Source organism: Streptomyces sp. NPDC007929 (assembly GCF_042959065.1).
GTDB lineage: Bacteria > Actinomycetota > Actinomycetes > Streptomycetales > Streptomycetaceae > Streptomyces.
In genome coordinates, this window is sequence record NZ_JBIBKD010000016.1 from 113,199 (window position 1) to 159,271 (window position 46,073).

General features: G+C 71.0%; 47 protein-coding genes and 1 pseudogene (1 of these 48 only partly in view). 15 read left to right on the plus strand and 33 right to left on the minus strand.

Annotated features, from left to right (window positions below):
• From ACFZDE_RS36585 to ACFZDE_RS36610, 6 genes are all read right to left on the minus strand, one after another.
• Positions 1 to 319, minus strand: the 5' portion of a protein-coding gene (locus tag ACFZDE_RS36585; protein WP_391210714.1) for an ABC transporter permease subunit. Its footprint begins 578 nt before the window's first position; 319 of the gene's 897 nt are visible here — the first part of the coding sequence; the start codon lies at positions 317 to 319; the stop codon falls past the left edge of the window.
• Positions 316 to 1,251 (minus strand): ABC transporter permease subunit, encoded by a 936-nt coding sequence (locus ACFZDE_RS36590; protein WP_391005442.1) that lies wholly within the window; start codon positions 1,249 to 1,251, stop codon positions 316 to 318. Before ACFZDE_RS36590 ends, ACFZDE_RS36585 begins: the two co-directional genes overlap by 4 nt.
• A gap of 173 nt (positions 1,252 to 1,424) precedes the next feature.
• Positions 1,425 to 3,155: an L-arabinonate dehydratase gene (araD, locus tag ACFZDE_RS36595; RefSeq protein WP_391210730.1), complete on the minus strand. Its 1,731-nt coding sequence runs from the start codon at positions 3,153 to 3,155 to the stop codon at positions 1,425 to 1,427.
• Positions 3,152 to 4,063 carry a dihydrodipicolinate synthase family protein gene (locus ACFZDE_RS36600; protein ID WP_391210738.1) on the minus strand — a complete coding sequence of 304 codons (912 nt, stop codon included), beginning with the start codon at positions 4,061 to 4,063 and terminating at the stop codon, positions 3,152 to 3,154. Before ACFZDE_RS36600 ends, araD begins: the two co-directional genes overlap by 4 nt.
• Positions 4,060 to 4,719, minus strand: a complete 660-nt coding sequence (locus ACFZDE_RS36605; RefSeq protein ID WP_266469522.1) for a GntR family transcriptional regulator — start codon at positions 4,717 to 4,719, stop codon at positions 4,060 to 4,062. The genes ACFZDE_RS36600 and ACFZDE_RS36605 overlap by 4 nt, the downstream gene beginning before the upstream one ends.
• A gap of 149 nt (positions 4,720 to 4,868) precedes the next feature.
• Entirely contained in the window at positions 4,869 to 5,468 is a 600-nt protein-coding gene (locus ACFZDE_RS36610) for a TIGR03086 family metal-binding protein (protein WP_391210751.1), read from the minus strand.
• A 297-nt stretch (positions 5,469 to 5,765) separates the two neighbouring features.
• Here ACFZDE_RS36610 and ACFZDE_RS36615 point away from each other — a divergent pair, with 297 nt between their 5' ends.
• Positions 5,766 to 6,998, plus strand: a complete 1,233-nt coding sequence (locus ACFZDE_RS36615) for an MFS transporter (RefSeq protein ID WP_391210763.1) — start codon at positions 5,766 to 5,768, stop codon at positions 6,996 to 6,998.
• Here the strand turns inward: ACFZDE_RS36615 and ACFZDE_RS36620 are convergent.
• Entirely contained in the window at positions 6,935 to 8,098 is a 1,164-nt protein-coding gene (locus tag ACFZDE_RS36620; protein WP_391210770.1) for a hypothetical protein, read from the minus strand. The genes ACFZDE_RS36615 and ACFZDE_RS36620 overlap by 64 nt on opposite strands.
• Positions 8,095 to 9,036 carry a 5-dehydro-4-deoxyglucarate dehydratase gene (locus tag ACFZDE_RS36625; protein ID WP_391005429.1) on the minus strand — a complete coding sequence of 314 codons (942 nt, stop codon included), beginning with the start codon at positions 9,034 to 9,036 and terminating at the stop codon, positions 8,095 to 8,097. Before ACFZDE_RS36625 ends, ACFZDE_RS36620 begins: the two co-directional genes overlap by 4 nt.
• A gap of 221 nt (positions 9,037 to 9,257) precedes the next feature.
• Between ACFZDE_RS36625 and ACFZDE_RS36630 the strand changes: the two genes are divergently transcribed.
• The 8 genes from ACFZDE_RS36630 (at position 9,258) to ACFZDE_RS36665 (ending at position 16,929) form a co-directional block, all read left to right on the plus strand.
• Complete coding sequence (locus tag ACFZDE_RS36630; RefSeq protein ID WP_391005427.1) at positions 9,258 to 10,067, plus strand: NAD-dependent epimerase/dehydratase family protein; 810 nt, start codon at positions 9,258 to 9,260, stop codon at positions 10,065 to 10,067.
• Between the two features lie 310 nt (positions 10,068 to 10,377).
• Positions 10,378 to 11,145, plus strand: a complete 768-nt coding sequence (locus tag ACFZDE_RS36635) for a DeoR family transcriptional regulator (protein ID WP_391210802.1) — start codon at positions 10,378 to 10,380, stop codon at positions 11,143 to 11,145.
• 78 nt (positions 11,146 to 11,223) lie between these two features.
• Positions 11,224 to 12,597, plus strand: a complete 1,374-nt coding sequence (locus ACFZDE_RS36640) for an extracellular solute-binding protein (RefSeq protein ID WP_391210812.1) — start codon at positions 11,224 to 11,226, stop codon at positions 12,595 to 12,597.
• Entirely contained in the window at positions 12,594 to 13,535 is a 942-nt protein-coding gene (locus tag ACFZDE_RS36645) for an ABC transporter permease subunit (protein WP_391210825.1), read from the plus strand. Before ACFZDE_RS36640 ends, ACFZDE_RS36645 begins: the two co-directional genes overlap by 4 nt.
• Positions 13,532 to 14,383: an ABC transporter permease subunit gene (locus tag ACFZDE_RS36650; protein ID WP_391005419.1), complete on the plus strand. Its 852-nt coding sequence runs from the start codon at positions 13,532 to 13,534 to the stop codon at positions 14,381 to 14,383. Before ACFZDE_RS36645 ends, ACFZDE_RS36650 begins: the two co-directional genes overlap by 4 nt.
• Positions 14,380 to 15,369, plus strand: coding sequence for an alcohol dehydrogenase catalytic domain-containing protein (locus tag ACFZDE_RS36655; protein ID WP_391005417.1), 990 nt, complete (start codon positions 14,380 to 14,382; stop codon positions 15,367 to 15,369). Before ACFZDE_RS36650 ends, ACFZDE_RS36655 begins: the two co-directional genes overlap by 4 nt.
• A gap of 74 nt (positions 15,370 to 15,443) precedes the next feature.
• Positions 15,444 to 15,665, plus strand: coding sequence for a hypothetical protein (locus ACFZDE_RS36660; protein ID WP_391005415.1), 222 nt, complete (start codon positions 15,444 to 15,446; stop codon positions 15,663 to 15,665).
• A 64-nt stretch (positions 15,666 to 15,729) separates the two neighbouring features.
• A complete protein-coding gene (locus ACFZDE_RS36665) occupies positions 15,730 to 16,929 on the plus strand; it encodes a TerD family protein (RefSeq protein WP_391211101.1) in 1,200 nt (399 codons plus the stop codon).
• Positions 16,930 to 16,985: 56 nt separating this feature from the next.
• Here ACFZDE_RS36665 and ACFZDE_RS36670 read toward each other — a convergent pair whose 3' ends face one another.
• The 6 genes from ACFZDE_RS36670 to ACFZDE_RS36695 form a co-directional block, all read right to left on the minus strand.
• Positions 16,986 to 17,561, minus strand: a complete 576-nt coding sequence (locus ACFZDE_RS36670) for a TetR family transcriptional regulator (protein ID WP_391210848.1) — start codon at positions 17,559 to 17,561, stop codon at positions 16,986 to 16,988.
• 59 nt (positions 17,562 to 17,620) lie between these two features.
• Entirely contained in the window at positions 17,621 to 18,646 is a 1,026-nt protein-coding gene (locus ACFZDE_RS36675) for a substrate-binding domain-containing protein (protein WP_391210855.1), read from the minus strand.
• A gap of 39 nt (positions 18,647 to 18,685) precedes the next feature.
• Complete coding sequence (locus ACFZDE_RS36680) at positions 18,686 to 19,702, minus strand: 1-aminocyclopropane-1-carboxylate deaminase (protein ID WP_391210867.1); 1,017 nt, start codon at positions 19,700 to 19,702, stop codon at positions 18,686 to 18,688.
• A gap of 57 nt (positions 19,703 to 19,759) precedes the next feature.
• On the minus strand, positions 19,760 to 20,401 hold the full coding sequence (locus ACFZDE_RS36685) for an FCD domain-containing protein (protein ID WP_391210875.1): 642 nt from the start codon (positions 20,399 to 20,401) through the stop codon (positions 19,760 to 19,762).
• Positions 20,402 to 20,458: 57 nt separating this feature from the next.
• Positions 20,459 to 22,042, minus strand: coding sequence for a TROVE domain-containing protein (locus ACFZDE_RS36690; RefSeq protein WP_391210884.1), 1,584 nt, complete (start codon positions 22,040 to 22,042; stop codon positions 20,459 to 20,461).
• Between the two features lie 429 nt (positions 22,043 to 22,471).
• Complete coding sequence (locus tag ACFZDE_RS36695; protein WP_391210893.1) at positions 22,472 to 23,890, minus strand: hypothetical protein; 1,419 nt, start codon at positions 23,888 to 23,890, stop codon at positions 22,472 to 22,474.
• A gap of 313 nt (positions 23,891 to 24,203) precedes the next feature.
• Between ACFZDE_RS36695 and ACFZDE_RS36700 the strand changes: the two genes are divergently transcribed.
• Positions 24,204 to 26,033: an endonuclease/exonuclease/phosphatase family protein gene (locus tag ACFZDE_RS36700; protein ID WP_391210906.1), complete on the plus strand. Its 1,830-nt coding sequence runs from the start codon at positions 24,204 to 24,206 to the stop codon at positions 26,031 to 26,033.
• A 41-nt stretch (positions 26,034 to 26,074) separates the two neighbouring features.
• On the opposite strand, the gene ACFZDE_RS36705 is transcribed toward ACFZDE_RS36700, so the two are convergent.
• The 8 genes and pseudogenes from ACFZDE_RS36705 to ACFZDE_RS36740 form a co-directional block, all read right to left on the minus strand.
• A complete protein-coding gene (locus ACFZDE_RS36705) occupies positions 26,075 to 26,755 on the minus strand; it encodes a hypothetical protein (protein WP_391210913.1) in 681 nt (226 codons plus the stop codon).
• A 252-nt stretch (positions 26,756 to 27,007) separates the two neighbouring features.
• A complete protein-coding gene (locus ACFZDE_RS36710) occupies positions 27,008 to 27,352 on the minus strand; it encodes a DUF3618 domain-containing protein (RefSeq protein WP_391210925.1) in 345 nt (114 codons plus the stop codon).
• Positions 27,349 to 27,768 (minus strand): phage holin family protein, encoded by a 420-nt coding sequence (locus tag ACFZDE_RS36715; protein WP_391005395.1) that lies wholly within the window; start codon positions 27,766 to 27,768, stop codon positions 27,349 to 27,351. The genes ACFZDE_RS36710 and ACFZDE_RS36715 overlap by 4 nt, the downstream gene beginning before the upstream one ends.
• A 530-nt stretch (positions 27,769 to 28,298) precedes the next feature.
• A pseudogene (locus ACFZDE_RS36720) lies at positions 28,299 to 28,829 on the minus strand (SigE family RNA polymerase sigma factor); the annotation flags it as partial.
• A gap of 184 nt (positions 28,830 to 29,013) precedes the next feature.
• On the minus strand, positions 29,014 to 29,244 hold the full coding sequence (locus ACFZDE_RS36725; protein ID WP_391005389.1) for a hypothetical protein: 231 nt from the start codon (positions 29,242 to 29,244) through the stop codon (positions 29,014 to 29,016).
• A 116-nt stretch (positions 29,245 to 29,360) separates the two neighbouring features.
• A complete protein-coding gene (gene dapD / locus ACFZDE_RS36730; RefSeq protein WP_391210939.1) occupies positions 29,361 to 30,350 on the minus strand; it encodes a 2,3,4,5-tetrahydropyridine-2,6-dicarboxylate N-succinyltransferase in 990 nt (329 codons plus the stop codon).
• Positions 30,351 to 30,691: 341 nt separating this feature from the next.
• Positions 30,692 to 31,240, minus strand: a complete 549-nt coding sequence (locus tag ACFZDE_RS36735) for a TetR family transcriptional regulator (protein WP_391210945.1) — start codon at positions 31,238 to 31,240, stop codon at positions 30,692 to 30,694.
• Positions 31,240 to 31,560, minus strand: a complete 321-nt coding sequence (locus ACFZDE_RS36740; protein ID WP_391005383.1) for an SMR family transporter — start codon at positions 31,558 to 31,560, stop codon at positions 31,240 to 31,242. Before ACFZDE_RS36740 ends, ACFZDE_RS36735 begins: the two co-directional genes overlap by 1 nt.
• A gap of 180 nt (positions 31,561 to 31,740) precedes the next feature.
• Here ACFZDE_RS36740 and ACFZDE_RS36745 point away from each other — a divergent pair, with 180 nt between their 5' ends.
• Positions 31,741 to 32,574: an AbfB domain-containing protein gene (locus ACFZDE_RS36745; RefSeq protein WP_391210959.1), complete on the plus strand. Its 834-nt coding sequence runs from the start codon at positions 31,741 to 31,743 to the stop codon at positions 32,572 to 32,574.
• A 58-nt stretch (positions 32,575 to 32,632) separates the two neighbouring features.
• On the opposite strand, the gene ACFZDE_RS36750 is transcribed toward ACFZDE_RS36745, so the two are convergent.
• Genes ACFZDE_RS36750 through ACFZDE_RS36785 form a run of 8 tightly spaced genes read right to left on the minus strand, consistent with a single transcriptional unit; the run spans position 32,633 to position 39,166 of the window.
• On the minus strand, positions 32,633 to 32,965 hold the full coding sequence (locus ACFZDE_RS36750) for a metal-sulfur cluster assembly factor (RefSeq protein ID WP_028809645.1): 333 nt from the start codon (positions 32,963 to 32,965) through the stop codon (positions 32,633 to 32,635).
• Positions 32,962 to 33,432: a Fe-S cluster assembly sulfur transfer protein SufU gene (gene sufU, locus ACFZDE_RS36755; protein WP_030852662.1), complete on the minus strand. Its 471-nt coding sequence runs from the start codon at positions 33,430 to 33,432 to the stop codon at positions 32,962 to 32,964. Before sufU ends, ACFZDE_RS36750 begins: the two co-directional genes overlap by 4 nt.
• Positions 33,433 to 33,447: 15 nt before the next feature.
• Positions 33,448 to 34,704 carry a SufS family cysteine desulfurase gene (locus ACFZDE_RS36760; protein ID WP_391005377.1) on the minus strand — a complete coding sequence of 419 codons (1,257 nt, stop codon included), beginning with the start codon at positions 34,702 to 34,704 and terminating at the stop codon, positions 33,448 to 33,450.
• The gene (gene sufC, locus ACFZDE_RS36765) at positions 34,701 to 35,465 is read right to left on the minus strand and encodes a Fe-S cluster assembly ATPase SufC (protein WP_391005375.1); all 765 of its coding nucleotides are present in this window, start codon (positions 35,463 to 35,465) and stop codon (positions 34,701 to 34,703) included. Before sufC ends, ACFZDE_RS36760 begins: the two co-directional genes overlap by 4 nt.
• Before the next feature lie 7 nt (positions 35,466 to 35,472).
• Positions 35,473 to 35,790: a non-heme iron oxygenase ferredoxin subunit gene (locus ACFZDE_RS36770; protein ID WP_030852669.1), complete on the minus strand. Its 318-nt coding sequence runs from the start codon at positions 35,788 to 35,790 to the stop codon at positions 35,473 to 35,475.
• The gene (sufD, locus tag ACFZDE_RS36775; RefSeq protein WP_391210995.1) at positions 35,787 to 36,971 is read right to left on the minus strand and encodes a Fe-S cluster assembly protein SufD; all 1,185 of its coding nucleotides are present in this window, start codon (positions 36,969 to 36,971) and stop codon (positions 35,787 to 35,789) included. The genes ACFZDE_RS36770 and sufD overlap by 4 nt, the downstream gene beginning before the upstream one ends.
• A gap of 54 nt (positions 36,972 to 37,025) precedes the next feature.
• Positions 37,026 to 38,447, minus strand: a complete 1,422-nt coding sequence (gene sufB, locus ACFZDE_RS36780) for a Fe-S cluster assembly protein SufB (protein ID WP_030852676.1) — start codon at positions 38,445 to 38,447, stop codon at positions 37,026 to 37,028.
• Positions 38,444 to 39,166 (minus strand): ArsR family transcriptional regulator, encoded by a 723-nt coding sequence (locus ACFZDE_RS36785; RefSeq protein WP_391005370.1) that lies wholly within the window; start codon positions 39,164 to 39,166, stop codon positions 38,444 to 38,446. Before ACFZDE_RS36785 ends, sufB begins: the two co-directional genes overlap by 4 nt.
• 161 nt (positions 39,167 to 39,327) lie before the next feature.
• Between ACFZDE_RS36785 and ACFZDE_RS36790 the strand changes: the two genes are divergently transcribed.
• From ACFZDE_RS36790 to ACFZDE_RS36805, 4 genes are all read left to right on the plus strand, one after another.
• Positions 39,328 to 40,122 carry an AAC(3) family N-acetyltransferase gene (locus ACFZDE_RS36790; RefSeq protein WP_391211019.1) on the plus strand — a complete coding sequence of 265 codons (795 nt, stop codon included), beginning with the start codon at positions 39,328 to 39,330 and terminating at the stop codon, positions 40,120 to 40,122.
• 49 nt (positions 40,123 to 40,171) lie between these two features.
• Positions 40,172 to 41,095: an ATP-binding cassette domain-containing protein gene (locus ACFZDE_RS36795; RefSeq protein ID WP_391211025.1), complete on the plus strand. Its 924-nt coding sequence runs from the start codon at positions 40,172 to 40,174 to the stop codon at positions 41,093 to 41,095.
• A gap of 88 nt (positions 41,096 to 41,183) precedes the next feature.
• Positions 41,184 to 41,960 carry an ABC transporter permease gene (locus ACFZDE_RS36800; RefSeq protein WP_391211039.1) on the plus strand — a complete coding sequence of 259 codons (777 nt, stop codon included), beginning with the start codon at positions 41,184 to 41,186 and terminating at the stop codon, positions 41,958 to 41,960.
• A 55-nt stretch (positions 41,961 to 42,015) separates the two neighbouring features.
• Positions 42,016 to 43,023, plus strand: a complete 1,008-nt coding sequence (locus tag ACFZDE_RS36805; protein WP_391211045.1) for a COX15/CtaA family protein — start codon at positions 42,016 to 42,018, stop codon at positions 43,021 to 43,023.
• On the opposite strand, the gene ACFZDE_RS36810 is transcribed toward ACFZDE_RS36805, so the two are convergent.
• The 3 genes from ACFZDE_RS36810 to ACFZDE_RS36820 form a co-directional block, all read right to left on the minus strand.
• Complete coding sequence (locus ACFZDE_RS36810; protein ID WP_391211054.1) at positions 43,020 to 44,126, minus strand: amidohydrolase family protein; 1,107 nt, start codon at positions 44,124 to 44,126, stop codon at positions 43,020 to 43,022. The two genes, ACFZDE_RS36805 and ACFZDE_RS36810, sit on opposite strands and share 4 nt — an antisense overlap.
• A 164-nt stretch (positions 44,127 to 44,290) precedes the next feature.
• Positions 44,291 to 44,623 (minus strand): hypothetical protein, encoded by a 333-nt coding sequence (locus ACFZDE_RS36815; RefSeq protein ID WP_391211061.1) that lies wholly within the window; start codon positions 44,621 to 44,623, stop codon positions 44,291 to 44,293.
• A gap of 58 nt (positions 44,624 to 44,681) precedes the next feature.
• Positions 44,682 to 45,599, minus strand: coding sequence for a heme o synthase (locus ACFZDE_RS36820; protein WP_391211069.1), 918 nt, complete (start codon positions 45,597 to 45,599; stop codon positions 44,682 to 44,684).
• Positions 45,600 to 46,073: the final 474 nt, after the last annotated feature.

Here is a 46,073-nt window from a genome sequence, read left to right on the forward strand (position 1 = left end):
TCGTCATGAGCAGGGTGGCGACGCCGACGAGCACGCTGTTGGCGAAGTAGGTGCCGAAGTCGCGGTCCGTCCAGACCTTCTCGAAGTGGTCGAAGGTCATCGGCCAGGGCACGAGCGAGGTCGAGCCGGCCGGGCGCAGCGAGAACAGCAGGATCCAGTAGAAGGGGATGAGGGTGAAGACCAGGTAGATACCCAGGGGCAGATAGATCTGCCAGCGGGGTGCCTCGTCCCAGGCGCGCTTGCCCTTGGCGGGGCGCGGGGGCTCGGGGGTGGCGGGCACGGCGACGGGCGCCGTTTTGGTGGCTTCCTTGACGCTCACTTGCTCTCGCCTCCGAACTTGCTCAGGCGCAGGTAGATCATCGAGCAGAAGAGCAGGATCACGAACGCCACCGTGGTCAGGGCCGACGCGTAGCCGAAGTTGTGGGCGTCGACGGATGTGTTGGCGATGTACAGCGGCAGCGTGGTCGTCTCACCCGCGGGTCCGCCGCCGGTCAGGGTGTAGAGCAGGTCGACGTTGTTGAACTCCCAGACCGCGCGCAGCAGCGTGGACAGGATGATGGCGTCCTTCAGGTGCGGCAGCGTGATGTGCCAGAACTGCTTGATGCGGCTGGCGCCGTCGACCTCGGCGGCCTCGTACAGGTCCTTCGAGACGGACTGGAGGTCGGCGAGGATGAGGATCGCGAAGAACGGCACCCCGCGCCACAGATCCGCCACGACCGCCGCCGGGAACACGGTCGAGGTGTCCGACAGCCAGCTCGTGCCGTAGGAGCCAATGCCCATGTCGGCGAGGTAACGGGTGATGCCCGTCTGGGAGTTGTAGAGCAGCACCCAGATCGCGGAGGTCAGCACGCCGGAGACGGCCCAGGGGGAGAACACCAGGGCGCGGCCCAGGCCCCGGCCCACGAAGGTCTGGTTGACGATGAGGGCGAGCGCGAGGCCGAACAGCAGCTGGAGGCCGACCTCGACGACGACCCACTTGGCGCTGAAGACCAGGGTGCCCCAGAAGACGGGGTCCTCGGTGAATGCGTGGACGAAGTTGTCGAAGCCCGCGAAGCCGTTCCGCCACGGTTTGGTGGGGTTGTAGTTCTGCAGGCTGTAGTAGAAGACGCTGATGACCGGGTAGGCGATGAAGCCCAGCATCAGCAGGGCGGCCGGCGCGATCAGCAGGTACGGGAGCCTGCGCGGCGTGGCGGAGGCCCGGCGCCGCCGGGGTGGCGCGGGCGGTTTCGCCACGGCTGCGGCTTGGGCCATGACAGGGTCTCCGATCTTGGTACGGCTTGCTTTCGTGGTGCGGTAAGCGCTTTCTCGCTGTGCGTGGGTATCGCTTGCTGTTGTGTGGCGGGTGCGGGTGCGCTGCGGCTTGTCGCGCCCCCACGGCGCAGCCGCATTTCGATACGGCCCGCGCCCCCTTCAGGGGGGTTCAGTCACCCTGCGTAAGGGTCGGGGGCCTTGCCCGGCCTGGCCAGGAACTCGAAGTCGCAGCCGGTGTCGGCCTGGGTGATCTGGTCGTTGTAGAGGGCGCCGTAGCCGCGTTCGTAGCGGGTGGGCGGTGGGGTCCAGTCCTTGCGGCGGCTCTCCAACTCCTCGTCACTGACGTTGAGTTGAAGGGAGCGCGCCTCGACGTCGAGGGTGATGTCGTCGCCCGTGCGGACCAGGGCGAGCGGGCCGCCCACGTACGACTCGGGAGCCACGTGGAGCACGCAGGCACCGTAACTCGTACCGCTCATGCGGGCGTCGGAGATGCGGACCATGTCTCGTACGCCCTGCTTGAGCAGGTGGTCGGGGATGGGGAGCATGCCGTACTCGGGCATGCCCGGACCACCCTTGGGGCCGGCGCCTCGCAGCACCAGGACACTGTCCGCGGTGATGTTCAGCGCCGGGTCGTTGATGGTGCGCTGCATGGTCTTGTAGTCGTCGAAGACGACGGCGGGACCGGTGTGCTTGAGCAGGTGCTGCTCGGCGGCGATGTGCTTGATGACCGCGCCGTCCGGACAGAGGTTGCCGCGCAGGACGGCGACACCGCCCTCGGCGGCGACCGGGTTCTCGCGGGTGCGGATGACGTCGCCGTCGTGCACGACGGCGCCGTCGAGCTGCTCCCCCAGCGTGCCGTTGACCGTCGGCCGGTCCAGGTGCAGCAGGTCGGTGATCCGCGAGAGGAAGGCGGGCAGACCCCCGGCGAAGTGGAAGTCCTCCATGAGGTACGTCTGCCCGCCGGGCCGGACGTTGGCGAGGACCGGCACAGTGCGGGCGATGCGGTCGAAGTCGTCGAGGGTGAGCTCGACCTGACAGCGTCCGGCCATGGCGATCAGGTGGATGACGGCGTTGGTGGAGCCGCCGAGCCCGAGGACCGTGGTGACGGCGTCCTCGAAGGCCTCGCGGGTGAGGATCCGGGACGGTTTGAGCCCGGTCCAGGCGAGCTCCACGGCACGGCGCCCGGAGGCGGCGGCCATCCGCTCGTGCCCGGAGTCGACGGCCGGGATCGAGGAGGCGCCCGGCAGGGTCATGCCGAGGGCCTCGGCCGCGGCGGTCATCGTCGACGCGGTCCCCATGGTCATGCAATGCCCGGGCGAGCGCGCCAGCCCGCCCTGCAACTCGCGCAGTTCGCAGTCGGTGAGGTTGCCCGCGCGGTGCTCGTCCCAGTACTTCCACATGTCGGTGCCGGAGCCGAGGGTCTCACCGCGCCAGTGGCCCGGCAGCATCGGCCCCGCGGGCACGAAGAGGGACGGTACGTCGGCCGAGGCGGCGCCCATGAGCAGCGCGGGCGTCGACTTGTCGCAGCCGCCGAGCAGCACCGCCGCGTCGATCGGGTACGACCGCAGCAGCTCCTCCGTCTCCATGGCGAGGAGGTTGCGGTAGAGCATCGGGGTGGGCTTCTGGTACGTCTCGGAGAGCGTGGCGACCGGGAACTCCAGCGGGAAGCCGCCGGCCTGCCATACGCCCCGCTTGACCGCCTCGGCCCGTTCGCGCAGATGGACGTGGCAGGGGTTGATGTCGGACCAGGTGTTCAGGACGGCGATCACCGGGCGGCCGCGGTACTCCTCGGCCTCGTAACCGAGCTGGCACATCCGGGCGTTGTGCGACCAGGTGCGCAGCTGGCCCTCGGCGCCGTACCACTGGTGGCTCCTGAGGTCCTCGGGGCGCAGTCTGCCGGTCATATCGACCACCCCGCGGCGATCGTGGCGACCTCGGCGCGCTGTTCCTTCAGGAGGGTCCGGCTCGGCGGGCGGACCTCGCGGCGGCACAGCCCGAGGGAGGCGAGGGCCTCCTTGACGACGGTGACGTTGTCGGCGGAGCCGTTCGCGGCGCGCAGCTCCTCGAAGCGGCGGATCTGCTCCCAGACCTTCATCGCGGCCGGGTAGTCGCCGGAGCGCAGCGCCTCGATCATGTTGAGGGAGACCGCCGGGGCGACGTTCACCAGCCCCGAGGTGAAGCCGGTGGCACCGGCGGAGAAGTAGGAGGGGGCGTACGGCTCGGCGAGCCCGGCCACCCACACGAACCGTTCCAGCCCCGCGTCCCGGGCGAACGCGGCGAACCTGACCGCGTCGGGGACGGCGTACTTGACGCCGATGACGTTGGGGCAGTGGTCGGCGAGTTCGGCGAGGCGGGCCCCGGTGAGCTGCGCGTTGCGGATGTACGGCACGACGCCCAGCTCGGGCACGGCCTCGGCGATGGCGCGGTGGTAGTCGACCCAGCCGGCCTGCGAGACGTAGGGGTGGACGGGCTGGTGGACCATCACCATCTGCGCGCCGAGCTCGCGGGCGTGCCGGGCGGAGGCGACGGCGGTGGGGACGTCGTGTCCGACGCCGACCAGGATGACGGCCCGCTCCCCGGCCTCGTCGATCGTCAGTTCCGTGACGAGCCGGCGCTCCTCGGGGGTGAGGGCGTAGAACTCGCCGGTGTTGCCGTTCGGGGTGAGGGTGGTGATGCCGCCGTCGAGCAGGCGGCGCAGCAGGGCCCGGTGGGTGTCCCGCGCGACGGAGCCGTCCTCGGCGAACGGGGTCACCGGGATCGCCACCACGTCGGCCAGGGCCGCCCGCTGGGTCTCGAACGCCACGCTGCTCATTCCTGACCTTCCTGTTCCAGTGCTGCCTCGGGGAAAGCGCGCTGCACGAAGGACGCGATGTGGGCGTGCAGGGCACGCGCCGCGCCGTCGGCGTCGCCGTCGAGGGCGAGCCGCAGGATCTCCCGGTGCTCGCCGGCCTCCCGCTCCCAGGAGGGGGAGGCGGCCCAGGCCACGGCGGAGACCAGGGCGGCCTGGTCGCGGACCTCGTCGAGCATCCGGCCGAGCAGCGGGTTGCCGCACGGCAGGTACAGGGCGCGGTGGAACTCCCGGTTGGCGAGGGAGCGTTCGGCGGTGTCGGTGGCGGCGTCGGCCCGGGTCAGCGCCTCGCGGGCGACGTCCAGACAGGCCCCGCGCTGCACGGCCCGCCGCAGCGCCTCGGGCTCCAGCAGCAGCCGTACGTCGTAGACCTCGCGCGCCATGTCCGCGTCCACCAGGCGCACGGTGACGCCCTTGTACTGGCTCATCACGACCAGCCCGGTCCCGGCGAGGGTCTTGAGCGCCTCGCGCACCGGGGTCTTCGACACCCCGAACTGCGCGGCGAGCTCGGTCTCGACCAGCGCCTGCCCAGGCGTCAACTGCCCGGTGAGGATGCGGTGTTTGATCCCCTCCAGCACGAACTGCGTGCGGGAGGGGATCGGTGTGGGCACAGAGGTCATGCGCGCCTCTCGGATCTCGCGTCTCGGTGGATCGCGTATCGGATCTCGCGTATCGCGTCTCATATATGACGTACGAAGTACGACGCGATGACGGTAGGAGGGCGCGTGCGCCACGTCAATGCTTTCGGCAAAGAAACAGCAATCGCTTTCTACGCGCTGCGGGACCACCCCGGGTCGCGGCCGCTCAGCCCCACCGCCCTGACCAGCAGGGGCGCGTCCGGGTCAACCGTCACGACCGGGCCGAAGATGGCGTCGCGCTGGGGATCGTCGGCGGAGGCCGCGAGGAAGTCGTGGCAGGCCTGGAGCGCGGCCGGGTCGGGGGTGTACGGCTGTCCGGTGGCGCGGGCCAGGTCCCAGCCGTGCACGACCAGTTCGTCGACGGCGACCAGAGCGGCGATCTCGCCGGGCAGGTCGACGCCCCCGGCCCTGGTCATGCCGGTCCAGGCGGCCGGGTCCCGCCAGGCCTCGCCCAGTTCGGTGAGGACCTTGGGCAGTTCCCCGCGCCAGCCGGGCGTGATGTCCGGGAGCGCGGAGTCCGGGCTGGTGTCGGTCGTGACACCGAGGTCCTTGCGGCCGGCGTCACGGAAGGCGGTGGCCAGTCCGGCCAGGTGGCCGAGCAGGTGGCGCACCGCGTACTCGGGGCAGGGCGTCGGGTCGGCCAGCTGATCGTCGGTGACGGCCTCGGCCAGGCGTGCCACGACCGCCGCCTGCGGGCCGAGGTCGAGGGTCGGATTCGGGGTGTCGGTCATCGGCTGCTCCTCCTGCGTGTCGCTCTCGGGAGGTAGACCGACCGCGAGCGCGGAACTCATCGCCCTCGGGCGCCTCTGCTAAGGGGTCCTTTCACTATGAGCGTCCGATCAGGTCGCGTGGTCTGGTGCCGTGCATCGCAAGGCGCCGGAAGGTCCTCGTAGCGGAGCTACTAGGGCCTTTCGGCAACGCGGCGAGGTGCGGTGCCAGGCCGCGCGACCCGGACGGGCATAGTGAAAGGACCCCTAAGGCACCTTCCCGATGCCCACGCCCGGGCCTTAGCACCACGATGACCAGGCATGACGACCAAGACGACCTGGCCCCTGGCACGCGTCCTGCGCAACCGTGAGGCGGGCCTTTACCTCTCCGGCGTGGTGGTCTCCGGCTTCGGCACCTCCGCCCTGTGGCTGGCGTCCGGCGTGTGGGTCAAGGACCTGACGGGCTCGGACGGCCTGGCCGCGCTGTGCATGCTCGCCCTGTGGCTGCCGACCCTGGCGGGGCCGCTGCTGGGCACCCTCGCCGACAGCGGCCGCCGCAGGCCGCTGCTGATCGGCGTGAACCTCCTCCTGGCCGCCCTGCTGCTCACCCTGGTGGGGGTCGACGGCCCGGGCGACCTGTGGCTGCTGTACGCGGTGCTGTTCGTGTACGGCGCGGCGGGCGTGGTCCATGACGCGGCCGAGTCGGCGCTCGTGGCGACCGCCGTGGAGCGGTCCCTGCTGGGCGACTTCAACGGTCTGCGCATGACCGCCAACGAGGGCATGAAGCTCCTGGCCCCGCTGGCGGGCGCGGGCCTCTACGCGGCCCACGGCGGCGTGGGCGTGGCCCTCCTGGACGCGGCGACGTTCGTGCTGGCCGCGGGGCTCTGCGCGGCCCTGCGGGTGCGGGAGGACAAGCCCGCGCCGCCCACCGGCGGCCGTCGCGGCGTCGAGGGCGTCCGGTACCTGTGGGCGCACCCCGGCTTACGCCCCCTGGTCCTGGCGGGCGGCGCCACCCTGCTGTGCGCCGGCCTGAACGGCGCGATGACGTACGCCGTCGTCGACGCCCTGGGCCACTCCCCCGCGTACACGGGCGTGCTCTACGCCGTGCAGGGCGCCGGTTCGGTCGCGGTCGGCCTGCTCTCCGGCACCGCCCTGCGCCACCTGGGGGCGCGGCGCTTCGCGGCGTGGGGCACCGCCCTGCTCGCTTTCGCGGTGGCGCTGCGGGCGGTGCCGTCCGACCCGGTGGCGCTGGTGTGCGGCGCGGCGATCGGCATGGGGCTGCCCGCGGTGCTGATCGCCGCGCTGACGTCGGTGCAGCGCGAGACGCCCGGTGCGCTGCTGGGCCGGGTCACGGCCACCGCCCACACGCTGGTGTACACACCGAACGTGGTCGGACTGGCCGCCGGAGCGGGACTGGTCGAGCTGGTGGACCACCGGCTGGTCCTGGTGGTCCTGGGCGTGGCCCTGCTGGTGACGGCGGCCTCGCTGGGTCAGAGCCGGGCGAGGGCGGAGCGGACAGACTCCAGGTCGCCGTCGGACGCCAGCCCCGCGTGATACAGCCGCAGTTCGGTGGCGCCGAGCCGTCGTGCCTCCACGGCGTCGGCGGCGAGGGTGCCCGGGCTGCCGCCCATCCCCGAGACGACGGTGAAGTTGGCGGCGATGACGGCGCCCCGGCGCTCCTGCCGCGCGAACGGGGTCAGTGTGCCGGTGCCGCCCGCGCAGGGCACGACCACTCCGTCCGCGACAGCCAGGATGTGCGCCGGGTCGACGCCGGGGTTGGCGCCGACGTGGTACGAGACGGGGTCGGCGTGCAGCAGCACCTGGAAACCGTCGGCGGCGGTGGCCCGGACCGCCGCGACGGCCTGCTCCTGGAGCGTGCGGGCGGTGGCGTCGCGGTACGCGCGCGTGGTGTGCGCGAGCGTCTCGCCGAGCAGCTTCTCGACGCCCGTCCAGCCTCCGTCGGAGGGCGCCCCCTGCCACACCGGTTCCAGCGCGGTCCGTACGGCGGCCGCCAGCCGGTCGGCGTCCAGGCCGTGCCGGCCGTAGCCCTCCTGGCAGGACGGGCAGAAGCACAGCGCCATCAGGTACTGCCCGGCGTCCCCGAGGCCGATGCCGCCGGTCTTGTCGTGGGCGTGCAGATGCTGCAGGCCGTACCAGCCGAGGGACTCCAGCTCGGTGCCGCGCGCCCCGGGCCGGACCGCCGCCTCGGCCGCCAGGTCGGTCAGGTACGCGCGCGTGGCGGGCTGCGCGATGCACGGCGCCCAGGGGTAGCGGTCGCCGTAGGCGTTGACGACCGAGGTGTCGGGGTGCTCGGCGCCCAGGCGGGAGTTGTGCGCGAGGACGACCCAGGTGTGCACCTCCAGACCGGCCTCGGTGAGCACGTCCGCGGCCTCGCCGAAGGCGTCCCCGGGGGCCCAGTCGCCGGCCGCGTAGGGGCGCAGCTCCCGGCCCTGCCAGCGGTCGTCCGCCGGGTACAGCACGGCGGCGTGCTCGGCGGTGACGACGCGGTGGCGCGGGTGGCGGGGCGTGAGGGCGCGGGTGGAGTGGTAGGCGGCGGCGAGCGTCACCTGTGTCACGCCCAGCGCGGCGATGCGCGCGGGTGCCTCCGGGTCCCCGTTGACGTCCCAGGGGTAGACGAATGCCGACGCCTTCACTTGGTCTCCTCCAGCAGCGCGTAGCCCCGCTCGATCACTTCGGCGAGCCGCTTCACATGGTCCCCGGCCGGTTCGTGCAGCGGGGGCCGTACCTCCCCGACGTCCAGGCCGCGCAGCCGGACACCGGCCTTGACCAGGGCGACGGCGTAGCCGCGGCCCTGGGCGCGCAGGTCGGCGAACGGGCGGTAGAAGCCGTCCAGGAGCCTGTTCACCGTGGCGTCGTCGCCGGTTTTGAGGGCCCGGTGGAAGGCGAGGGCGATCTCCGGGGCGAAGCAGAAGACGGCGGACGAGTAGAGCGTGACGCCGAGGGCGCGGTAGGCGAGCTGGGTCTGCTCGGCGGTCGGCAGGCCGTTGAAGTAGAGGAAGTCGCCCGGGGTCTCGGTGCGCACGGCGCTGATGACGCGCTGCATGAGGTCGAGGTCGCCGAGTCCGTCCTTCAGGCCGATGATCCCGTCCGTGCGGGCGAGCGCGACGACCGTCTCCGGGGTGAACACGGCGTTGTCGCGCTGGTAGACGATGACCGGCAGGGCGGTGGCGGCGGCCAGCTCGCGGTAGTGCCGCAGCAGCCCCTCCTGGCCGGCGGCGACGAGGTAGGGCGGCATGGCGAGCAGTCCGTCCGCCCCGGCGGCCTCGGCGAGGCGGGCGTAGCGCACGGCGAGCGCGGTGCCGTATCCGGCGCCGGCGACGACCGGGACGCGCCCGTCGGCGGCCTCCACGGCGGCCCGGACGCAGACCTCGAACTCCTCGGGCGTCAGCGCGTGGAACTCGCCGGTGCCGCAGCAGGCGAACACCGCGGCGGCTCCGGCCTCCACCCCGCGCCGGACATGCGTGCGGTAGGTGTCGAGGTCCACGGAGCCGTCGGGTCCGTAGGCGGTGACCGGGAAGAACAGCGGCCCGCTGGGGACGGTGAGTCGAGCGGCGAGAGGGGCTGACGTCACGAGCTCTCCCGGTTCCATATTCATGATTGGCGTCTATATTTCTGAACAACGCCACGCTAAGGCGCCGCCTCGGTGCGGGTCAAGCGCGCGCACCCGCGACGCACCTGCGGATTCACCCTCTCCGCGGCATACTTGACGGGCTCCGGCCCGGCTCCTTAGCGTGTCCACGCATATGAATGCCGTGCGCTCATGTGCACACCGGCGATCAAGGAGACCCGAGGATGCCCGCTCCCCGCACCGTCCTGCTCACCGGCGCCGCCGGTGGCCTCGGCACCCTGATGCGGGACCTGCTCCCGGCCTACGGCTACGACCTGCGCCTGCTGGACCTGCGCCCCATCGAGGGCGAGCCCGACGCGATCGTCGCCGACCTGGCCGACCGCGACGCCGTACGCGAGGCGGTCAGGGGCGTCGACGCGATCATCCACCTCGCGGGCATCTCGCTGGAAGCCCCCTTCGAGAAGATCCTCAAGGCGAACATCGAGGGCACCTACCACCTGTACGCGGCCGCCCGCGAGGAGGGCGTCGGCAGGATCGTCTTCGCCTCCTCCAACCACGCCGTCGGCTACACCCCGCGCCCCCGGGGCGACGACCCCCTGATCCCCGTCGACACCCCGCGCCGCCCGGACACCTACTACGGCCTGTCCAAGTGCTTCGGCGAGGACCTCGCACAGCTCTACTGGGACCGGCACGGCCTGGAGACGGTCTCGGTGCGCATCGGCTCCTGCTTCCCCGAGCCGACCAGTGTGCGCATGCTCTCCGTGTGGATGAGCCCCGCCGACGGCGCCCGCCTCTTCCACGCGGCCCTGACCGCCGAGAACGTCGGCCACACCGTCGTCCACGGCTCCTCCGCCAACACCCGGCTGTGGTGGGACCTCACCTCCGCGCGGGCGCTCGGCTACGAGCCGCAGGACGACTCCGAGCCCTACGCCGAGAAGCTCATCGCCGAGCAGGGCGAACTGCGGGACGGCAACGAGGCGCACGCCTACCTCGGCGGCCAGTTCGTGACGGACCCGCCGATCTGGCCGTACTGACCGGACGGAGTGCGAACCAGGGCGGGCGGGCAGAGAACGGGCCCGCCCGCTCGGGCATTCGGGCACGACCCGCAGACGGCAGGGACACGCCCTCAGGGGCGCGGGGAACTGCGCGACCAGCCACAACGCACCGGCAGACGGCCACGGACACCCCTCGCCGCCCCGCACACCCGCACGACCGAACGGGCACATCCGGGCAGGATCACGCCCGCAACAGACCTGGCCACTACGGAACACCCCCTGTAGAACTTCCCCCAAGGCCCCACCGAGGGCCCGAACGGGCAGCACGGCAGGAAGGCGGGTGACGGCCATGAGCAGAACCGCGGAGGAACGCCAGCGCGAGATCGTGCTGGCCGCACGCCGGGACGGCGCCGTCGACGTCACCGCCCTCGCCACCGAGCTGGGCGTGGCCAAGGAGACCGTACGGCGGGACCTGCGCGTCCTGGAGGACCACGGCCTGCTCCGCCGTACCCATGGCGGCGCCTACCCCGTGGAGAGCGCCGGCTTCGAGACGACGCTCGCCTTCCGGGCCACCAGCCACGTCCCCGAGAAGCGCCGGGTCGCGGCCGCCGCGGCCGAGCTGCTCGGCGACGCCGAGACCGTCTTCGTCGACGAGGGCTACACCCCGCAGCTCATCGCCGAGGCACTCCCCCGGGACCGGCCGCTGACCGTGGTCACCGCGTCCCTGCCGGTCGCGGGCGCCCTAGCCGAGGCCGAGCACGTCTCCGTGCTGCTGCTCGGCGGCCGGGTGCGGCGCGGCACGCTGGCCACCGTCGACCACTGGACGACGAAGATGCTGGCCGGTTTCGTCGTCGACCTGGCGTTCATCGGCGCCAACGGCATCTCCCGCGAGCACGGCCTCACCACCCCCGATCCGGCCGTCAGCGAGGTCAAGGCCCAGGCGATCCGGGCCGCCCGGCGCGTGGTCTTCGCGGGCGTCCACACCAAGTTCGGAGCGGTCAGCTTCTGCCGGTTCGCCGAGGTGGGCGCGCTGGAGACGATCGTGACGAGCACCCTGCTGCCGTCCTCCGAAGCACACCGCTACTCCCTGCTCGGACCTCAGGTCATCCGGGTCTGACACCACACCCACGTCCCCCACCGGGCGCAGCCACGCCCTGCGCTGCCCCTTATCTCCCCATACCTCCAGGAGCGATCCATGCGAACCCAGAGCCGACGACGGCCACCGCGAGCCCCGCTCGCCCTGGCCGCCGCAGGGACGCTGCTCGCCCCGCTGCTCTCCGGCTGCTGGGTCGGCGCGGGCGGGGCCGGTTCCGGCGGCGACGCCATCAACGTCCTGATGGTCAACAACCCGCAGATGGTCGAGTTGCAGAAGCTGACCCGCGCCCACTTCACCCAGGAGACGGGCATCAAGGTCAACTTCACGGTCCTGCCCGAGAACGACGTCCGCGACAAGATCAGCCAGGACTTCGCCAACCAGGCCGGCCAGTACGACGTCGCCACCCTGTCCAACTACGAGATACCGATCTACGCCCGCAACGGCTGGCTGCGCCAGATGAACGGCTACGTCGCCAAGGACCCGGCCTACGACGAGCAGGACATCCTCAAGCCGATGCGCCAGTCCCTCACGGCGGACGACGGCAAGCTCTACGGACAGCCCTTCTACGGCGAGTCGTCGTTCCTGATGTACCGCAAGGACGTGTTCGAAAGGAAGGGCCTGACGATGCCCGCGCACCCCACCTGGCAGCAGGTGGCGGACCTCGCGGCGAAGGCGGACGGCGCCGAACCCGGCATGAAGGGCATCTGCCTGCGCGGCCTGCCCGGCTGGGGCGAGGTGATGGCCCCGCTCACCACGGTCGTCAACACCTTCGGCGGCACCTGGTTCGACAAGGACTGGAAGGCACGGCTCGACTCCCCCGCCTTCGAGAAGGCGACGAAGTTCTATGTCGACCTGGTGCGCGAGCACGGCGAGTCCGGCGCCGCCCAGGCCGGCTTCGCCGAGTGCCTGAACAACATGACCCAGGGCAAGGTCGCCATGTGGTACGACGCCACCTCCGCGGCCGGATCCCTGGAGGCGGCGAAGTCCCCGGTGAAGGGCAAGGTGGGCTACGCCCCCGCTCCCGTGGAGAAGACCGAGTCCTCCGGCTGGCTCTACACCTGGGCCTGGGGCATCCAGAAGGCCTCCCGCAACCCGGACAACGCCTGGAAGTTCGTCTCCTGGGCGTCCGGCAAGGGCTACGAGGAGCTGGTCGGCGACCAGGTGGGCTGGTCGAACGTCCCGGCCGGCAAGCGGGCGTCGACCTACGCCAACGCCGACTACCGCAAGGAGGCCGGGGCCTTCCAGGAGATGACCAAGGAGGCCATCGAGCAGGCCCGGCCGACCGACCCCGGGGTGCAGCCGCGGCCCGCTCCCGGCATCCAGTTCGTCGGCATCCCCGAGTTCACCGACCTCGGCACCAAGGTCTCCCAGGAGATCAGCGCGGCCATCGCCGGACGCCAGTCCGTCGAGTCGGCCCTGAAGAAATCCCAGGCGCTCGCCGAGAAGATCTCCGAGGAGTACGAGGGACGATGACCGCCACGACAACGGCCCCAGCGGCCTCACCCGAGCTGCGCGCCCCGGTCCCCCGGCCCTCCGCCCGGCTGCGTGCCTGGGCCACCCGGGCCCCGCTGCTGCCCGCCCTGATCTTCATGATCGTCGTCACCCAGCTGCCCTTCGTGGCCACGCTGGTGATCTCCTTCTTCGACTGGAACTCCCTCTACCCCGACGCCCGGCACTTCACCGGCGTCGACAACTACCAGGAGGTCCTCACCGACCCGGACCTGCGCCACTCGGTGTGGACGACCGTGCTGCTGACGGTCGCGGTGGTGCTGGCGAGCCTGGTACTGGGGCTTGCGCTCGCCCTGCTGCTGGACCGGAGGTTCAAGGGCCGGGGCGTGGTCCGCACGCTGCTGATCGCGCCGTTCCTGGTCGTGCCGGTCGCGGCCGCCCTGCTCTGGAAGCATGTGCTCTACAACCCTGAATACGGCCTGTTCAATGGGCTGTTGCACTATGTGGGCGGCCCACAGCCCGACTGGATCTCGAACACCCCGCTGCTGGCGGTCGAGGCGTCCCTGGTCTGGCAGTGGACCCCGTTCATGATGCTGATCCTGCTGGCCGGACTGCAGAGCCGCGACCACGAGCAGATCGAGGCGGCCCGGGTCGACGGCGCGAGCGACTGGCAGATCTTCGTCCATCTGACGCTGCCGCACCTGCGCCGCTACCTCGAACTGGGCGCCCTGCTCGGCTCGATCTACATCGTCCAGAACTTCGACGCGGTCTTCACGATCACGTCCGGGGGCCTCGGCACCGCCAACCTCCCCTACACCGTCTACCAGAGCTTCTACCAGGCCCACGAGAACGGCCTCGCCTCGGCCGCGGGCGTCCTGGTGGTCATCGGCTCGATCGTCATCGCGACCTTCGCCCTGCGCGTGGTGTCGTCCCTGTTCCGCGAGGAGGTGTCCCGCGCATGAGCACGACCGCACCGCGTGCCCGCCGTGTCCGTGGCAAGGGTGCGGGCCTGGGCCTGCTGGCCTGGCTGCTCGGCATCGCGTTCTTCCTGCCCATCGCGTGGATGGCGCTGACGTCCTTCCACTCGGAGACGGACGCGGCGACCAACCCGCCGTCCTTCGCGGCCTCGCTCACCCTGGACGGCTACCGCGAGTTCTTCGGCGCGGGCGGTGGCGCGAGCCCCTGGCCTGCCCTGATCAACTCCACCGTCGCGTCCCTGGCCTCGACCCTGCTGGTGCTGCTGCTGGCCTTCCCGGCGGCGTACGCGCTGTCCATCAACCGCGTCCGCAAATGGACGGACGTGCTGTTCTTCTTCCTCTCCACGAAGATGCTGCCGGCCGTGGCGGGCCTGCTGCCGATCTACCTGTTCGCCAAGAACGCCGGGATGCTCGACAACATCTGGCTGCTGGTCATCCTCTACACGTCCATGAACCTGCCGATCGCGGTGTGGATGATGCAGTCCTTCCTCGCCGAGATCCCGGTCGCGGTGATCGAGGCCGCGAAGGTGGACGGGGCCCGGCTGCCGACCATCCTCGCGCGCGTGGTCGCCCCGATCTCCCTCCCCGGGATGGCCGCCACCGCCCTGATCTGCTTCATCTTCAGCTGGAACGAGCTGCTGTTCGCCCGGGTGCTCACGGGTGTGGTCGCCGAGACCGCCCCCGTCTTCCTGACCGGCTTCATCACCAGCCAGGGCCTGTTCCTGGCGAAGGTGTGCGCCGCGTCGCTCGTCATCTCCCTGCCGGTGCTCGCCGCGGGGTTCGCCGCCCAGGACAAGCTGGTCCAGGGCCTGTCGTTGGGAGCCGTGAAATGAAGGCCGCCGTCATCGAGTCCGTGGGCAAGGCCGTCGTCGCCGAGGTCCCCGACCCGACGCCCGGCCCGCGCGAGGTCGTGGTCGAGGTCGCGGCCTGCGGCCTGTGCGGAACCGACCTGCACATCCTCCAGGGCGAGTTCGCCCCGAAGCTGCCGATCGTGCCCGGGCACGAGTTCGCGGGCGAGGTGGTCGGGGTCGGCACCGGGGTCACGGAGGTGGCGGTGGGCGACCGGGTCGCCGTCGACCCGTCCCTGTACTGCTACGAGTGCCGCTACTGCCGTACCGGCCACAACAACCTCTGCGAACGCTGGGCGGCGATCGGGGTGACCACGGCCGGGGGCGCGGCACAGTACGCCGTCGCCCCGGTGGCGAACTGCGTGAAGCTCCCCGAGCACGTCCGCACCGAGGACGCCGCCCTCGTGGAGCCGCTGTCCTGCGCGGTCCGCGGCTACGACGTGCTCCGGTCCCGCCTCGGCGCCCACGTCCTGATCTACGGCTCCGGCACCATGGGCCTGATGATGCTGGAGCTGGCCAAGCGCACCGGCGCGGCGAGCGTGGACGTCGTCGACGTGAACCCGGCCCGTCTGGAGACCGCCCGCGGCCTCGGTGTCTCGGCGTCGGCGGCGAACCCCGACGAACTGGACCGTCCGCAGGGCTGGGACCTGGTCATCGACGCCACCGGCAACGCGGCGGCGATCCAGGACGGCCTGGACCGGGTGGCCAAGGCGGGCACGTTCCTGCAGTTCGGCGTGGCCGACTACGCGACGCGGGTGACGATCGACCCGTACCGCATCTACAACCAGGAGATCACCATCACCGGCTCGATGGCGGTGCTGCACAGCTTCGAACGGGCGGCGGAGCTCTTCGCGAACGGCGTCCTCGACCCGGACGTGTTCATCAGCGACCGCATCCCGCTGGAGCGCTACCCCCAGGCGCTGGACCAGTTCGCGGCGGGCGTCGGCCGCAAGATCGTCGTCGTGCCGTAGGGGAGGAACCGAGCGGACCGGGGGGCAGGCGAAAAGCGCTGGGCGCCTGCCCCCCGCCGCCGTACCCTCACGGCATGCCGAGACCTCATGGATTCACCTACGAGCAGCACACGGGCGGCACCGTCCGCATCAGCCACCACGGCCGCCCCGCCACCACCTTGAACGGCCCCCGCGCCGCGCGGTTCCTCGCCGAGGTCGAGACCTCCGAGCCCCAGCTCGTCATGGCCCGCTGGACCGGCAACTACAAGCGCGGCAACGAGCGCACCGCCCGGGACCACCCCCGCAATCGACGGTGACCCGATTGGCGGCAAGGTAAGGGAACGGCAAAACCGCCTCGCTCGTTCACCCGGCATGACAGCTATGACCCCCGGCTCGAACATCCCCCTGTCCGCCGCCCGCGTGACGGTGGACGTCGCCGCTCCGGTGCGGCTCGACGTATCGGGCCTGCTGCTCACCGCCGACGGCAAGGTGCGCTCCGACGACGACTTCATCTTCTACAACCAGCCGTCGGGCCCGGGCGTGACGTACCGCTCGGGCGGCGGCAGCGCGCCCGACGCGATCGTGGTCGACACAGCGGCCCTGCCCCCCGGCATCGAGAAGATCGTCGTCACGGCGAGCCCGGACGCCGCGGGCCAGACCTTCCAGGGCATCGAACCGACGGCCACGATCCGCAACGCGGACGACGGCTCCGTCCTGGCCTCCTTCACACCGCCCCAGCTCGGCAGCGAGACGGCCCTGGTCATCGTGGAGGTCTACCAGCGCAACGGGCAGTGGAAGGCCCGCGCCGTCGGCCAGGGATACGCCAACGGCCTTGCGGGCATCGCCACGGACTTCGGAGTCACGGTGGAGGAACCGGCCGCCGCCCCGTCGCAGCCGATGACCCCGCCGCCGGCCCCGGTGCAGCCGCCCGCCCCGCCCGTCTCCGCTCCCGCCGCGCCCCCGGCCGCCCCGGCCACGCCTCCCCCGCCCGCCCCCGGCGCCGGGAAGATCAACCTCGACAAGGGACGCGTCAGCCTCCAGAAGAACCAGACGGTTTCCCTGATCAAGGGCGGGCAGCCGTTGCTCTCCCAGGTCCGGATGGGTCTCGGCTGGGAGCCGGCGTACCGCGGCAAGGACATCGACCTGGACGCCTCGGTCATCGCCTACGGGCCGCAGCGCAACCACATCGACAGCTGCTACTTCGGCAAGCTCCAGATCGTGGGCGGCGCCATCCGGCACTCCGGCGACAACCTCACGGGTGAGGGCGGCGGGGACGACGAGACCATCATGGTCGACCTCGGCCGCCTCCCCCAGGAGGTCACGGGCCTGGTCTTCACGGTGAACTCCTTCTCCGGCCAGAAGTTCACCGAGGTCGCCAAGGCCTACTGCCGCCTGCTGGACGGCACGACCGGCGAGGAGCTGGTCCGCTTCGACCTCACCTCCGCCGAGCCCCAGACGGGTGTCCTGATGGCCAAGCTCATCCGTCAGTACTCGGGCGAGTGGGAGATGACGGCCATGGGCGACTTCGTGAAGTCCCGCACGGTGCGAGGGATGGTGAAGCCCGCGGCGCAGGCGCTGTAACCCGCGACCGACGCCGGGGGCGCCCCCTCACCCGAGGGGGCGCCCGGCCGGCCGCGTCACCGGGCCCCCGCGCCCAGCCCCTCCATCAGCAGTGCCAAGTACCGCCTCAGAAGCCGGTCCCCGCCATCCGCCGGCTCCGACGCGGTCGCCATCCCATGAGCCAGCCGCAGCACATCGCCCGGCTCGACGTCCGCCCGCAGCGTGCCCTCTTCCTGCGCCGCCCGCACCAGCCTCCCGGCCGCCCCCTTCACCGAGTCGCCGCAGGCGGTGGCCACGGCCGTCCCGCTCCCGGTAACGGCCGGTCCCAGCAGCGCCTTCAGCCCGCGCATCCGCATCAGCCCGGCGCCGAGCTCGAACAGCCACTCCCTCAGCGCCTCACCCGGCGGCAGTTCCTCCGCCAGCACACCGGCCCGGGCCGCGATCGCCTCGACACGCTCCAGATAGGCGGCCTCCAACAGCGCCTGTCGGGTCGGGAAATGCCGGTACAGCGTGCCCGAGCCGACCCCGGCACGCTTGGCGATGTCGTCGAGCGAGGCGCCCTCCCCGTGCTCGGCGAAGGCCTCGGCGGCGACCGTCAGCAACCGCTCGTGGTTGCGCCGGGCATCCGCCCGCATGGGCCTGACCTGCGCCACGCGACCTCTCCTCACGAACCGGGGACTTCTTCGCACTCTACCGAGACCCGCGGGGGCGATCAGGCGGAGTCACGCACCACGAGTTCGGGCGTCACCCACGCGTCCGCGCCCCGCAACGGCTCCTCACCCGCGCGCAACCGGGCCACCTGCTCCACGGCCAGCCGTCCCAGCTGCCGCTTGTCGATGTGCAGGGTGGTCAGGGCGGGTTCGACGAGCTCACCCAGTGAGAGCCCGTCGAAGCCCAGCACGGCCAGATCCTCGGGGACCCTCCGGCCGAGCCGCCGGCCGGTACGCATCGCCCCGACAGCGATCAGGTCGTTGAACCCAAAAACCGCGGTGACCTCAGGCCGCCGGTCCAGCAGCCGCTCCATGCCGTCCTCACCCCCGGCGACGCTGTGCTCCTGGCACGTCACGACCCAGTCCTCGTCGACCGGCAGACCCAGCCGCCGCGCCTGCGCCAAAAAGGCCTGCTTGCGGAGGTCGGGACCGTGCACGCCGTCCAGCATGCCGATCCTGCGGTGCCCGGCGCTCAACAGATGCTCCATGCCCTGCTGGACTCCGGACACGGCGTCGATGCCGACGGCCGCGAACCGGGTCTGCTGCGGACCACGCTCCAGCAACACCAGCGGCACGCCGCCCAGGTGCCGGGTGAGCACGTCGTCCGGGTCCTGGAAGTAGCCGACGACCGCGTCCGCCTGGTGCGAGAGCACGTCGAGCGCCTCCCGCTCCCTGGCCTCGTCGATCCGGGAGTCCCACACGACGACCTGCCAGCCACGCTGCTCGGCTGCCTCCAGCACTCCGGCGGCCACCTCGGGGAAGAACGGATTGCGCAGGTCCGGAATGACCAGACCCGCCGTCACCGCGCCCTTCTGGACGAGTCCGCGCGCGAACCGGCTGGGCCGGTAGTCCAGGAGCCGCGCCGCCTCCAGGACCCGCTCCTTGGTACCGGGGTCGATCTCACCCTTGTCGTTGACCGCCCGCGAGACCGTCTGACGCGACACCCCGGCGAGCCGTGCGACGTCGTGGATCGTGGCCCGACGCCGCGCACCGTCGGACCGCTCTGCACGCTGATTGTCCGTCCACACGCCCAGCACTGTATCCGCCCACCGGCACCACAGAGCCGGTCAGAACAACGCACTGTACGCGTTCAGCGCCGGCTGCCCTCCCAGATGGGCATAGAGCACCGTGGCGTCCCGCCCGATCTCGCCCCTGGACACCAGGTCGATCATCCCGGCCATGGACTTGCCCTCGTAGACGGGGTCGGTGACCATCCCCTCCGTCCGGGCGGCGAGCCGCATCGCCGCGAGGGTGGTCTCGTCGGGGGCGCCGTAGACCCCCGCGTGGTACCGCTCGTCGAGTTCCACGTCGGCTTCGGTCAGTTCACGCTTCACACCGATGAGCCGCCCGGTGCGGTCGGCGATCCGGGCGATCTGGCCGCGGGTCTCGGCCGGCTTCGCCGAGGCGTCGACGCCGAGCACGCGCCGGGCTCGCCCGCCCGCCTCCTCCAGCGCGGCGAACCCGGCGACCATGCCGGCCTGGGTCGACCCGGTCACCGAGCACACCACGACGGTGTCGAAGAAGACGCCCAGCTCCCGCTCCTGCTCGGCCACCTCGTACGCCCACCCGGCGAAGCCGAGTCCGCCGAGCGGATGGTCGGAGGCCCCGGCCGGGATGGCGTACGGCTTCCCGCCGCCCTCCGCCACCTCCCGGAGCGCCTGCTCCCAGCTCTCCTTGAAGCCGATGCCGAACCCGGCTTTCACCAGCCGCACATCGGCCCCGGCGAGACGGCTGATCAGGATGTTGCCGACCTTGTCGTACACGGCGTCGGGCCAGTCCACCCAGCTCTCCTGCACGAGCACACACTTGAGCCCGGCCCGGGCGGCGACGGCCGCGACCTGACGGGTGTGGTTGGACTGCACACCACCGATGGACACGAGGGTGTCGCAGCCCTGGGCGAGCGCGTCGGCGACCAGGTACTCCAGCTTGCGGGTCTTGTTGCCGCCGTAGGCCACACCGGAGTTGCAGTCCTCGCGCTTGGCCCAGAGGGATGCGCCGCCGAGCCGCGCGGTGAGCCGCTCCAGGGGGTGCACGGGCGAGGGCCCGAAGAGCAGGGGGTAACGCGCGTACGAGGAGAGGGACATGGTGCCTCCGGGGTCGGTCTGTCGATCGGCATCGGGGTCGGCCAGCAGGAGCCGGACTCAGTCGGCAAGCTCCTCCAGGCCTCGCCAGATCTCCGCCGTGACATGGACGGCCCCGTCCACGTCACCGGCCTCACAGGCCTCGATCAGCCGCTCGTGCAGCCCGGCGGACCGGCAGCTGCCGCCCTCGCCGAAGCGCTGTCGCTCCAGGCGGCGGATGAGCGGGGTGTAGCGGGCGACGGTCGCGGCGGCGGCGCGGTTGCCGCTCACCCGGACGAGGACGTCGTGCAGTTCGTCGTCGGCCCGCAGCGCAGCGTCCACCTCTCCGGCGGACACGGCGGCGGCGAACCGCTCGTTGGCGGCGCGCATCACCGTGAGGTCGGCGGTTCCCAGCCGGGGCACGGCGATCCGCGTCACGAGCTCGTGCATGGCGCCGACCACCGCGGCGGCGTCCCGTACGTCGGAAGCCACCAGCGGGGTCACCCGGGTGTAGCTCTGCGGCTTGCTCTCCAGCAGCCCCTCGTCCACCAGCCGGGAGAACGCCTCGCGCACGGGCGCCCGGGACAGCCCGAGCCGCTTCGCGAGCTCCGCGTCCCGCACCACCGCGCCGGGCTCGATCTCCCCGGCCACGATGGCGTCCCTGATCGATGCGTACGCGCGGTCCCTGAGCAGGGTCCGGGGCACGGGCCGGAGGGTCTCCATGAACTGAAATGTTAGATGTCAGCCCGAGCTGTCATCAAGGGCGGTGCACGGAACAGCTCAGGCCACCCACGGCCAGTCGGCGTCCCGTGCGGCCTCGATCAGCGGAACCATCCGGAACGCCGCGTCCGAGAGCCCACCGAACGTGTGCCGGTGCCCCGTGCCCGACGGGCCGTGGCCCGCCCGGTACCCGGCGAGGTTCCAGGTGTAGGCCGGCACGTCGGCCGGGATCTGCTCGGTCGGGTCGCCCCGGTGGTGGTGCGTGTACTGCTCGTCGGTGACGATCAGCACCCGGTCGTGCTTCTTGTAGTGCCGGCGCACCGCCTCCGTCGTGTCGGTGCCGCCCAGGTCGCCGAACCGGTCGAGGATCTTCAGCACCGACTCACCCGCGCGGAAGTTCACCCGGTTGCTCGTCGAGCCGAACTCGACCAGGTCCGCGCGCTCCGCCCGCAGCGCGAGCGCCGTTCCGAAGATCGCCGCCGCGTCGGCGCGGTCGAGATCCGAGCGGTCGGACAGCCGCGACCAGAACATCGAGCCCGAGCGGTCCACGAGCACCAGCGTCCGGCCGGGCAGCGCCGGCACGTTGGCCAGCGAGTGCCCGAGGGCCCGCTCCAGCGCGTACGACCACCGCAGCGACGGCGCGTGCCGGTACGCGGCGAGGTAGCGGAAGGGGAACTGCCGCGAGCGCGCGACCTCCGCCGGGTCGCTGATCCGCGCGGCGACCCGCTCGGCCACCTCGTCCGAGACCCCGGCCTCGTCGAAGTTGCGCAGGTTGCGCACGAGCGCCATGGTCCCCATGGAGGGGATCACGGCCTCCCAGGCCGCCTTGTCCATCGGCCCCTGGAGCCAGCCCGCCAGCGCTTCCCACGTCATGCCGGCCCCGGCCAGCCGCTCGGCACCGCCCTCTGCGGTCACGACCGCGCGCCGCTCCGCCACGGGCAGCGCCATCAGCTCACGGTGCGCCGCGAGAACGTGGTCGGACACGGGCGGCACGGCGGTGTCCGGGTGGTGCCGGCGGTCGAGGGCGTACCGGAACAGCTCGCCCTGCCACGGCTTGTCCGGGTCCGGTGCCGCGTGCACGAGGTTGAGGATGTCGCCGAAGCGGTAGCCCTTGGAGGCGGTGTCGTACTTCAGCAGCGCCTTGCCGTGGTAAAGGCGGCGCACGGCGTCCGCGACACCGCGCTTGACCGGCTTCGGCACGTTCCGCCCGTACATCGTGGTCCAGTACGCGAGCAGTTCACCGGGCTCGTCGGGCCGCTGGAGCACGGAGGCGACGACCTGCCGGTTGGACGGACCGTCGGTCGCGCCCGCGTCCAGGCGGGCCTTGACGTACTCGGCGGCGCCGACGACCGAGGCCGTACGCAGCTGGCCCGGGCCGCGCAGCCAGCCGAGCAGTCCGGCCGTCCACTCCGGGTCGCTGACGGCGAGTTCGCGGACGAGCCGCTGGAACCGGTCGTCGCGTTCGGCGCCGGTCTCGTAGAAGGTCTGCTGGGAGACGAAGTGGGAGACGGCGAGCAGGAAGAGCTCGGAGCGGGCGTCCCGCTCGCGGCCCCGGCCGCCCTCGTAGGTGCGCAGCACTCGCCCGGTGGACGTCACGCGCGAGACGGGACGCGCGCGGGCTGCCTTGGAATTGAATCGAGCCATGGTGAATTCCCCCGAATTCTCTAGCATTTCGAAGGAGACGCCGCATGCGGGAATAGAGGTGGGTGCCCGAGGACAGAAGTCGGCGACGGACTAATTCAGATGCTCTACCGATTGAGCTACAGCGACCCGAAGTCGCTGACGGGACTCGAACCCGCAACCCTCCGATCCCAGGAAGTAACCGTTGCCTTCGCACCGGGCACCCACCACATGCCGCGCCTCCCGAGATCAAGTCGGCGGCGGCGTCGGATTCTATGGAAGAGAAGTAGCCGCTGCCATCGCACCGGGAAGTGCGTGACGTTGTGATCTCACTGTAGGAGGCGCGACTCGGGAATCGCGACCGAATTTATGACCGCCGGCGCCGCAGAAGGGGCAGGGGCGCGGGGAACTGCGCGAAAAGCCACAGCGCGCACCCGCACCCGCGATCCGAGGTCAACCCCCCTGCTGCGAGCGCGCCTTGAACGCGGCCTTCCGCGCTTCCTTGGCCACCTTCTTGTCGGGATGCAACCGGCCCATCGCCTCCAGCACATCCGCGGTCGCCGGATGATCGACCCGCCACACGGCCTCGAAGAATCCGCCGTGCTGCTGCGCGAGCCCCTCCACCAGCGCCCGCAGCTCCTCGGAGTTGCCCTCCGCGGCGAGCTGCGCGGCCACCGTGTCGATGGTCAGCCAGTACACCATCGCCTCGGACGGCGCGGGCACGTCCATCGCGCCGTTCTCGGTCAGCCACACCCGCGCGAGCCCGCCCAGTTCGGCGTCGTCGAGCACCTCGCGCAGGGCGGGCTCGGCCGAGGGCCCCACCAGCGACAGGGCCTGCTGGCACCGCAGCCGCCGCAGCGGCGCCCCGGCGTCCAGGCCCCGGGCGGCGCCCAGCAACTCCCGTGCCGCGTCCAGCGCTTGGCGCCGCTGGAGCCACTGCTCGGTCTCGGCCTGCGCGGCACCGGGCGGGTACTGTGCGGTGCCGTCGAGCAGTACGTCGGCGCCCTTGTCGGCGAGGTCTCCGACGGCCGGTGCCTCGTACCCGGCCTCCATCAGCCGCGCGCGCATGCCGTAGAGGCCGAGCGGGGTGAGCCGGACCATGCCGTACCGGGAGACGTCGATGTCGTCGACGGGTGCGGCGGGCTCCTCGTCGGCGTCGGCCATGAGCGCCTCGTCGACCGGCTGGTACGCGACGAACCCCACCGGCTCCAGCATCCGGAACTGGTCGTCCAGCCGCATCATGGCGTCGGACACCTGCTCGAGGACGTCGTTGGTGGGCTCGCCCATGTCGCTGGGCACGATCACCGAGGCGGCCAGCGCCGGCAGCGGCACCGGGGCGTCGCCGGGGGTGTCCTCGCCGGCGGTCAGCAGGTAGAGGTTGCCGAGCACGCCGTCGAGGAACTCGGCCTCGGCCTCGGGGTCCCAGTCGAGGGAGGAGAGGTCGACCTCGCCGTCCTCGCCCATGAGATCGTCCAGGTCCGGCACGCTCGCGTCGGCGAGCACGGTCTCCAGGGCGGCGAGCCACACGGCGAGCACGTCCCGCGGGGAGCCACCGGTGAGCAGGGCCAGGTCCTCGCCGGCCGTCACCGTGCCCTCCTCCTCGTCGACGACCTCGACGAGTCCGGCGTCCACGGCGACCCGCCACGCCTCGCCGGCGTCGGCGGCGGCGTCGTCCCCGCTCAGCCCGAGCGCCTCGACCGCCGCGGGCAACTGCTCGTCGACGAGCCCGCCCCCGGCGTCGACCCGGGTGTCCGGCCCGGCCCAGCGGGCGAGCCGGACGGCCCGGGACAGCAACGGCGTGGACAGGGCGTCGCGCGCCAGCTCCGCTTCGGGGTGCAGCCGCACCGGCGGCAGGGGGGAGCTGTCTGACATCGGCTGTTTCTCCTAGGGCGCCTCATACGACTCAGCCGCTCAGCCTAGACGGATTTCCACCCATGCCGCCCACTTCATCTCCCCGTCAGTCGCCGTACATGGCCGAAACCTTGACAAGTGACATGAACAGGCTGGAGATTGACGCGCGTAGAAGTCGGCGGACATTTGTTCACCGGGCCGGCCCCACAGCGGCCCACCCGTCCCCTCCTTCTACGCGCGTCATCGCATCCGCCCCACAGGTAGCGACAGCAAGCCATTCCACACGTGTCCGCCCTCGTCCCGGCGCCCTGTCACGTCCCCGGAGGGAACCCCGTTGCCGAGCAAGTCGTCCGCGCGTCTCGCCGCGCTCACCGTCGCCGCCGCGTGTTCCGCGGCATCCACGATCGTCCTCACCAGCCCCGCGCACGCGGAGTCGGTCCGCATCCACGACATCCAGGGCAACACCCGGATGTCCCCGTACGCCGGTCAGCAGGTGACGGACGTGGCCGGAATCGTCACCGGCATCCGGACCTACGGCTCGTCCCGCGGCTTCTGGATCCAGGACCCGAACCCGGACGCCGACCCGGCCACCAGCGAGGGCGTGTTCGTCTTCACGAGCTCGGCCCCGAAGGGGGTCGCCGTCGGTGACTCCGTCACGGTCTCCGGCACGGTCTCGGAGTACGTCCCCGGCGGCGCGACCTCCGGCAACCAGTCGCTGACGGAGATCACCAAGCCGACGACCACGGTCGTCTCCAGCGGCAACGCGCTCCCCGCCGCCACGGCGCTCACCTCGCGCTCGGTCCCCTCCGCCTACGCCCCGGCCGGTGACCCGAACGCGAACGGCTCGATCAACGCGCTCCCCCTGAAGCCGTCGAAGTACGCCCTCGACCGCTACGAGTCGCTGGAAGGGATGACCGTCCGGATCACCGACACCCGCGTGGTCGGCGCCACCGACCCGTACACCGAGCTGTGGGTGACGGTGAAGCCGCACGAGAACCGCAACCGCCACGGCGGCACGGTCTACGGCTCCTACGACGACCAGAACGCCGGCCGCCTCCAGGTCCAGTCCCTCGGCGCGGCGGCGGAGTTCCCCAAGGCGAACGTGGGCGACACCCTCACGGGCACCACCGCGGGCCCGCTGGACTACAACCAGTTCGGCGGCTACACCCTGGTCGCCGGTGAACTCGGCACCCTGAAGAGCGGCGGCCTGGAGCGCGAGACGACCCGCAAGCAGCGTTCCTCCGAACTGGCGGTCGCCACCTACAACGTCGAGAACCTCGACCCGTCCGACGACACGTTCGCCGCGCACGCCGCCGCGATCGTGAACAGCCTGAAGTCGCCCGACATCGTGTCCCTGGAGGAGATCCAGGACAACAACGGCGCGAAGAACGACGGCACGGTCGCCGCCGACCAGACGCTGACCAAGCTGATCGACGCGATCGTCGCGGCGGGTGGCCCGAAGTACGACTGGCGCTCGATCGACCCGGCGGACAACACCGACGGCGGCGAGCCGGGCGGCAACATCCGCCAGGCCTTCCTGTTCAACCCGGAGCGGGTCTCCTTCACGGATCGCCCCGGCGGCGACGCCACCACGGCCACCGGCGTGACGAAGATCCGCGGCAAGGCCCACCTCACCCTCAGCCCCGGCCGCGTCGCCCCCGCCGACGAGGCCTGGAAGAGCAGCCGCAAGCCGCTGGCCGGCGAGTTCGTCTTCCGCGGCCGCACGGTCTTCGTCATCGCCAACCACTTCAACTCCAAGGGCGGCGACCAGGGCCTGACCGCCCAGTACCAGCCGCCGTCGCGCAGCTCCGAGACGCAGCGCCACCAGCAGGCCACCCTGGTGAACGCCTTCGTCAAGGACATCCTCGACACCCAGAAGAACGCGGCCGTCGTCACGCTGGGCGACATCAACGACTTCGAGTTCTCGAAGACCGCGCAGCTCCTGGAGGGCCGCGGCGAACTCTGGTCGGCGATCAAGTCGCTCCCCCGTAGCGAGCGTTACTCGTACGTCTACCAGGGCAACAGCCAGGTCCTCGACCAGATCCTGATCAGCCCGTCGATCCGCCGCGGCTGCGACTTCGAGTACGACAGCGTGCACGTCAACGCGGAGTTCAACGACCAGATCAGCGACCACGACCCGCAGGTCCTGCGCTTCCGCCCGTAACACCCCCGGTGGCCGGCCGGGAAACCCCGGCCGGCCACCACTCACCCGGGCACCAGCCCCAACGCATGCCTGTACCGGCCGCCGACACTCCCCTTCACCCCGGGATACGTCCGCACCCGCTCCCACATCTCACTGGCCGGCGCGGCCAGGGCCCGCTCATAGTCGTCGGCGCTCTCCCACTCCGCGTAGTTCAGCACGTGGCCGCCGTCGGTACTCAGATGGAAGTGCGCGGACACCAGCCCCGCGTTCCCCTCCGGGTCGTCGTCCAGGGCCTTCACCACGAGATCGACCCACTCCTCCCGACGCTCAGCGACCTCGAACTCGACCCGCACGGTCACGATCAGCTCCGGCACCCTCGCGTCTCCCACAGCGCGCTCCCGGCTCCGGTACCGCCGGTACCGCCCGAGCCCGACCCGCTCGATGCCCGGTACGGCGGTGTCGATCTCGTCTACGCGCTCCTGCCGGTGGGCCTTCACGAACGACTCGTAGGCATGCTCGACGGTCCACTGCGAGTAGTGCATCAGGGTGGACCCGTCCTGCCCCGCGTACACGTGATACGCCAGCAGATCCCTGGCAGGCCAGGCCCGCCGCTCCCAGGTACGCGCGATGGCCTCCACAGTCCGCTGCTGCCGCTCGGGACTGCCCACCCGCCACGTACTGAAGAAGGGGGCGCCGATACGGGGGTCGGTGAGATCGGGGTGCTGCTCGGTTCGTCGACTCATGAACACCACCCTCCGACCTCAAGCATGCTTGAGGTCAAGTGGAGTTCCCGTGCCGCCCGCAGCGGGGGCGGCCCGCACCCGCCGTCGTACGTAAGGGGCCGTGTCGGGGGGTGTCCGCCCGCAGCGGTTGGCGCGTCAACGCCAGTCAGTCGGTAAAAAGGTCCATCGCGCCGTTCCGAGGACGGACACCCCCCGGCGCGGCCCCGACCCCCACCGGCGAGATGGCGCGGACGCGAACCCCCCACCGCACCGTCAGCGATGCCCGTGCACATGCCTCCACCGCAACACGCCCACAGCCACCACGGCCCCCGCCGCCCCAGCCACCAGCATCGGCTTCGGCTTCGGATGCCGCATCCCAGCGGGAACATGCGCAGCCCGATCATGCACGGAGTGCCCCGCCTGAGCCGCACTGCTCCGCAACTGCACCGTCATAGCCCCGGCCTTGTCCCGCAGATCAGCGGCCCGCGCACGCGCACGCCCCTTCACATCCGCCTTCCCCGCCAACTCCTCCACCGTGTTGCCCAGTTCGGTACGAGTCCGCTCGATCTGCCGCCGCAGCTCATCGGGCCCCTTCGCCCCACCCGTCGCGTCCGTCATCGATGCGCCCTCTCCTTGATCGTCTCCACGTCCGCCCTGACACTCCCGAGTGCCTGCTCAGGCGTAGGCGGCGTGGCCCGCCGCAACTGAGAACGCCCCGCCATCGCCAGCACGGCCGCGATCACGAACAGCACCCCCGTCACGATCAGCGCCGCGGCCCACACCGGCAGCACCAGCGACAGCGCGGCGACACCCGCACCGGACAGCACGAGCAGCCCGGCGTACGCGACGGCGCCCGCCGCCCCGAGCAGTCCGCCGCCACGCCCCGCGCGCCGCCCCTTCTCGGCCAGCTCCTCCTTGGCGAGTGCCACTTCCTGCCGCATGAGCGTGGAGAGCTGCTCCGTGGCCTGCCCGACGAGCTCACCCACGGAGCGACGCTCGTCGTGCACGGCCCGATGATCGATGGTCCCGGTCACGGTTCCGCCTCCTCCCGAAGTCAGGACCACCCGAGTACCCGCACGCCACCATGACTACCGCGACGAATGAAACGGCACAGCCCCCGCCCCCGTGAAGAAGTACTTACAGAACCCGGCAGAAGCCGCAACCGTTACTTAACGGCCCGCGCGGCTGCCCATCACCGCTCCGCGAACACCGGCTCCCACCGCCCCTTCGTGTTGTCCTTGGGCCCCCGGAAACCGCTGAGCGGAACCGTCTTCTCCCCACCGATGGTCACCAGCACCAGCCGCTGACGGAACTCGTTCCCGTCCCGGCCGATGTCCCAGGCGACGAGCGAGTGCCCGTCCGCCCAGGCAAGCAGCTGCTGCCCGCGCACCTCCCGCCGCTTCCCGCTGCGGGCGTCGAGGACGAAGGACGACGTCTTCCACTTTTGCCCCGCGAACTGTCTGGCGACCAGCTGACCGTCGGGCGACACCCCCGCCTCCACGGACCAGTCCCGGTACCGTTCCAGCGCGGGCGCGGCCACCTCACCGCCGGTGAGGTCGTTGCAGTCACAGGAGGGCCGCTGTTCGTCGGCGGCCGGGCCGAGGACGGCCAGCTCGGGCGCGAGGGCGCGCAGCCGGGCGAGGGAACGGTGGGTGGCGGACCGTACGGTGCCGACGGAGCAGCCCAGGATGCGGGCCACCTCGCCCTCGGGCAGGTCCTCGAAGTAGCGGAGCACGAGCACGGTGCGCTGCCGCGCGGTCAGCCGGGCCAGCGCGCCGCGCATCACCAGCCGCAGCTCGGCGGCGCCGGAGGTGTCCGGGGCGATGCCGGTCTCCGGCGGTTCGGCGACGCTCAGTTCACGTCTCGGCCACTTCAGCCGCCAGCGGCTGACCTGCTGGCGGTAGAGGACCTGCCGGACGTAGGACTCGGGTTCGTCGATGCGGTGCCAGCGGCCCGCCGCTTTGATCAGCGCGTTCTGGAGCAGGTCCTCGCCCGCGTGCCGGTCGCCGCCGCTCAGCAGGATGGCGGTCTTCAGCAGCGCGGACGACCGGTTCGCCACGAACTCCCGGAAGTTCTCCTGTGCTTCGGCATCCATCGTCACCTTCGCTCTCCCCCGGGGGCGAACCCTTCGCTCACCCCCCGTACTTCATGTGACGCGTGCGGGGACACCCCGCTATGCCACCTGCCGGAAAACAACTCGGGAAACGACGGGGACGGTCCGCGCCGCAGTCTCCTGCGGCACGGACCGTCCCGTCCGGTCTGTCTGCTGCTCAGCCCGTTCAGTTCCAGGCGTACCCGTCACCGAACAGCAGCGTGTGCTCCAGCACGTCCTCCGCCGGGTCGTCGATCTGACCGACGTTGACGTTGATCAGACCGACCCGGTGGCCGTTGTGCGAGCCGGTGTTGGTCTCGTCGGCGTGCGCGGCCCCCGCAGGGAGCCAGCACACCACCAGCGCCGCGACCACCCCGGCCAGCCGGCCCGCACCGGCCCGCCCCCGCTCGTTCCTCATGCCCCGGTCCTCGTTTCGTCGGTTCGGCGTCTGATCGGACACTGCGTCCACCCGTTCATCTGCCAAAACCACCGCGAGGTCACGCCGGGTCATCCGTACGGGAAGCCCCTGGGCCGTCAGTTGTGGCTGTGGAGGATCTCGTTGAGGCCGCCCCACACCGCGTTGTTCGGCCGGGCCTCGACGGTGCCGGTGACCGAGTTGCGGCGGAAGAGGATGTTGGAGGCGCCGGACAGCTCGCGGGCCTTGATGATCTGCCCGTCGGGCATGGTGATGCGGGTGCCGGCGGTGACGTACAGCCCGGCCTCGACGACGCACTCGTCGCCGAGGGCGATGCCGACGCCCGCCTCGGCGCCGATCAGGCAGCGCTCGCCGATGGAGATGATGACGTTGCCGCCGCCGGAGAGGGTGCCCATCGTGGAGGCGCCGCCGCCGATGTCCGAGCCGTCGCCGATCACGACACCGGCGGAGATGCGGCCCTCGACCATCGAGGTGCCGAGCGTGCCGGCGTTGAAGTTGACGAAGCCCTCGTGCATGACGGTGGTGCCCTCGGCCAGGTGGGCGCCGAGGCGGACCCGGTCGGCGTCGGCGATCCGGACGCCCTTGGGGGCCACGTAGTCCGTCATGCGGGGGAACTTGTCGACGGAGGTCACCTGGAGGTGCAGGCCCTCGGCGCGGGCGTTGAGCCGCACCTTCTCAAGGTCGTCGACGGCGACGGGGCCGAGCGAGGTCCAGGCGACGTTGGCGAGGAAGCCGAAGATGCCGTCGAGGCTCTGCCCGTGCGGCTTGACCAGGCGGTGGGAGAGCAGGTGCAGGCGCAGGTAGGTGTCGTGCGCGTCGATCGGCTTCTCGTCGAGCGAGGTGATGACCGTGCGGACCGCGACCACCTCGACGCCCCGGCGGGCGTCCGGGCCGATCGCCGCGGTCGCGCCCCCGCCGAGCAGCTCCGCGGCACGCTCGGCGGACAGCCGCTCGGTGCCGGACGGGCCGGGCTGGTCGGCCAGCTCGGGCGCGGGGAACCAGGTGTCGAGAACGGTGCCGTCGGCGGCGATCGTGGCGAGGCCGGCGGCCACCGCGCCGGTGGTGCGAGGAGCAGTCGTGTCGGTCATGAGGGCAACCTAACCGCCGGACACCACTGGATGCGAACCGGTCCGGGTGCGTCTCACGGGACGGTCGGTATCCACCCCCGCCAAGCCCCCCTCAACAGCACGAACACCGACCCGATGCCCACCCCACCACCGGCCTCGCCCACCGGCCCGGCCCGTCCGCACCCCCGCCCCGGGCGGGCGATGCACGTGATCGCCCGGCGCTTCGGCGCGCGCACCGGCCAAGACCTCGTCCCCCGGCCCGCACCCGCCCCGGCCGGGGCGATCCCGCGCGCTCCGCGAGGCGGGCCCGTGCGCCCGCAGGGTTCGACCCACGGACGCCCCCCGCCCGCGCCGACGCCCCCTCACCCACCCGCCCCCGCAAGCACCCGCCCCAGCAGGTCCCGCGCGTACTCCTCGTCGAACGGCACCCCCGTCAGCAGGACCTGCAGACAGATGCCGTCGATGACAGCGACCAGTGCGCGTGCGGTGACGGGGTCCGTTCGTGGAGAGAGCAGTTCGGCGACGCCCTCGGCCCACTCGGCGGCGACGGGCCGCAGCGCGGGCCGGCGCAGCGCGGCGAGGTACAGCTCGCACTCCAGCTCCACCCCCGTACGGTCACCGGAGAGCCACGCCCCGATCCACCCGGCGAGTTCGGCGGCCAGGTCGGCCCGGGGATCCTCCAGGCCGCCGCACGAGGCGACCATCTTGGCGAAGCCCTCGTTGGTCTGCCGCAGCGCGGCGACCATCAGCTCGTCGAGGGTCCTGAAGTGGTACGTGGTGGAGCCGAGCGGCACGTCCGCCTCGGCGGCGACGCTGCGGTGGCTCAGTCCGGCGATCCCCTTCGCCCCGACGACCCGGATCGCCGCGTCGATGATCCGCTGGCGCCGCTCGGGGTCGTGCCGCCGGGCCATCAGTGGGCTCCTCCCAGGTTCAGGACCACGACCCCGACGATGATCAGCGCGATCCCGGCGGCTTTGGCGGCGGTCATGCCCTCCCCGAGGAAGACGATCCCGATCGTGGCGATGGCGGCGGTGCCGGCCCCGGCCCAGATCGCGTAGGCCGTACCGACCGACACCGTCTTCAGGGTCTGCGCGAGCAGGCCGAAGGAGAGGACGTACCCGACGAGCGTGAGCAGCGAGGGGCCGAGCCTGCTGAACCCGTCGCTGTACTTCATGGCGGTGGTCGCGCCCACTTCGGCGGCTATGGCCCCGGCCAGCAGCAGATAACCCATGTGTACGAGCGTACACAACACCTGTACACCCGTACACAACAGCGCCTTGGATATCGGAGAGAAACCGCTCTCACAAAACCAGCCACAGGCGCCCCACGCGTCCACTACGGTGTCACCGATCACACACCGGGCCACCACAACTGCGCCGCCGTCAAGGGTGCCCCGCCGGAGGAAACGCGCATGTCAGAAAGCAAGTCCCGGCCGCCACAGGACAGACCCTGGGAGAGCGGCTGGGCCCCGGACACCACCCGGGCACCGGGGACGCGACGGCTCTGGCTGGCCGGCACGCTGGCCCTGGCCACGATCACCGCGTGCGTCACGGCCATCACCGTGATGGACAGGGAGTCCGGCGACCCGGAGTCCCGGGCGGCGGAGCCGACGACCCTGAGCAGTTCGGCCCCGGGCGGCCTGATCTCCTTCGCGACCCCCTCCCAGGGCGCCACCGGGAAGCCGGGCGCGGACCATGCCGAGCCGTCCCCCACCCCCAGCACCAGCGCGCCGAGCGCCTCCCCGAGCACCGAGCCCGCGAAGAAGGCCCCGAAGCCGCCGAAGGCGTCCCCCACCCCTTCGAAGCAGCCGAAGCCCCCGTCCTCGCACGGCATATCCATACGCTCGGTCAACTTCCCCGACCGCTACTGGCGGGTGCGCGACGGCTATGTGCGTCTGGACCGGATCGGCTCGGGCCCCGAGCAGCGCGAGGACGCCACCTTCCAGCGTGTCGCCGGCCTCGCCGACTCCTCCTGCTACTCCTTCACCACGGCGGACGGCCGCTACCTGCGCCACCGCAGCTTCGTCCTGGTCGCGAACATGAACGACGGCTCGCAGCTGTTCCGCCAGGACGCCACGTTCTGCCCCCGCCACCGGTCCGCGTCCGGCACGCTCGCGCTGGAGTCGGTCAACTACCCGGGCCGCTTCCTGCGCCACCGCGACTTCCAGCTCCGCCTGGACCCCTACGAGAACAGCCGGCTGTACCGGTCGGACACGTCGTTCCAGATGGTCGCGGGGCTGGACTGAGCACATGCGTGAGGGCGGCACCCGGATCGGGTGCCGCCCTCACGCTCGTCAGTACATCTCAGACGTTGAACCCGAGGGCCCGAAGCTGCTCGCGTCCGTCGTCCGTGATCTTGTCGGGGCCCCACGGGGGCATCCAGACCCAGTTGATCCGCAGCTCGCTCACGAGGCCGTCCGTGGCGGACTTCGCCTGGTCCTCGATGACGTCCGTCAGCGGGCAGGCCGCCGACGTCAGGGTCATGTCGAGCGTCGCGATGTTCGCGTCGTCGATGTGAATGCCGTAGATCAGGCCGAGGTTGACGACGTCGATGCCCAACTCGGGGTCGACCACGTCGTACAGCGCCTCACGGACCTCCTCCTCGGAGGCCGGCTTCATCTCAACGGTCTCGCTCATGCCGTCGTCTCCTTCTCGGCGTCGGCTCCGCCCAGAACCTGGGCCGTCGCGTCCTTCCAGGCCATCCAGCTCAGCAGGGCGCACTTCACCCGGGCCGGGTACTTGGACACCCCGGCGAACGCGACCGCGTCCTCCAGGATCTCCTCCATCGCGTCGTCGGGTTCGAGCTTCCCCTTGGACTGCATCAGCTCCAGGAAGGTCTCCTGGATCTTCCGCGCGTCGGAGAGGTCCTTGCCGACGAGGAGGTCGTTCAGTACGGACGCACTCGCCTGGCTGATCGAACAGCCCTGGCCCTCGTACGAGACGTCCTCGATCGTGGTGCCGTCGTACTTCACGCGCAGCGTGATCTCGTCACCGCACGTCGGGTTGACGTGGTGCACCTCGGCGTCGCCATCCCGCAAGCCCCGCCCGTGCGGGTTCTTGTAGTGGTCCAGGATGACTTCCTGGTACATGGAGTCCAGTTTCACCGTCTAGCACGCCCCTCAGCCGAAGAAGTTCCGTACGTGCTCCAGGCCGTCGACCAGTGCGTCGATCTCGGCCGGCGTGGAGTACAGATAGAACGACGCTCGCGTGGTCGCAGGAATTCCGTAGCGCAGGCAGACCGGACGGGCGCAGTGGTGACCGACCCGGACCGCGATGCCCTGCTCGTCGAGGACCTGGCCCACGTCGTGCGGGTGGATGTCCCCGAGGGTGAAACTGATCGCCGCGCCGCGCTCCTCGGCCGTGGTCGGGCCGATGATCCGCAGGTCGGGGACCTCCGCCAGCCGCTTCACCGCGTACTCGGTGAGTGCGTGCTCATGGGCGAGGATCTTGTCCATGCCGATCGCGTCGAGGTAGTCGATGGCCGCGCCGAGTCCGACCGCCTGGGCGATCGGGGGCGTGCCCGCCTCGAACTTGTGGGGCGCCGGGGCGTAGGTCGAGGAGTGCATCGACACCGTCTCGATCATCTCGCCGCCGCCGAGGAACGGAGGCAGGTCCTCCAGCAGCTCCTGGCGGCCCCAAAGGACGCCGATGCCGGTCGGGGCGCACATCTTGTGGCCGGTGAAGGCCACGAAGTCGGCCTGCAGGGCCTGTACGTCCAGCGGCATGTGCGGCGCCGCCTGGGAGGCGTCGATGCAGACCAGCGCACCGACCTCCTGGGCGCGGCGCACGATCGCCTCGACCGGGTTCTGCGTGCCGAGGATGTTGGAGACCAGCACGAAGGAGACGATCTTCGTCTTCTCGGTGATGACCTCGTCGATGTTCGACAGGTCGAGGCGGCCGTCGTCGGTCAGGCCGAACCACTTCAGCTTCGCGCCCGTGCGCTGCGCGAGCAGCTGCCACGGCACGATGTTGGAGTGGTGCTCCATCTCCGTGATGACGATCTCGGTCTCGGAGTCCACGCGGTAGGGCTCGTCGGCCCAGCCCAGCATGTTCGCCACGAGGTTGAGCGACTCCGAGGCGTTCTTGGTGAAGATCACCTCGTCGCGGCTGGGCGCGTTGATGAACTCCGCGACCTTGTCGCGCGCGCCTTCGTACAGCGCCGTGGCCTCCTCGGCGAGCACATGCACACCGCGGTGGACGTTGGCGTTGTAGCGCTCGTAGTACTCGCTCAGGGCGTCCAGCACCTGGCGCGGCTTCTGGCTGGTCGCCGCGTTGTCCAGGTACACGAGCTTCCGGCCTTCGTGGACCTGCCGGTCCAGGATGGGGAAGTCCTTGCGGATCGCCTCGGTGTCGAGGAGGCCCGGCAGCTGTGTCACGCGGATGCGCCACCCTTCGCGTATGCCTCGTAGCCCTCGTTCTCCAGCTTGTCGGCGAGCTCGGCGCCGCCGGACTCGACGATCCGGCCGCCGGAGAAGACGTGCACGTGGTCGGGCTTGATGTAGCGCAGGATGCGCGTGTAGTGCGTGATCAGCAGCGTGCCGACCTCGCCCGTCTCGCGGACGCGGTTCACGCCCTCCGAGACGACGCGCAGGGCGTCGACGTCCAGACCGGAGTCGGTCTCGTCGAGGATCGCCATCTTCGGCTTGAGAAGCTCCAGCTGGAGGATCTCGTGGCGCTTCTTCTCACCGCCGGAGAAGCCCTCGTTGACATTGCGCTCGGCGAAGGCCGGGTCCATGTTGAGGCGCTCCATGGCCTCCTTGACCTCCTTCACCCAGGTGCGCAGCTTGGGGGCCTCGCCGCGGATGGCGGTGGCGGAGGTGCGCAGGAAGTTCGACACGGAGACACCCGGTACCTCGACCGGGTACTGCATCGCGAGGAACAGGCCGGCGCGGGCGCGCTCGTCGACGGACATCTCCAGGACGTCCTCGCCGTCGAGGGTGACGGTGCCGCCGGTGATCGTGTACTTCGGGTGACCCGCGAGGGAGTAGGCGAGGGTCGACTTGCCGGAGCCGTTGGGGCCCATGATGGCGTGCGTCTCGCCCTGCTTCACGGTGAGGTCGACGCCCTTGAGGATCTCCTTCGTGGCGTTGTCGGCCTCGACGGTGACGTGCAGGTCTCGGATTTCAAGCGTTGCCATGGATGCCTCAGGACTCCTGGGTGAGGGAGACGAGCACGTCGTCCCCATCGATCTGTACGGGGTAAACGGGGACCGGGCGCGTCGCCGGAAGGGCGTCGGGCTTGCCGGAACGGAGGTCGAAGCGCGAGCCGTGCAGCCAGCACTCGATGTGGCAGTCGTCGACCTCGCCCTCCGACAGGGAGACGTTCGCGTGCGAGCAGATGTCGTGGATCGCGAACACCTCGCCCTCGGTCTGCACGATGGACAGGGGCGTGCCGTCGAGTTCCACCCGCTTCGGGGTGTCCTCCTCCAGCTCGCCCAGTCCGCAGGCGCGTACGAAGGTCATGCGACCGCCGCCTCCAGCTCCTCCTCGATCTTGGCGATCAGGCGCTCCTCGATGTCGGGGAGGCCGATCTGCTGGACCAGCTCGGCGAAGAAGCCTCGGACCACCAGCCGACGGGCCTCCTGCTCCGGGATGCCGCGGGCCATGAGGTAGAAGAGCTGCTCGTCGTCGAAACGGCCGGTCGCCGAGGCGTGGCCGGCGCCGACGATCTCGCCGGTCTCGATCTCGAGGTTCGGTACGGAGTCCACGCGCGCCCCGTCCGTGAGGACCAGGTTGCGGTTCATCTCGTACGTGTCCGTGCCCTCGGCCTTGGCCTCGATGAGCACGTCACCGATCCACACCGCGTGCGCGTCGTCGCCCTGGAGCGCGCCCTTGTAGACGACGTTGGACTTGCAGTGCGGGACGTTGTGGTCGACCAGGAGGCGGTGCTCCTGGTGCTGGCCCTGGTCGGTGAAGTACAGGCCGAACAGCTCGGCCTCGCCGCCGGGCCCGGCGTACTGCACGCGCGGGTGCAGCCGGACGACGTCGCCGCCGAAGGTGACGACGACCGACTTGAAGGAGGCGTCGCGGCCGACGAGCGCGTTGTGCTGGGCGACGTGGACGGCCTTCTCGTCCCAGTCCTGGACGGAGACGACGGTGAGCTTGGCGCCGTCGCCCAGGAGGTAGTCGACGTTGGCGGCGAGCACGGCGTCACCGGTGTGGTCGATGACCACGACGGCCTCGGCGAAGGCGCCCAGCTCGATCACCTGGTGGCCGAAGGCGGTGCCGCCCTCGCCGTGCACCGAGATGCGGATGGGCTCGGTGAGGACGGTCTCCTTGGGGACGGTCACGACCCCGGCCTTCTCGAACGCCGAGTAGGCCTGGGCGGCGACACGGTCCACCGGGGTGCCGGCCTTGCGCAGGCGAGCGTCGTCGCGGCCGACGGCCTCGACGGTGACGCCCGCGGGGGCCTGGACGTCGACCTTCACGCCGTTGCCGTTGGCGACGGCGGTGCCGTCGTGCAGGCCGCGCAGGCGCTCCAGCGGCGTGAACCGCCACTCCTCCTCACGGCCGTGGGGGACGGGGAAGTCCGCCACGTCGAAGGAGGGGGGCGCGCTCATGCGCGTGGCGACGGTCGACTCCGCGGCGACCGCGATCGAGCCCGCGGTGGTGGATCCCACGGGGATGTTCTGGGCCTCAGCCATGGCTGTCGTAGTGCTCTCTTTCCTGAGGGGGACGTCTGCTGTCGAGGGGGCGGGTCAGCCGACCGCGCCTTCCATCTGCAGCTCGATCAGCCGGTTGAGCTCCAGCGCGTACTCCATGGGGAGCTCCTTGGCGATGGGCTCGACGAAGCCGCGCACGATCATCGCCATGGCCTCGAACTCGGTCATGCCGCGGCTCATCAGGTAGAAGAGCTGGTCCTCGGAGACCTTGGAGACGGTCGCCTCGTGGCCCATGGACACGTCGTCCTCGCGGACGTCCACGTAGGGGTAGGTGTCCGAGCGGGAGATGGTGTCGACGAGCAGCGCGTCGCAGAGCACGTTCGACTTGGAGCCCGGGGCGCCCTCGCCGATCTCGATCAGACCGCGGTAGGAGGTGCGGCCACCGCCGCGCGCGACGGACTTCGAGACGATGTTGGACGAGGTGTTCGGCGCCATGTGGACCATCTTGGCGCCGGCGTCCTGGTGCTGGCCCTCGCCGGCGAAGGCGATGGACAGGGTCTCGCCCTTGGCGTGCTCGCCCATCAGGTAGACGGCCGGGTACTTCATCGTCACCTTGGAGCCGATGTTGCCGTCGACCCACTCCATGGTCGCGCCCTCGTAGGCGACGGCGCGCTTGGTGACCAGGTTGTAGACGTTGTTCGACCAGTTCTGGATGGTCGTGTAGCGGCAGCGGGCGTTCTTCTTGACGATGATCTCGACGACCGCGGAGTGCAGCGAGTCCGACTTGTAGATCGGGGCCGTGCAGCCCTCGACGTAGTGCACGTAGGCACCTTCGTCGACGATGATCAGGGTCCGCTCGAACTGGCCCATGTTCTCCGTGTTGATACGGAAGTAGGCCTGGAGCGGGATCTCCACGTGGACGCCCGGCGGCACGTAGATGAAGGAGCCGCCCGACCACACGGCGGAGTTCAGCGACGCGAACTTGTTGTCGCCGACGGGGATGACGGTCCCGAAGTACTCCTTGAAGAGCTCCGGGTGCTCCTTCAGCGCGGTGTCGGTGTCGAGGAAGATGACGCCCTGCTCCTCCAGGTCCTCACGGATCTGGTGGTAGACGACCTCCGACTCGTACTGCGCGGCGACACCGGCGACGAGGCGCTGCTTCTCCGCCTCGGGGATGCCGAGCTTGTCGTAGGTGTTCTTGATGTCCTCGGGCAGGTCCTCCCAGGACTCCGCCTGCTTCTCCGTGGAGCGCACGAAGTACTTGATGTTGTCGAAGTCGATGCCCGAGAGGTCGGAGCCCCAGTTCGGCATGGGCTTCTTCTCGAACAGGCGCAGGCCCTTGAGGCGGAGCTTGGTCATCCACTCCGGCTCGCTCTTCTTGGCGGAGATGTCCCGGACGACGTCCTCGTCGATGCCGCGCTTGGCAGAGGCGCCGGCCGTGTCGGAGTCGGCCCAGCCGTACTCGTACTTGCCCAGGCCCTCCAGCTCAGGGTGGGCAGTCTCCGTGGGGAGAGTCATGCGGGGTTCCTCCCGGCCGTGCTTGCGGATGCGTTGTGGGAAATCTTGGGGATGAACGTCGTGCAGACGCCGTCGCCGTGCGCGATGGTGGCGAGCCGCTGTACGTGCGTACCGAGCAGCTCGGCGAAAAATTCCGTCTCCGCCTCGCACAGTTGCGGGAACTGCTCGGCGACGTGGGCGACCGGGCAGTGGTGCTGGCAGAGCTGCTCACCCTTCTGCGGGTGAGGCGCGCTGCGCGCCGTAGCAGCGTACCCGTCGGCACTCAGGGCCTTGGCCAGCGCTTCGGCCCGCTTCTCGGGCGGGACACCCTCGACCGCGCGGCGGTAGGCACCCGCCTGTGCGGCGATCCTGGCCCGGGCGAAGGCGGCGATCGCCTCCTCGCCTCCCTCGCGGTCGGCGATCCAGCGCAGGGCGTCCGCCGCGAGCGTGTCGTACGACTGGTCGAAGGCGTCCCGGCCGCAGTCCGTCAGGGCGAACACCTTGGCCGGCCGGCCACGGGTCCGCGCGCCGTACACCCGCTGCTCGCGCGCCTCCACGACACCGTCGCCCGCGAGGGCGTCGAGGTGCCGGCGCACGGCCGCTTGGGTGAGGCCCAGCCGCTCGGCGAGCTCGGCGACAGTGGAGGGGCCGTGGTCCAGGATGGACCGCGCGACCCGGTTGCGGGTGGACCGCTCCCCGGTCGCCAGCTCCTCGTGAGGTGCCTCGCCGACGTTTTTCACAACGCCATTGTTGCGTAATTCCTCCGGAGCGGGCAAGCCGCGTGTGCCGCGCACCACGGTGCCCTGCGTCACTTAGGTGAACCTAAGCTGACCTGCGGAAACGATCTCTGATCGATCAAAACGGTGGCATGCGGCAGCCGCATCGGGGACACTCCACAACCATGCCCAAACCCCCTCCGACCGGCCCTCTTGTCACCCGCGAGACGCTCCGCGAGCAGCTCGGCGAACTCGGGGTGAGCCCCGGCGAGACCCTCCTGGTGCACTCCTCGCTCAGCGCCCTCGGCTGGGTCAACGGCGGCGCCGTGACGGTGGTGCGGGGACTGCTCGACGCGCTCGGCCCCGACGGCACGCTGGTGGTGCCGACCCAGACCGGCGACCTGTCCGACCCGGCCCTGTGGAGCAACCCGCCCGTGCCCCCGCAGTGGTGGGCCGCCATCCGCGCCACCATGCCCGCCTACGACCCGCTGGTCACGCCCTCGCGCGGGGTCGGCGTCGTCCCGGAGACGGTGCGCACCTGGCCGGGGGCCCTGCGCAGCGCGCATCCGCAGACCTCGTTCGCGGCGCTCGGCCCGCGCGCGGCACAGGTGCTGGAGGGGCACGCGCCCGACTGCCGACTCGGCGAGCGCAGCCCGCTGGCGAAACTGGAGGCGATGGGCGCCCGGGTGCTGCTGCTCGGGGCCGGCTACGCCTCCTGCACGAGCTTCCACCTGGCCGAGTACCGGATCCCGTCCCCTATCGTCGCCGTGGGCCGCCCGGGCCCGGAGGGCTGGGAGACCGTGACCGAGGTGTCGATCAGCTCGGACCGTTTCGACGAGCTGGGCTACGACTTCGAACGGGACCGACCCGTCGTCCGCGGCAAGGTCGGGGCCGCCGAGGCGCGGCTGTTCCCGGTGAAGGACGCGGTGGACTACGCCGAACGGTGGCTCGCGGTGCACCGGCCGCGCGAGGAGGAGTAGCCGTACCCGCCGGTCCGGGCCCCCGCGCGCCTCCCTAGACTCTGGACCCATGCGAAGTGAGCCCGTGGTCCAGGTCCAGGCCCTGGTGAAGCGGTACGGCACGAAGACCGCGGTGGACGGGCTCGACCTGGTGGCCCGGGCGGGTGTGACCGCCGTGCTCGGTCCCAACGGGGCGGGCAAGACGACCACGGTCGAGACCTGCGAGGGGTACCGGAAGCCGGATTCCGGCACGGTGCGCGTCCTGGGCCTCGATCCGGTCGGACAGGCCGCCGACCTGCGGCCCCGCATCGGCGTGATGCTCCAGTCCGGCGGCGTCTACTCCGGCTCCCGCGCCGACGAGATGCTCCGCCACGTCGCCAAGCTGCACGCCCACCCGCTCGACGTGGACGCGCTGATCGAGCGCCTGGGCCTCGGCTCCTGCGGCCGTACGACGTACCGGCGGCTGTCCGGCGGGCAGCAGCAGCGGCTCGCGCTGGCCATGGCCGTGGTCGGGCGCCCGGAGCTGGTCTTCCTGGACGAGCCCACCGCCGGGCTCGACCCCCAGGCCCGCCACGCCACCTGGGACCTCGTCCGGGACCTGCGCGCGGACGGTGTCTCGGTGATCCTCACCACGCACTACATGGAGGAGGCCGAGCAGCTCGCCGACGACGTGGCGATCATCGACGCCGGCCGGGTCATCGCCCACGGCTCCCCGGAGGAGCTGTGCCGGGGCGGCGCCGAGAACACCCTCCGCTTCACGGGCCGGCCCGGTCTCGACGTGGGTTCGCTGCTGAAGGCCCTGCCCGCCGACTGCTCGGCCGCCGAGCTGACGCCGGGTTCCTACCGGGTCGTCGGCAAGGTCGACCCGCAACTGCTCGCCACCGTCACCTCCTGGTGCGCCCAGCACGGCGTGATGCCGGAGCGGATCTCGGTGGAGCGCCACACCCTCGAGGACGTCTTCTTGGAGCTCACCGGCAAGGAGCTGCGCTCATGATTTCGGCTTGCACGGAGGTCGGCCGGGGGTCCGGGGGTCGCCCCCCGGGAAGGCACAGCTTGGAGCTCACCGGCAAGGAGTTGCGCTCATGACCGCCACCGGCACCGGGATGTACTCGCCGAAGCCCGGCGCGGCCCCGCTCTCCCGCATGATCGCGGCCCAGGCCGCGCTCGAGACCCGGATGCTGCTGCGCAACGGCGAGCAGCTGCTGCTGACCGTCGTCATCCCGACGCTGCTCCTGGTGCTCTTCAGCACCGTGGACATCGTCGACACCGGCTCCGGCGAGGCGGTCGACTTCCTCGCGCCCGGCATCCTCGCGCTCGCGGTGATGTCGACCGCGTTCACCGGCCAGGCCATCGCCACCGGCTTCGAGCGGCGCTACGGCGTGCTGAAGCGGCTCGCGTCCTCGCCGCTGCCCCGCTGGGGGCTGATGGCGGCCAAGACGCTGTCCGTCCTGGTCACCGAGGTCCTCCAGGTGATCCTGCTGACGGTGATCGCCCTCGCCCTCGGCTGGTCGCCGCAGGGCAACCCGGTCGCCGTCCTGCTGCTTCTGGTCCTCGGCACGGCCGCCTTCTCGGGCCTGGGCCTGCTGATGGCCGGGACGCTGAAGGCCGAGGCGACGCTGGCCGCGGCCAACCTGGTGTTCCTACTGCTGCTCGTCGGTGGCGGGGTCGTCGTGCCGTTGGACAAGTTCCCCGCCGGCGCGCAGGACGTGCTGGGCCTGCTGCCCATCTCGGCGCTGTCCGACGGTCTGCGGGACGTACTCCAGCACGGCGCCGGGACGCCCTGGGGCGACCTCGGGATCCTGGCCGTCTGGGCGATCGTGGGGCTGGCGGCGGCCGGGAAGTTCTTCCGCTGGGAGTAGGGAAGGTGTCCTGTGACGGGACCCTCGTGAAAGCGTGCACAAGCGGCGGCCTACGATGGTCGGCGTGCCAAACGTGACCCGCGCCGACGCCACAGCCGCCCTGCGCAACCCGCTCGCCTTCATCGCCGAGCGCTGGACCCCGGAACCCCGGACGGTCCGGCGCGCGGCCCTCACCGCGCTGCTGATGTCGGTGATCATCGTCGTCACCGGTGGCGCGGTGCGGCTGACCGGTTCGGGCCTGGGCTGCCCGACCTGGCCCAAGTGCACCGACGACTCGCTCACCGCGACCAGCGAGATGGGCTTCCACGGCGCCATCGAGTTCGGCAACCGCATGCTGACCTACGTGCTGTGCGCCGCCGTCGGCTGGGCGATCATCGCCGCGCGCTCGCAGAAGCCGTACCGGCGCGGGCTGGTCCGGCTGGGCTGGGCGCAGTTCTGGATCGTGATGAGCAACGCGATCCTCGGCGGCATCGTGGTGCTGGTGGGTCTCAACCCGTACACGGTCGCGGCGCACTTCGTGGCGACGTCAGCGCTCATCGCGGTGGCCACGGTGATGTGGCAGCGCACCCGGGAGGGCGACGGGGCGCCGCGCCCGCTGGTCGGCAACGCCGTACGGCAGCTGGTGTGGTTCCTGGTCGCGGCGGCCGTGCTGCTCATCCTGGTCGGCACGGTCGTCACCGGCGCGGGCCCACACGCGGGCGACTCCAGCGAGGTCGAGCGGATGCCGGTCGACTGGGAAACGGTGAGCAAGCTGCACGCCGTGCTGGCGTGGATCGTGGTGACGCTGACGTTCGCCCTGTGGTTCGTCCTCAAGGCGGTCGACGCGCCGAGGAACCCGCTGAACCGCACCCGCGAGCTGTTCCTGATCCTGCTCGCGCAGGGCGTGATCGGTTACGTCCAGTACTTCACGGACCTGCCCGAGGTGCTGGTCGGCCTGCACATGCTCGGCTCGGCCGTGATGTGGATCTGGGTGCTGCGGGTGGTGCTGTCGCTGCGCGAGCGGCCGGAGGCTGCCGTGGACCTGCCCGGTCCCACGGCCGAGGCCACCCTGACGAAGGCCTAGTCGAGCCCGTACACCCGCCGCGCGTTCCCCGACGCCAGCATCCCGGCCACCCGCTGCGCGTCGGCGAGTGACCAGGCGCCCTCGGCCACCCAGGTGCCGAGCACCCGGCCGAGGGCCTCGCGGAACAGGCGGGCGCCCACCACGTGCAGTTCGGGCAGGCCCTGGGCCCCGGTGGAGAAGAGGATCTTGCCGAAGGGGGCCAGCTCCAGGATCTCCGCGAGCACGGACGCGGCCCGGGCCCCGGTGCGGACCAGGGCGGCGCCGCAGTCGACGTGGACGTGCGGGAAGACCCCGGCGAGATGGGCGGCGTGCCGGTGGTACGGGTAGCCGTGCAGCAGTACGAGGTCCGTGCCGAGGCCGGCCGTGGCCCGCACGAAGTCCGTCAGCAGCACCGGGTCCGTACGGTCGATCCGCAGCCCCGGCGCGCCGAGCCCCGCGTGCAGTTGGAGCGGCAGGCCGGAGGCGACGGCGCTCCACAGCAGGTGCCGCAGCAGCACCGGGTCGCTCAGCTCCCCGCCGACCCCGCGCCCGGCGAGCCAGCGGCCGGCCGCCCCGCGCACCTCCCCCGGTCCGGGCGGCTCCGGCGCGAGCGCGAGGCCGTGCCGTACGCCCGCGACCGAGGTGAAGGCGACGGCCTCGGCGGCGGCCGCGTGCACCGACTCGGCGAGGTTGGCGAGGAAGGACTCGACGGTGCCGGAGGTGTCGGCGACCTGCTCGGCGAGGAGTTCCAGACGCACGATCTCGCGGGCCTGGGCGGCTCCGGCGGAGGCCAGCTCGCCGGGCTCGGTCAGGTCGCCGGGGAGGCCGGTGTCGACCAGGTACGTGGTGATGCCGCTGCCGCGCAGGAGCCGGCGGCCGGACTCCAGTACGCCCAGTTCCCGGCGGCGGGCCAGATAGCGGGCGGGCGCGCAGTGCGGTTCCAGACCGAGCAGGGGCGGGCACCAGCGGCGCACGGCGAAGCCGGTCTGGGTGTCGAAGAGGGTGGTGCCGGGGGCGGGTGGGCCCTCGGTGCGGCTGAGATGGGCCTCGAAGGTGCCGAGGCCCAGCTCCGTGCGGAGCACTCCGTGGCAGTACTGGTCCACTAGGGACGGCGTTTCGATCATCCGGGCTCCCCGGTGTGGACCCTGTTGCTCTTATGGGTCCTAACGGGTGAAGCGGGTTTGAGGTCGCGGTCCCGAGGGTGGGGGCGGGGATTGTTCAGCGGCTGCGGGCGGGATGTGGTTGCTCGCGCAGTTCCCCGCGCCCCCGAGCGAAAAGGGCCGGTCGCTCAGCCGTTGGACGGGCCGCCCACCTGGATGCCCGCCATCCGCGACCACTCGTAGCGGCCCGTCTTGACCTTCGCCGCGAATTCGCCGTCGAAGGTCTCGTGGGTCGTGATGCCCGACTTCTTCACGGCCTGCTCGGCGATCTCGTGGGAGGGGGCGACCAGGTCGCCCCAGGTGCCGTCGTCGCCGACCAGGACGATGCGGGCGCCGCGTTCGCCGAGGTAGGCGATCTGGCCCTCGGCGCCGCCGTGGGTCTTGGAGAAGGAGGAGATCTGCTTGGCGAACCGGGCGACCTTGCGCTCGGTCTTCGGGTCAGCCTGCTGCGTGTCTGCCATGGTCAGGATGCTACTCACGGGTAGATCGACTGGCGAGGGCAGGGCGGTGTGACGTACGTCAGCGCAGGAACGGGTCGACCGCGACCGCCACGAACAGCAGCGAGACGTAGGTGATCGACCAGTGGAACAGCCGCATCTCCTTCAGCTTCGCGCCCGTCACCTCCGCCTTCGCGCGGTTCTGCAGGCCGTGCGCCTCCCAGAGCCAGAAGCCGCCCGCCAGCAGCGCGACCGAGGTGTAGAACCAGCCGGTGTAGCCGAGCGGGGTCAGCAGGAGCGAGACGGCGACCATGACCCAGCTGTAGATCACGATCTGCTTCGCGACCACCTTGTTGGAGGCGACCACCGGCAGCATCGGCACGCCCACGCGCGCGTAGTCCTCCTTGACCTTCATGGACAGCGGCCAGTAGTGCGGCGGCGTCCAGAAGAACATGACCATGAAGAGGATGACCGGCGCCCACGACATCGAGTTGGTGACCGAGGACCAGCCGATCAGCACCGGCAGGCAGCCCGCGATGCCGCCCCACACGATGTTCTGCGAGGTACGGCGCTTGAGGATCATCGTGTAGACGACCACGTAGAAGAGGAGCGCGCCGAGGGCGAGCCAGGCGCTCAGCCAGTTCACCGTCAGGCCGAAGAGCAGCGTGGACGTGATGGCCAGGGTGATCCCGAAGGCCAGGCACTCGCGCGGGCTGACCATGCCGGTGACCAGCGGGCGCTGCGAGGTGCGGTCCATCAGCGCGTCGATGTCACGGTCGATGTACATGTTGAGCGCGTTGGCGCCGCCCGCGGACAGGTAGCCGCCGACACACGTCAGCAGCACCAGCGTCAGGTCGGGCACGCCCTGCTGCGCCAGGAACATCACCGGCACCGTGGTGATCAGCAGCAGCTCGATGATCCGCGGCTTGGTGAGAGCCACGAACGCCTTGACACGGGCCCCGAGCGGCCGGTGGGCCGGGCTCTGGTCCGTCCCGGTCATCCCCGCTGGACGGGATTCAACGGCCGTCACGCACACCCCTACAGAGACATCCCAGCAAGCCTCACCGCTGTGAAGTCCCGGTAAAGGCTCGCGCGTACCACGCCACTTTAGACGTTGCCCAGACTCGGACATTCGCGGGGGTCGGCTCGTGTTGGCGGACACCTTCCGAAGGGCGCGTCGAAGCTCGATTGAGCACCCGGATGAGCGGCTCCGTATTCACCTGTCGAATGCGGTACGGCCCAGTCAGGAGGCGGATCGGGATCAGTCCCGGCACTCTGGAGTGACTCGAAAAAACGCACGTCCCACGGGGGTAGGCTCGACTGCGGCCGGTGGGCGCCCCGATACACCGGCATCCGACATGTGGAGAGGAGCCCTGACCCAGGGTGAGCACCAAGCCGACCACCACAGACCTCGAGTGGACCGAGTTGGACCAGCGGTCCGTCGACACCGCGCGTGTCCTGGCCGCCGATGCCG

What these genes read in the sequence shown, in the direction of transcription:
- ACFZDE_RS36660 (WP_391005415.1), top strand. Translation starts at nt 15,444, where the DNA reads ATGCCGAGACCTCATGGATTCACCTACGAGCAGCACACGGGCGGCACC.
- ACFZDE_RS36725 (WP_391005389.1), bottom strand. Translation starts at nt 29,244, where the DNA reads ATGAGGAACGAGCGGGGGCGGGCCGGTGCGGGCCGGCTGGCCGGGGTG.
- ACFZDE_RS36750 (WP_028809645.1), bottom strand. Translation starts at nt 32,965, where the DNA reads ATGAGCGAGACCGTTGAGATGAAGCCGGCCTCCGAGGAGGAGGTCCGT.
- ACFZDE_RS36745 (WP_391210959.1), top strand. Translation starts at nt 31,741, where the DNA reads ATGTCAGAAAGCAAGTCCCGGCCGCCACAGGACAGACCCTGGGAGAGC.
- ACFZDE_RS36705 (WP_391210913.1), bottom strand. Translation starts at nt 26,755, where the DNA reads ATGAGTCGACGAACCGAGCAGCACCCCGATCTCACCGACCCCCGTATC.
- ACFZDE_RS36740 (WP_391005383.1), bottom strand. Translation starts at nt 31,560, where the DNA reads ATGGGTTATCTGCTGCTGGCCGGGGCCATAGCCGCCGAAGTGGGCGCG.
- ACFZDE_RS36665 (WP_391211101.1), top strand. Translation starts at nt 15,730, where the DNA reads ATGACCCCCGGCTCGAACATCCCCCTGTCCGCCGCCCGCGTGACGGTG.
- ACFZDE_RS36810 (WP_391211054.1), bottom strand. Translation starts at nt 44,126, where the DNA reads ATGATCGAAACGCCGTCCCTAGTGGACCAGTACTGCCACGGAGTGCTC.
- ACFZDE_RS36590 (WP_391005442.1), bottom strand. Translation starts at nt 1,251, where the DNA reads ATGGCCCAAGCCGCAGCCGTGGCGAAACCGCCCGCGCCACCCCGGCGG.
- ACFZDE_RS36605 (WP_266469522.1), bottom strand. Translation starts at nt 4,719, where the DNA reads ATGACCTCTGTGCCCACACCGATCCCCTCCCGCACGCAGTTCGTGCTG.
- ACFZDE_RS36655 (WP_391005417.1), top strand. Translation starts at nt 14,380, where the DNA reads ATGAAGGCCGCCGTCATCGAGTCCGTGGGCAAGGCCGTCGTCGCCGAG.
- ACFZDE_RS36800 (WP_391211039.1), top strand. Translation starts at nt 41,184, where the DNA reads ATGACCGCCACCGGCACCGGGATGTACTCGCCGAAGCCCGGCGCGGCC.
- ACFZDE_RS36615 (WP_391210763.1), top strand. Translation starts at nt 5,766, where the DNA reads ATGACGACCAAGACGACCTGGCCCCTGGCACGCGTCCTGCGCAACCGT.
- ACFZDE_RS36650 (WP_391005419.1), top strand. Translation starts at nt 13,532, where the DNA reads ATGAGCACGACCGCACCGCGTGCCCGCCGTGTCCGTGGCAAGGGTGCG.
- dapD (WP_391210939.1), bottom strand. Translation starts at nt 30,350, where the DNA reads ATGACCGACACGACTGCTCCTCGCACCACCGGCGCGGTGGCCGCCGGC.
- ACFZDE_RS36790 (WP_391211019.1), top strand. Translation starts at nt 39,328, where the DNA reads ATGCCCAAACCCCCTCCGACCGGCCCTCTTGTCACCCGCGAGACGCTC.
- ACFZDE_RS36710 (WP_391210925.1), bottom strand. Translation starts at nt 27,352, where the DNA reads ATGACGGACGCGACGGGTGGGGCGAAGGGGCCCGATGAGCTGCGGCGG.
- ACFZDE_RS36680 (WP_391210867.1), bottom strand. Translation starts at nt 19,702, where the DNA reads ATGTCCCTCTCCTCGTACGCGCGTTACCCCCTGCTCTTCGGGCCCTCG.
- ACFZDE_RS36645 (WP_391210825.1), top strand. Translation starts at nt 12,594, where the DNA reads ATGACCGCCACGACAACGGCCCCAGCGGCCTCACCCGAGCTGCGCGCC.
- ACFZDE_RS36735 (WP_391210945.1), bottom strand. Translation starts at nt 31,240, where the DNA reads ATGGCCCGGCGGCACGACCCCGAGCGGCGCCAGCGGATCATCGACGCG.
- ACFZDE_RS36690 (WP_391210884.1), bottom strand. Translation starts at nt 22,042, where the DNA reads ATGGCTCGATTCAATTCCAAGGCAGCCCGCGCGCGTCCCGTCTCGCGC.
- ACFZDE_RS36805 (WP_391211045.1), top strand. Translation starts at nt 42,016, where the DNA reads ATGGTCGGCGTGCCAAACGTGACCCGCGCCGACGCCACAGCCGCCCTG.
- ACFZDE_RS36770 (WP_030852669.1), bottom strand. Translation starts at nt 35,790, where the DNA reads ATGACCTTCGTACGCGCCTGCGGACTGGGCGAGCTGGAGGAGGACACC.
- sufC (WP_391005375.1), bottom strand. Translation starts at nt 35,465, where the DNA reads ATGGCAACGCTTGAAATCCGAGACCTGCACGTCACCGTCGAGGCCGAC.
- ACFZDE_RS36815 (WP_391211061.1), bottom strand. Translation starts at nt 44,623, where the DNA reads ATGGCAGACACGCAGCAGGCTGACCCGAAGACCGAGCGCAAGGTCGCC.
- ACFZDE_RS36635 (WP_391210802.1), top strand. Translation starts at nt 10,378, where the DNA reads ATGAGCAGAACCGCGGAGGAACGCCAGCGCGAGATCGTGCTGGCCGCA.
- sufD (WP_391210995.1), bottom strand. Translation starts at nt 36,971, where the DNA reads ATGGCTGAGGCCCAGAACATCCCCGTGGGATCCACCACCGCGGGCTCG.
- araD (WP_391210730.1), bottom strand. Translation starts at nt 3,155, where the DNA reads ATGACCGGCAGACTGCGCCCCGAGGACCTCAGGAGCCACCAGTGGTAC.
- ACFZDE_RS36820 (WP_391211069.1), bottom strand. Translation starts at nt 45,599, where the DNA reads ATGACCGGGACGGACCAGAGCCCGGCCCACCGGCCGCTCGGGGCCCGT.
- ACFZDE_RS36640 (WP_391210812.1), top strand. Translation starts at nt 11,224, where the DNA reads ATGCGAACCCAGAGCCGACGACGGCCACCGCGAGCCCCGCTCGCCCTG.
- ACFZDE_RS36610 (WP_391210751.1), bottom strand. Translation starts at nt 5,468, where the DNA reads ATGACCGACACCCCGAATCCGACCCTCGACCTCGGCCCGCAGGCGGCG.
- ACFZDE_RS36600 (WP_391210738.1), bottom strand. Translation starts at nt 4,063, where the DNA reads ATGAGCAGCGTGGCGTTCGAGACCCAGCGGGCGGCCCTGGCCGACGTG.
- ACFZDE_RS36695 (WP_391210893.1), bottom strand. Translation starts at nt 23,890, where the DNA reads ATGTCAGACAGCTCCCCCCTGCCGCCGGTGCGGCTGCACCCCGAAGCG.
- ACFZDE_RS36630 (WP_391005427.1), top strand. Translation starts at nt 9,258, where the DNA reads ATGCCCGCTCCCCGCACCGTCCTGCTCACCGGCGCCGCCGGTGGCCTC.
- sufB (WP_030852676.1), bottom strand. Translation starts at nt 38,447, where the DNA reads ATGACTCTCCCCACGGAGACTGCCCACCCTGAGCTGGAGGGCCTGGGC.
- ACFZDE_RS36685 (WP_391210875.1), bottom strand. Translation starts at nt 20,401, where the DNA reads ATGGAGACCCTCCGGCCCGTGCCCCGGACCCTGCTCAGGGACCGCGCG.
- ACFZDE_RS36795 (WP_391211025.1), top strand. Translation starts at nt 40,172, where the DNA reads ATGCGAAGTGAGCCCGTGGTCCAGGTCCAGGCCCTGGTGAAGCGGTAC.